At 37.4% G+C, this 57,671-nt stretch carries 54 protein-coding genes (2 of these 54 only partly in view); 12 read left to right on the top strand and 42 right to left on the bottom strand.

Annotation, left to right across the window (positions count from 1 at the left end; genetic code table 11):
- The 14 genes from IGL86_RS02525 to IGL86_RS02460 form a co-directional block, all read right to left on the bottom strand.
- Positions 1-394, bottom strand: partial view of a heavy metal translocating P-type ATPase gene (locus tag IGL86_RS02525; protein ID WP_010775630.1) — the 5' portion only. It extends 1,511 nt beyond the left edge of the window; only the first 394 of its 1,905 coding nucleotides appear in the window; its start codon is at positions 392-394; the stop codon falls past the left edge of the window.
- A gap of 109 nt (positions 395-503) precedes the next feature.
- Complete coding sequence (locus tag IGL86_RS02520) at positions 504-1,952, bottom strand: helix-turn-helix domain-containing protein (protein ID WP_002358731.1); 1,449 nt, start codon at positions 1,950-1,952, stop codon at positions 504-506.
- 3 nt (positions 1,953-1,955) lie between these two features.
- Positions 1,956-2,405, bottom strand: coding sequence for a hypothetical protein (locus IGL86_RS02515; RefSeq protein WP_010775629.1), 450 nt, complete (start codon positions 2,403-2,405; stop codon positions 1,956-1,958).
- A gap of 201 nt (positions 2,406-2,606) precedes the next feature.
- Positions 2,607-3,701, bottom strand: a complete 1,095-nt coding sequence (locus IGL86_RS02510) for a DUF916 and DUF3324 domain-containing protein (protein WP_033625604.1) — start codon at positions 3,699-3,701, stop codon at positions 2,607-2,609.
- A gap of 75 nt (positions 3,702-3,776) precedes the next feature.
- A complete protein-coding gene (locus IGL86_RS02505) occupies positions 3,777-4,517 on the bottom strand; it encodes a WxL domain-containing protein (RefSeq protein WP_002375974.1) in 741 nt (246 codons plus the stop codon).
- Between the two features lie 22 nt (positions 4,518-4,539).
- Positions 4,540-6,639, bottom strand: coding sequence for a lectin-like domain-containing protein (locus tag IGL86_RS02500; protein WP_033625605.1), 2,100 nt, complete (start codon positions 6,637-6,639; stop codon positions 4,540-4,542).
- A gap of 19 nt (positions 6,640-6,658) precedes the next feature.
- Complete coding sequence (locus tag IGL86_RS02495) at positions 6,659-7,438, bottom strand: WxL domain-containing protein (RefSeq protein ID WP_002413654.1); 780 nt, start codon at positions 7,436-7,438, stop codon at positions 6,659-6,661.
- A gap of 16 nt (positions 7,439-7,454) precedes the next feature.
- Positions 7,455-8,186, bottom strand: coding sequence for a WxL domain-containing protein (locus IGL86_RS02490; RefSeq protein WP_002361269.1), 732 nt, complete (start codon positions 8,184-8,186; stop codon positions 7,455-7,457).
- Positions 8,186-8,569 carry an LPXTG cell wall anchor domain-containing protein gene (locus tag IGL86_RS02485; RefSeq protein WP_002355604.1) on the bottom strand — a complete coding sequence of 128 codons (384 nt, stop codon included), beginning with the start codon at positions 8,567-8,569 and terminating at the stop codon, positions 8,186-8,188. The genes IGL86_RS02490 and IGL86_RS02485 overlap by 1 nt, the downstream gene beginning before the upstream one ends.
- A 178-nt stretch (positions 8,570-8,747) precedes the next feature.
- On the bottom strand, positions 8,748-9,698 hold the full coding sequence (locus IGL86_RS02480) for a rhodanese-related sulfurtransferase (RefSeq protein ID WP_002358723.1): 951 nt from the start codon (positions 9,696-9,698) through the stop codon (positions 8,748-8,750).
- Positions 9,699-10,330: 632 nt separating this feature from the next.
- On the bottom strand, positions 10,331-11,041 hold the full coding sequence (locus IGL86_RS02475; RefSeq protein ID WP_002425487.1) for a DUF1003 domain-containing protein: 711 nt from the start codon (positions 11,039-11,041) through the stop codon (positions 10,331-10,333).
- 98 nt (positions 11,042-11,139) lie between these two features.
- Positions 11,140-12,306, bottom strand: coding sequence for a serine hydrolase domain-containing protein (locus IGL86_RS02470; RefSeq protein ID WP_010713877.1), 1,167 nt, complete (start codon positions 12,304-12,306; stop codon positions 11,140-11,142).
- A 152-nt stretch (positions 12,307-12,458) separates the two neighbouring features.
- Entirely contained in the window at positions 12,459-12,839 is a 381-nt protein-coding gene (locus IGL86_RS02465) for a VOC family protein (protein ID WP_002358720.1), read from the bottom strand.
- Positions 12,840-12,971: 132 nt separating this feature from the next.
- Positions 12,972-14,363: an L-cystine transporter gene (locus tag IGL86_RS02460; RefSeq protein ID WP_002355598.1), complete on the bottom strand. Its 1,392-nt coding sequence runs from the start codon at positions 14,361-14,363 to the stop codon at positions 12,972-12,974.
- 297 nt (positions 14,364-14,660) lie between these two features.
- On the opposite strand from IGL86_RS02460, the gene IGL86_RS02455 reads away from it, so the two are divergent.
- The gene (locus IGL86_RS02455) at positions 14,661-14,996 is read left to right on the top strand and encodes a hypothetical protein (RefSeq protein ID WP_002355597.1); all 336 of its coding nucleotides are present in this window, start codon (positions 14,661-14,663) and stop codon (positions 14,994-14,996) included.
- Between the two features lie 46 nt (positions 14,997-15,042).
- Here IGL86_RS02455 and IGL86_RS02450 read toward each other — a convergent pair whose 3' ends face one another.
- The 9 genes from IGL86_RS02450 to ptcA all read right to left on the bottom strand — a co-directional run bounded on the left by IGL86_RS02450 (position 15,043) and on the right by ptcA (position 24,509).
- Positions 15,043-15,429 (bottom strand): DUF1149 family protein, encoded by a 387-nt coding sequence (locus tag IGL86_RS02450; RefSeq protein ID WP_002358717.1) that lies wholly within the window; start codon positions 15,427-15,429, stop codon positions 15,043-15,045.
- A 112-nt stretch (positions 15,430-15,541) separates the two neighbouring features.
- On the bottom strand, positions 15,542-15,973 hold the full coding sequence (locus tag IGL86_RS02445; protein ID WP_002361265.1) for a hypothetical protein: 432 nt from the start codon (positions 15,971-15,973) through the stop codon (positions 15,542-15,544).
- A 349-nt stretch (positions 15,974-16,322) separates the two neighbouring features.
- The gene (locus IGL86_RS02440) at positions 16,323-16,967 is read right to left on the bottom strand and encodes a deoxynucleoside kinase (protein ID WP_002355594.1); all 645 of its coding nucleotides are present in this window, start codon (positions 16,965-16,967) and stop codon (positions 16,323-16,325) included.
- A gap of 8 nt (positions 16,968-16,975) precedes the next feature.
- Entirely contained in the window at positions 16,976-17,674 is a 699-nt protein-coding gene (gene pnuC, locus IGL86_RS02435) for a nicotinamide riboside transporter PnuC (protein WP_033625944.1), read from the bottom strand.
- A 558-nt stretch (positions 17,675-18,232) separates the two neighbouring features.
- Positions 18,233-19,819: an amidase family protein gene (locus tag IGL86_RS02430; RefSeq protein WP_033625947.1), complete on the bottom strand. Its 1,587-nt coding sequence runs from the start codon at positions 19,817-19,819 to the stop codon at positions 18,233-18,235.
- 196 nt (positions 19,820-20,015) lie between these two features.
- The gene (gene arcC, locus IGL86_RS02425) at positions 20,016-20,945 is read right to left on the bottom strand and encodes a carbamate kinase (protein WP_002366182.1); all 930 of its coding nucleotides are present in this window, start codon (positions 20,943-20,945) and stop codon (positions 20,016-20,018) included.
- Between the two features lie 11 nt (positions 20,946-20,956).
- The gene (aguA, locus tag IGL86_RS02420) at positions 20,957-22,054 is read right to left on the bottom strand and encodes an agmatine deiminase (protein WP_002364800.1); all 1,098 of its coding nucleotides are present in this window, start codon (positions 22,052-22,054) and stop codon (positions 20,957-20,959) included.
- On the bottom strand, positions 22,047-23,423 hold the full coding sequence (locus IGL86_RS02415) for an APC family permease (protein ID WP_002355588.1): 1,377 nt from the start codon (positions 23,421-23,423) through the stop codon (positions 22,047-22,049). Before IGL86_RS02415 ends, aguA begins: the two co-directional genes overlap by 8 nt.
- Positions 23,424-23,489: 66 nt before the next feature.
- On the bottom strand, positions 23,490-24,509 hold the full coding sequence (gene ptcA / locus IGL86_RS02410; protein ID WP_002355587.1) for a putrescine carbamoyltransferase: 1,020 nt from the start codon (positions 24,507-24,509) through the stop codon (positions 23,490-23,492).
- Positions 24,510-24,907: 398 nt separating this feature from the next.
- Between ptcA and IGL86_RS02405 the strand changes: the two genes are divergently transcribed.
- Complete coding sequence (locus tag IGL86_RS02405; protein WP_002392183.1) at positions 24,908-25,753, top strand: helix-turn-helix domain-containing protein; 846 nt, start codon at positions 24,908-24,910, stop codon at positions 25,751-25,753.
- A gap of 42 nt (positions 25,754-25,795) precedes the next feature.
- Here IGL86_RS02405 and IGL86_RS02400 read toward each other — a convergent pair whose 3' ends face one another.
- From IGL86_RS02400 to IGL86_RS02365, 8 genes are all read right to left on the bottom strand, one after another.
- Positions 25,796-26,113: a thioredoxin family protein gene (locus IGL86_RS02400; protein WP_002355583.1), complete on the bottom strand. Its 318-nt coding sequence runs from the start codon at positions 26,111-26,113 to the stop codon at positions 25,796-25,798.
- 139 nt (positions 26,114-26,252) lie between these two features.
- A complete protein-coding gene (locus tag IGL86_RS02395; protein WP_002355577.1) occupies positions 26,253-26,381 on the bottom strand; it encodes a hypothetical protein in 129 nt (42 codons plus the stop codon).
- Positions 26,382-27,755, bottom strand: a complete 1,374-nt coding sequence (gene rlmD, locus IGL86_RS02390; protein ID WP_033625950.1) for a 23S rRNA (uracil(1939)-C(5))-methyltransferase RlmD — start codon at positions 27,753-27,755, stop codon at positions 26,382-26,384.
- 199 nt (positions 27,756-27,954) lie between these two features.
- Positions 27,955-29,043 (bottom strand): diacylglycerol kinase, encoded by a 1,089-nt coding sequence (locus IGL86_RS02385; protein WP_002396964.1) that lies wholly within the window; start codon positions 29,041-29,043, stop codon positions 27,955-27,957.
- 18 nt (positions 29,044-29,061) lie between these two features.
- Positions 29,062-30,492: an Asp-tRNA(Asn)/Glu-tRNA(Gln) amidotransferase subunit GatB gene (gene gatB, locus IGL86_RS02380; RefSeq protein ID WP_002358703.1), complete on the bottom strand. Its 1,431-nt coding sequence runs from the start codon at positions 30,490-30,492 to the stop codon at positions 29,062-29,064.
- Positions 30,492-31,961 (bottom strand): Asp-tRNA(Asn)/Glu-tRNA(Gln) amidotransferase subunit GatA, encoded by a 1,470-nt coding sequence (gene gatA / locus IGL86_RS02375; RefSeq protein WP_002368026.1) that lies wholly within the window; start codon positions 31,959-31,961, stop codon positions 30,492-30,494. Before gatA ends, gatB begins: the two co-directional genes overlap by 1 nt.
- Complete coding sequence (gatC, locus tag IGL86_RS02370) at positions 31,961-32,266, bottom strand: Asp-tRNA(Asn)/Glu-tRNA(Gln) amidotransferase subunit GatC (RefSeq protein WP_002355569.1); 306 nt, start codon at positions 32,264-32,266, stop codon at positions 31,961-31,963. Before gatC ends, gatA begins: the two co-directional genes overlap by 1 nt.
- Before the next feature lie 317 nt (positions 32,267-32,583).
- Entirely contained in the window at positions 32,584-32,670 is an 87-nt protein-coding gene (locus tag IGL86_RS02365; protein WP_306173767.1) for a hypothetical protein, read from the bottom strand.
- On the opposite strand from IGL86_RS02365, the gene IGL86_RS02360 reads away from it, so the two are divergent.
- Positions 32,636-32,851 (top strand): hypothetical protein, encoded by a 216-nt coding sequence (locus tag IGL86_RS02360; protein ID WP_002382998.1) that lies wholly within the window; start codon positions 32,636-32,638, stop codon positions 32,849-32,851. The two genes, IGL86_RS02365 and IGL86_RS02360, sit on opposite strands and share 35 nt — an antisense overlap.
- Here IGL86_RS02360 and ligA read toward each other — a convergent pair.
- Together ligA and pcrA are read right to left on the bottom strand one after the other, a co-directional pair.
- Positions 32,848-34,878 carry an NAD-dependent DNA ligase LigA gene (gene ligA, locus IGL86_RS02355; protein ID WP_002375948.1) on the bottom strand — a complete coding sequence of 677 codons (2,031 nt, stop codon included), beginning with the start codon at positions 34,876-34,878 and terminating at the stop codon, positions 32,848-32,850. The genes IGL86_RS02360 and ligA overlap by 4 nt on opposite strands.
- A 125-nt stretch (positions 34,879-35,003) precedes the next feature.
- Positions 35,004-37,262 carry a DNA helicase PcrA gene (gene pcrA / locus IGL86_RS02350; protein ID WP_033625952.1) on the bottom strand — a complete coding sequence of 753 codons (2,259 nt, stop codon included), beginning with the start codon at positions 37,260-37,262 and terminating at the stop codon, positions 35,004-35,006.
- A 164-nt stretch (positions 37,263-37,426) separates the two neighbouring features.
- On the opposite strand from pcrA, the gene IGL86_RS02345 reads away from it, so the two are divergent.
- From IGL86_RS02345 to IGL86_RS02330, 4 genes are all read left to right on the top strand, one after another.
- Positions 37,427-38,986, top strand: coding sequence for a ClC family H(+)/Cl(-) exchange transporter (locus IGL86_RS02345; RefSeq protein ID WP_033625954.1), 1,560 nt, complete (start codon positions 37,427-37,429; stop codon positions 38,984-38,986).
- Between the two features lie 135 nt (positions 38,987-39,121).
- A complete protein-coding gene (locus tag IGL86_RS02340; protein ID WP_002389626.1) occupies positions 39,122-39,874 on the top strand; it encodes a DeoR/GlpR family DNA-binding transcription regulator in 753 nt (250 codons plus the stop codon).
- Positions 39,871-40,788, top strand: a complete 918-nt coding sequence (gene pfkB, locus IGL86_RS02335) for a 1-phosphofructokinase (protein ID WP_002363177.1) — start codon at positions 39,871-39,873, stop codon at positions 40,786-40,788. Before IGL86_RS02340 ends, pfkB begins: the two co-directional genes overlap by 4 nt.
- Positions 40,789-40,811: 23 nt before the next feature.
- Positions 40,812-42,734: a PTS fructose transporter subunit IIABC gene (locus IGL86_RS02330; protein ID WP_002382993.1), complete on the top strand. Its 1,923-nt coding sequence runs from the start codon at positions 40,812-40,814 to the stop codon at positions 42,732-42,734.
- Between the two features lie 66 nt (positions 42,735-42,800).
- Here IGL86_RS02330 and IGL86_RS02325 read toward each other — a convergent pair whose 3' ends face one another.
- From IGL86_RS02325 to tig, 3 genes are all read right to left on the bottom strand, one after another.
- Complete coding sequence (locus IGL86_RS02325) at positions 42,801-43,292, bottom strand: hypothetical protein (RefSeq protein ID WP_025191303.1); 492 nt, start codon at positions 43,290-43,292, stop codon at positions 42,801-42,803.
- Between the two features lie 449 nt (positions 43,293-43,741).
- Positions 43,742-44,404, bottom strand: a complete 663-nt coding sequence (locus IGL86_RS02320; RefSeq protein WP_033625956.1) for a hypothetical protein — start codon at positions 44,402-44,404, stop codon at positions 43,742-43,744.
- 111 nt (positions 44,405-44,515) lie between these two features.
- Positions 44,516-45,799, bottom strand: coding sequence for a trigger factor (gene tig / locus IGL86_RS02315; protein ID WP_002355556.1), 1,284 nt, complete (start codon positions 45,797-45,799; stop codon positions 44,516-44,518).
- A gap of 263 nt (positions 45,800-46,062) precedes the next feature.
- On the opposite strand from tig, the gene IGL86_RS02310 reads away from it, so the two are divergent.
- Genes IGL86_RS02310 through IGL86_RS02300 form a run of 3 tightly spaced genes read left to right on the top strand, consistent with a single transcriptional unit; the run spans position 46,063 to position 50,345 of the window.
- Entirely contained in the window at positions 46,063-48,438 is a 2,376-nt protein-coding gene (locus IGL86_RS02310; RefSeq protein ID WP_033625958.1) for a hypothetical protein, read from the top strand.
- Positions 48,439-48,492: 54 nt separating this feature from the next.
- Complete coding sequence (locus IGL86_RS02305; protein WP_002358689.1) at positions 48,493-49,230, top strand: WxL domain-containing protein; 738 nt, start codon at positions 48,493-48,495, stop codon at positions 49,228-49,230.
- 35 nt (positions 49,231-49,265) lie between these two features.
- Positions 49,266-50,345, top strand: coding sequence for a DUF916 and DUF3324 domain-containing protein (locus IGL86_RS02300; protein WP_033625960.1), 1,080 nt, complete (start codon positions 49,266-49,268; stop codon positions 50,343-50,345).
- Positions 50,346-50,389: 44 nt separating this feature from the next.
- Here IGL86_RS02300 and ptsP read toward each other — a convergent pair whose 3' ends face one another.
- From ptsP to IGL86_RS02285, 3 genes are all read right to left on the bottom strand, one after another.
- Positions 50,390-52,117 carry a phosphoenolpyruvate--protein phosphotransferase gene (gene ptsP, locus IGL86_RS02295; protein ID WP_002361251.1) on the bottom strand — a complete coding sequence of 576 codons (1,728 nt, stop codon included), beginning with the start codon at positions 52,115-52,117 and terminating at the stop codon, positions 50,390-50,392.
- On the bottom strand, positions 52,117-52,383 hold the full coding sequence (locus tag IGL86_RS02290; protein ID WP_002355551.1) for a phosphocarrier protein HPr: 267 nt from the start codon (positions 52,381-52,383) through the stop codon (positions 52,117-52,119). The genes ptsP and IGL86_RS02290 overlap by 1 nt, the downstream gene beginning before the upstream one ends.
- A gap of 170 nt (positions 52,384-52,553) precedes the next feature.
- A complete protein-coding gene (locus IGL86_RS02285) occupies positions 52,554-52,745 on the bottom strand; it encodes a hypothetical protein (protein ID WP_002366170.1) in 192 nt (63 codons plus the stop codon).
- A 301-nt stretch (positions 52,746-53,046) separates the two neighbouring features.
- On the opposite strand from IGL86_RS02285, the gene IGL86_RS02280 reads away from it, so the two are divergent.
- On the top strand, positions 53,047-55,287 hold the full coding sequence (locus tag IGL86_RS02280; RefSeq protein ID WP_002386935.1) for an ATP-dependent Clp protease ATP-binding subunit: 2,241 nt from the start codon (positions 53,047-53,049) through the stop codon (positions 55,285-55,287).
- Positions 55,288-55,481: 194 nt separating this feature from the next.
- A complete protein-coding gene (locus IGL86_RS02275) occupies positions 55,482-55,796 on the top strand; it encodes a DUF1827 family protein (RefSeq protein ID WP_002355547.1) in 315 nt (104 codons plus the stop codon).
- 42 nt (positions 55,797-55,838) lie between these two features.
- Here the strand turns inward: IGL86_RS02275 and IGL86_RS02270 are convergent, their stop codons facing one another.
- The 3 genes from IGL86_RS02270 to IGL86_RS02260 form a co-directional block, all read right to left on the bottom strand.
- Positions 55,839-56,909, bottom strand: a complete 1,071-nt coding sequence (locus IGL86_RS02270) for a hypothetical protein (RefSeq protein WP_002375935.1) — start codon at positions 56,907-56,909, stop codon at positions 55,839-55,841.
- A gap of 66 nt (positions 56,910-56,975) precedes the next feature.
- Positions 56,976-57,623: a DUF421 domain-containing protein gene (locus tag IGL86_RS02265; RefSeq protein ID WP_002355545.1), complete on the bottom strand. Its 648-nt coding sequence runs from the start codon at positions 57,621-57,623 to the stop codon at positions 56,976-56,978.
- Between the two features lie 15 nt (positions 57,624-57,638).
- Positions 57,639-57,671 carry the end of a DUF3290 domain-containing protein gene (locus IGL86_RS02260; protein ID WP_002355544.1) on the bottom strand. Its footprint extends 411 nt past the window's final position, so only the last 33 of its 444 coding nucleotides appear in the window; its start codon lies beyond the right edge, outside the window; the stop codon is at positions 57,639-57,641.

Below are 57,671 nucleotides of genomic sequence, written 5' to 3'. Positions count from 1 at the left end.
GATTTAAATTTAATAGTTTTGTAATTTCACGTTGACTTTTGCCTTGGGCATAATCTTCAAGGAAATGCGCCGCCGCAAAAATCAAAATCAACAATGCTGATTCTTCAAAACTTCCCATTAATGCTGAACCAACTGCAGCTAAGGTCATTAACAAATGAATATTAGGCGAAAACTTTCGATTGTTTTTCGTATCCCGATACGTATCTCCAAAGCCTTCCCCAATAATATGATAACCAGCTAAAATAGCAGCTAATGAGAAAAGAATATTTTTCATTAAGAGCATGTTCCCTAAAAATAAACCGATAAAGAAAAGAGCCAATCCTGTAAAAAAGAGAATAACTGGAACGTTTTTACCTTTTTCTTCATGTGTGTGTGCACCTGTTTGTTTTGACATTGTTATGCGCCTCCTCATTAATGTTTTTCTATTCATATGAATGTATATTCATATTATAAAACACTTGGGTGGTTTTGTAAAGACTTAAACACAAAGACAAGCGATGATTCTATTCAATAGGATCACCGCTTGTCTTTGTCGATTCTTTTTGTTGTTGATATTTTTCTTCTTGAATAGTCAATAATGATTGCGTTAAATTGACCCAATCAATCGAACGAGGTGGATCCAGCCAAACCATAACTTTACTCTGTTCTTCTTGATACAAGTTATTTAAATTGGTAATCACCACATCTGGTAAGGTATCTGATAACGGGTCAATAATTTCTACATTCAAATTCACATAGACGGATAAATTTTTTTTGATGAATTGGTTATACTCTTTTCCATAAGAAAAATCAATTAGGACCTTGGCTGGCTCTGCAATTAAATGAACCGGAACATGATTAATTAGCAACAATAGATAGTTAAAAAACAAACAGTGATTGGCTTTCGCAATTTTTTTATGTTTTGCTGTTAACCAACGAATATATTCAATTAAATAAAAATAAAATTCCGGATATGTTTGCTTAAAAAACTGTAAATCCATTTCAAAATCGTCAAACATATTAATCGGAAAGTAAATAACATTGAAATGAATAATTGCTAACCCTTCTTCTAGAGTATTCCTTGTTGACTCCTCTAAACAATTAAATGCTTTTTCAAAACTTCCAATGAAAACACGAGTTAGGCTTTCAATCGTAGGATCTTCGTGAATGACATATTTTTTCTCTAGTTTGCCATGCAAATATAAGAAAAAAACAATCGTATACGTTAATGATTTTGAGGCCAATGCCCATGCCACTTGCGATTTTTTTATTAGTTCCTCTGAAAATGTATTCAGTGCACGCGTATCGATCCCTTCCACCGCACGTCCTTCGTTGTTAATCATAATAGCTAAATAATGGAAAAAATTGCGTCGCTCATAGGTGGTGAAAGTATAGTTTAACTCAACAGACTGTAATACACGTTTCGCTTCATTATAAACTTTTACCGAATATAGTTCGGAAATTGGTTGATTGGAAAGCGTGAACAATTTATACAAAAAAAATGAAATTGCTTTTTGATTGCCGACAATTTCCCGCTTACTAAAATAGATCTGATACTCCTTTAAGGCTTTTTTTAGCCGCTGTAAGGTACTATACGCCACAGAGGTGCTGACATGATTACATTCAGCAAACTTTGTCAAACTATAATTCCCTCTAAAGTAAGACAACACTAATTTAAAAGAGAGCGATTCTGTTAAGTATTTCGTGAGCAAAAGTTTACTTGAATAGTTTCCATCAATTTCAAGTGTAACATCTACATCAGAAACGACTAAAGTTAAGCTGTCGCTTAACTTTAGATTGTCAATATCTGCTTTTAATTTTTCTAATGTTTTTTTGACTAAAAAATTCGACATTGATAATTCTTCGCGAAGTGCAATAAAAGTACCTGATAGCGTGGGACTTTCTTCTAAATGCCTTAGCAAGGAATAACTTCGTTGATCTTCTTTATTTAAAAAAATTTCATAATTCATCATTTATCAGTTCTTTCTCCCATAAATAGCCGTTCCTACTAATTCCCGTATGAAATTCAAGTAAAAAGTGTTTTGCCCCTCCGTTCCAGCACCGCCTGTGCTATTTGGTACAATGGTGATATGGCTAGCATCAAATAATTCATCCGTGAAAAATACTTGATGCTGACTTTTCTTGGAAGAAGGCCTTTCTTCATTTGTTTTTGGATTATTGGTTGTCACTTCTTTTTTACTAACGTCTTCGCTACTTTCTTCCGCTTGCGTTTCGCTAGTAATAGTACTTTCATTTGTTTCTTCCATTTTTTCTGGTGTGCCAGTATTCTCAATCGGATAAATTTCTTCTGTTGGATTGGTCGGATTATAAATTGGATTCCGTTCTTCTGCTGCTTGCACAGTGGTTACTTGAAAAAACGAGAGTAACAATGTACTCCATAATAGTAAATGTTTGTATTTATCCATTTTTCTCACATATATTGCCAAATACTTTAGCTACATAACAAAACAAAAAATATAACTAGTAAAGTGGTATCAGACGATATTTAACAATACTCCTTCTTATTATTTCTTTTTTTGAGTTAGGTTTGTTGAATAAACTGCATGTTTGATAAGCAAAAACAAACAAAAACGTTGCCGATAATCAAATCAAAAATTAACTACTCTTTATATTTCTCTTTCGTTTTTTTCCTGTTTCTTTTTTCGCCAAATCAACCAGGCAATGATTAAAATCACTATCAATAATAGTAGTAAGCCAATCAGCAAATATAAATTTGAATGATTTTCTTTTAAGGTCACATCTTTTTCATTTAATTCTTTGGCAACTTCGCCATTAATTGTAAAGTCTTTTTCAAATTGCCATTGATTTCTAAAAGATATCGATTCATTGTTTATTGATTTTTTAAATGAGCCTGCAGCATCTTTATTCCCAACAACGGTCATAGACAAATGATAATCTCCTGGCTTAAGCGGTTGCCCTTTTAGCGCAATGGGAACAGAAAAATTGGTATTTGGTGCAATTTGCATGTTTGCTTTTTCCTCTTTATATAAAACTTCTTCATGCCCCTTTTTGGTAATCTCTGCCGAAAAGGCAACTTGGTTAATATATGTTTTTTGATCATTTTGTAGATTGACTAAAATCACATTTCTAGCATTAATCTGTCCTGGTGAGACTTTTTTCAAAAGTAAATTTGGCTCAACCTTTTTTTTGTTTTGTTGCATCAATAATGCGACGACATACGAATACTCATTTTTAATGGATAACCCCTGACTTTTATCGTCTTGACGTTTGCCTTCATCCGACATTTCTTCTTTAAAAGTGATACCACTAGCTAACACTCCATCAAAGGGTGTATTAGGCATTTTGACGTTAATAGAAACCGTTTGTTCACTTTTCGGTTTTAAACGAACTGAGCTAGGGTATTGAACATAGTCTTTTATATCAAACGCTAAACTTTGATCTTTTTTTCCCTTATTTTCACCATACTCCACGATTACATTTGAATTGGTAATGGCACTATTGATGGAAATACCTACCTTTACTTCTTTATCTGTATCATTGCGTAAGTTCACTTTCAACTCAGTTTCTTCATTTGGTGCTAGTAATAAATCAAAGTAAGTTTTTTCTTTATCTACTTGTTTTTCTGATGGAATAGGCGTAACCGCAAAATTAAATTCACTGGCATAACCATTGCTAGGTACTAACGCTAAAAGAATTAGTAGTATCGGAAAAAAAAGAAATCGTTGTTTTTTTCTGTTCAAATTATTTACTCCTTTTCTATATGTAGTGAATAGCAGGTAACCATGTTCCCCGCTATTCTTCTTTTTAAAATTCGTCTAATTTCCTGGAGCGTCTGTCAACGTCCATGTTAATTTTGTGGCGTATTTTTCAGCGTATTTGGTTGTAGAACCTGGAACAGTTAACTCAATACTTTTAGCAGCTGTAGTTGCATCTGTTCCCCAATCAAATAAATAAGTTCCTGCACCGTTTCCTTTTGCTGCACTCATTACATCTGATTGACTACCATCTGAATTCAACGTGATTGTGGCTGGGCCTGTTGGTTTACCTGAATCTGAAGCAGTCACTACATTTCCGTTTTTAAACGTGATAGCTGCCCCAGTCAATTCTTTACCAGAAGTTGATTTAAATTGTCCTTCTTGTTTCACTTTTAATGACCAGCCAGCTTCGGTTCCACGGTTATCTGTTACTTGGACATAGTTAGGCCCTTCTTTGACTTCATCGGTTGCGCCTACCGTCTTGTATTTTTGGGTAGCAGCAAAATAAGTCTGATCCTTCGACGTGATTTTTTGAACACCGAAGTCTAGACTTGACGCATAATCAATTGACAACGGACCGTTTGTTCCTGGATTAGGACCTTCAGGATCTGTTGGGTCAATAGGATCAACTGGATTAGTTGGATCCGTTGGGTCAACCGGATTAGTTGGATCTTCACTTGGTGTAAATTCTACGATACCATTAGATGTATAACTACCGCCATCTTCTGCAAAGGCTTGAGAAGTCATGCCTAAGCTCCCTAAAATAAATGTGGATAAACATACTGTTGTTACTTTTTTCATTTTCTTTTCTCCATTCTTTTCTTTAATTTCCTGGTACGTCTTCTAACGCCCAAGATAAACGAGCTTTAAATGTTCCAACTCTTTGATAAGCTACAGGAACATTGATTTGAATTCCTTGTTGTTTTGATTCATCAAGTAATGCTGTTAAATCTGTTTCACCTTTCTGATTACTTTCTAAAAGCGTAATTGCCTCATTTGTAATCTGAGAGCTTCCAGCAGTTGAAACGAAAGAAAAAACATCTGGCATTACAATTGAATCATTCGTTAACGGTTGCGTTTGCTTTAGTTGCAAGCGCCAATTATTTGCGTTACGTTCATCCACGACTTTGAGTCCTTCGGTGGGATGCCCAAGTTTAATTAGTGGTTGATTACGTATCTTTTCCGTACCAAAAGTAATCTGTTTTGGTGCCTCTTTAAAATATAGTTCCCCTAAACGATAGTAAAAATAAATATCTTTTGTTTCCTCTGTCATTGTTCCTTCCGCATTGCCTGAGTCTTTTGTAAAAACATAGCCAGAAATATCTAGGGGTTTTTCTTGATAGGGTGCACCAATTTTCCCTGTTACACTTTTAGGTGGAGCAATATCTTTACCTTCCGCGTCTTTATAAAAAACGGTTACTGTTTTTTCTGTTGGTTTAGGAATAGTAATCGTTACATTATTTGACTTTTGCAGTAAGGTTCCTTCTTCATAATAGTCAAAGTTCATAGTTAAAACTTTTTCGGGCGTATTATCTTGAAGGGTTGTTTTTAATTCAATAATCATGTCCTTCTTTAAAACTAGGTAGTCATTTAAAGTAATTGTTAAGTGATTCCCTGTTTGTGTCAGATCTTTGGCTGCTACCTTTTTACCATCAATCGTTAATGAATTTTCTTCATATGCTAATTCATCAGGTAAGTCAATGCTTACTTGCGGTTGACGATCTTCGATAAAGTCATTGTCAATATTCAACGTATTCCGTAGTCTCACCTGATCATTTTTCACTGCTTCAACAGCTGAGCTAAACTCCTGACCGTTCACGCTAAGGGCTGCTTGTGACGTAACGTTGGTAGGAATTTGTGTCATTGCTAAAGCATTCTCTTGGTATTTGCCACCTGTGGAAGATGTAAAGCCCCAATAAACCGTTGTTGCGCCAAATTGTGCATTTAAATCTGAAACTACATACGTATTCGTGCCCACACCTTCTAAATCATATGTTAATGCTTTGGCTGCGGCATTCCAATGAACAGTCAACATGCGCCAGGTTCCATTAGATAGATAGGTTGGCGCAACGGTGACGCCTGAATGCTCCCCTGTATAGCTGTTGTTATTAGCTTTCGGAGTGACAAAAGCTAAATGCCCATTTCCCTTATCTTGTGAAATTTCTCGGTCCATTCGGTTGGAACTACCAGTATTTTTATAGGTATCAAACTCAATCGATAAGGCATTTCTAACATAAGGTTGACCAGCTTTCGTGGAGTATGCACCGATTCCCATCCCAGGTGAACCAATGACTTCTTGAGGCGTTGTGGACATTCTAGGATCATTCGTTAAGGTAAAGGTCATACCATCACCAGCATTTGCATACTCGTTTCCTAAATACAAATAACTTTTAAAGGTAAAATCCGACAATAAACTGATTGGTTTTTTTGACCAAATAGCTCCTTTTTGTGATTTAACAGCTGGGTTTAGTTGTAATAACTTCCCACCTTCTAAAATACTTGTTGCATTTCCAATTGGCTCTTGAAATACCTTGTCGATTGGAATGATATTAGGATCATCAGGCAATGAAGTAGCGTATGGCGCAGCCAACATGCGCGGCTGTGGTTCAACTATCGCCGATTCCGTTACACTGTTATCGTCATCCTTTTGTTGTTTGCTAGGTTCTAAAGTAGCCGTTGATTGGTCTGTTTCTGCTGGATGATTATCGGTTGTTGTTGTCGTTTCTAGGGAAGGTTCTTGCTCTAATGTTTCCGAGTGAGAAGGAGCGCTAGTTGCCTGATCATTGGCCGATTCCTCCACTATTTCCCGATTGACTTCGTTGATATTTGTCGAAGGATTACTAATCGCTTCGCTAGTAATAGGCGCAAGGAGTAGTAAGAATAAACTACTTGCCAAAAAGACTAGGCTTTGTTTGTTTCGCATCTCTCTTCACCTCTACTTTTTAAATTCCTGGTACATCCGTCAACGTCCACAATAATTTTGTTTGATATTTCACGGCATCTTTAGGGGTTGACCCTGGTACTGATAGCGCGACATCTTTTGTAACATTAACATTGTGTACCGTATTGGTTTCATCGCGTTCTGCAACCACTTCTACTTTGCCCCAATAAGTAGCCCAAGTTCCCGCACCAGTTCCTTGCTTCGCAGCTGCCACTAGCGATGCGGTCCCTGGAACAAGGGCAATCTTATTTGTTGCCTCTGGTTTCACAACATTTTGCGCATTACTATTAACAGTCGGGTTAGTTAAAGAAATTTGCGCACCTGTCAACTGACTATTTAAAGTAGCCTTTGTTGCTTTAAATTGCTCCTTTTGCGTAACCGTTAAAGACCAACCACTATTGGTTCCTCTATTATCAGAAATTTGCACAAAATTTGGTGTATCTTTTTGATTTTCTTGATATTGCTGTGCTCTTGCAAAATATACTTGGTCTTTATTCGAAATACGATTTTTCCCAAAGTCAAAACTTGAAGCATAATCAATAGACAGCGGTCCTTGGGTACCAGGATTGGGACCTTCTGGGTCTGTTGGATCAATTGGTTTGACTGGCTTTTCTGGATCGGGATTTTCTGGATCAACCGGGTCTGTCGGATCTACGTTCGGAATAAATTCTACTAAACCATTCGAACGATACTCTTTTGGCTCTTCTGCCTTCGCTTGTAAGGACCAACCAGCAACTGCAAATGTACTGCATAGAACGATTCCTGTGAATTGTTTTTTCATTGCTTTTCTCCTTTATTTAATTATTAGCGGGCGTATCTTCTAATGCCCAAACTAACTTCGTTGAATATTGTTGTGCAAGCTTTACAGATTTTCCGGGAACGAATAGTTGGACAGCTTCTTTATTTGTTGCTTCATTTGAACCAAAGCGATAAACCCAAGTCCCAACACCTGTTTCTTTTTTAGCGTTCATCGCTAGATTATTATTTACACCAGGTGTTAGGGAAATAGTACTACTGACTTCAGTAGGTTTATATTTTTCATCCACCATTGAGGCAGCTTCTGCCTTTGTAAACGTTAATTGAGCGCCGACTAGTTCCTCTCCAGTAGCTGTTTTAAATTGTTCAGGTTGGGAAAGCGTTAGTTTCCATCCTGCTAACGTTCCTCTTTTATCAGTTACTTGTACATAGGTTGGTTTTTTTGAACCATCTTTCATTTCATCTGGCGCAGCATAATACGTTTGATCTGCCGTAGAAATCTTTTGTGTACCAAATTTAAATTTTGACCCATAATCAATTGATAAGGCACCACCCGTTCCTGGCCCTGGAGGATCAATTGGGTCTACTGGATCAGTAGGATCGGGATTTTCTGGATCAACTGGCGGTGTGATTTCGTTATCGCCTGCTTCAAAAGTAATTGTGCCTTCCGTATTGTATTCTTTCGGAAAAGTTTCTGCTGCTGATGCGTTTATTGCTTGAAACCCTACGCCTAAAAGTATGGTTGCCGATGTAAGTAAAACAGTTTTTTTCATTAAATAAGCTCCTTCTCTCGTTTCATTTTATTAATTAAATAAATGACTACCCCCAACAAACTAACTCCTATCAAGGAATACAGTGGATTTTCAGACTCGCCTGTTTTAGGTAAAACTGCTTGTCCAGAAGCAGCTAAATTGTTTCTTCCCTGTTCTTCTGATTGTTGGGTATACGCTACGTCATTTGACTCTTTTTCATTCTCATAAACGTAGGTGCCATAGAAGCTCGCTTGACCATTTGATTCATAATTATTTTCTTCAGCCATAACGCTTTTTGTTTGCAACCCAATGATCAACAGCCCTAAACATACCAAACTAAACCTTTTTATGATTTTCATCTGAATTCCTCCTTCCCCATTTTCAACATTGACTGGCCCAGCCAATAAACATTATATAAAAGAAATATTTATTAGATTTTTTTATTTTTTTCAGACGCTTTTAAAAAATAAAATGGTTTCAGCTAAGAAAGCTTTAAAATCAACACTTTTAAAGACAAAAAAATAAACAAAAAAACTTCAAAAAATAATTTTCGAAGTTTTTTTGTTTATTTTTTTATTATTTTTATACTTCAACCGCTTCTAACAAAGCTAAACGTTCAGCAACTTCTGCTTCTGTTAAATTATATTTTTTTACATAACGGTTGGCAGGATGCTGGCTACATTCTAATGAGCAGCCACCTAAATGTTTATGTTCATTTTCTTCTGAAGTTAAGATTTGACGATTACATTCTGGGTTTGCACAGTTAATGTAGCGTTCGCAAGGTGTTCCATCAAACCAGTCTTTCCCAATAACTTTTTTATCAACATGATTAATTTCGACACTGATTCGGTCATCAAAGACATACATTTTGCCGTCCCAAAGTTCGCCACGTGTTTCTGGATTTTTTCCATAGTTGGCGATACCACCATGCAATTGAGCAACATCTTCAAATCCTTCTTTTAATAACCAGCCAGAAAATTTTTCACAGCGAATCCCGCCAGTACAATAGGTAACAATTTTTTTATCCATAAATTGTTCTTTGTTCTCGCGAATCCATTGTGGTAACTCACGGAAGCTACGGATATCTGGGCGCACGGCACCACGGAAATGACCTAAATCATATTCATAATCGTTACGAGCATCGATTACAACAGTGTCTTCGTCTAGTAAGGCTTCTTTAAATTCTGCAGGTTCCAAATATTTCCCCGTCGTTTCTAATGGATCAACGTCTTCTTCTAAGTTCAACGCCACTAATTCAGAACGTGGGCGAACAAACATTTTGCGGAACGCCATTTCTTCTGCTGGATCAATTTTAAAGAATGTATCCTTAAAGCGCTCATCTGCTTGCATTGCTTCCATGTACTTTTCTGTTTCTTCGACAGTACCAGATAACGTTCCGTTAATCCCTTCTGTCGCTACTAAAATACGGCCTTTTAAATTTAATGATTTGCAAAAAGCTAGATGCTCTTTCGCAAAAGCTTCTGGATCTTCAATTGTTGTATATTTGTAATAAAGTAATACTTGGTATTTCATCTTGTTTTCCCCTTTTGTATAAAGTCATTCTATCCCATTATACGGTGAATAAAAAAGGGAAAGCGATTATTTTGCTTGTGTATTTACACACAATAAAAAAAGCCTAATAAACGGCGGGAACAGAACCAACACTACGCGTTGCTCCGATCTCAACAACTTCTAAGGTGTTTTCTCGACATGCGTCTCGTCACAGTACAGCCTTCAAAAGAGCTACAGCTCTAAGAGTTGCGATGTTTCACTGTGAAGCATGAACAGATGAAATCATCGTACCTACTTGGTGAAGGTCCTTCGGAACTTACAAGGATAAAACTGTGACGAGCCTTTGGCGAGAAAACAATAAGCCGAAATTGACTTTCTCACACAAGTGTTCGGCGTATCTTAATCCTTCCAAGTGTTGAGAATCACGAAGAACGTAGTGATTCGATGATGAACAATACCTACTTGGTCTCCAAAAATTAAAGAGCACCGGGTAGGTATCATGCAACATCAACTCGTACCTCGTTGTGTTTTATGACAATTTTCGGAAATTCCTTCTTATTGCTGAGAAACACTATTTGCAAAGCAAATAGATGTTGAACAGTACCTACTTGGTTCTCGGAGCTAAACGGTTCTATCCCGACCTCTTCTATATACTACTCCTTTTCAGAAGTCGCGGCGAGTTGTTCTTGCAATTCACCTAAAAGTTCAATTTGAATATTTTGGATTTTCACCAAATTTTCTAGTTGATTATTGATAATATAATCCATTTTCTCATGTAATAAATTAATTTCTACTTCTGCTTTTAAGTTAATTTTATAATCATTATTCGCTTGTTCTCTATCACGGGCTTCTTGTCTGTTTTGACTCATCATAATAATCGGTGCTTGGATAGCTGCTAAACAAGATAAGGCGAGATTTAGCAAAATATAAGGATATTTGTCAAATGGTTGTCCCAATAAAGTGGTAGAGTTAATCACGATCCAAGCAATCAACACGAAGCAAAAGAAGCCAATAAACACCCAGCTACCGCCAAATTTAGCAATGGTATCCGCTGCTCGTTGGCCAAAGGTTAATTTCTTTTCCATCTTTTCATTCATATTATTGGAAATCAGCTTATCTTCTTTGATATGTTGAACCACCAATTCATTCAGTTGTTGGATTTTTTCAGAATCATTTGCGACCAATTGTTTCATGTAATCCAAACGATAATTAAGTAACTCCGCCAATGTAATCATCGATTCAGCTGTCAATTGTGGATTGTTTTGGAGAATAAAAGCTTGCGTTTCCTGTTCTATATCTTGAAGATAAATGTTTTTTTCCGTTGATTCACCAATAACAACTTGTTTATTTTTTGATTGCTTCATCTTCGTCACTCCCTTTGATCGTTCTTCCCTTTATTTTAATATAAAGTCTCTCAGAAGAAACCTAAAAAGGCTTTGGAGTGATCGTTGTTGCTTCTGCTTTAAAATTTAACAGTTAAATTGGTTACATCATGGAACAACGAACCAATTAATTCTTTGTATTTCGCTGGATTCACACAATTAGTTAGCAATATGACCCCGGTTTTCATATCTTTTGAAAATAAAACCAGGGCTTGTTGACCCGCTTCAACGCCGTGTAAGCGTAAATAATTATCATGAACATAGATGCCGCCATGATAAGAACTTTGCTGAGAAGACGTCCATAATTTTTGCAAAAGTGCGGTGGAAACTAAGTGTCCACTCATTAATTGATGTAAGTACCAATACAAATCACCTGTCGTCATATCCACATTCCCAGTCCCAAATTCATGGGCAAAACTAGCTGCGGGAATTGAGAGCACTTGGTTATATGAATTATCTTCTGTCCATTTATAACTTGTTGAATTATTGGGCTGTTCCAATAAGGTTTCATAGAAGCCAAAATTCTTTAAACCAGCCGTTTTGTGATAAAATTTATTAAATAATTCTTGATAGGTACGTTGATACATTTTCTCTAACATTCCTGCTAAAAGGACAAAATTTACTGGGGAATAATTGTATTTTCCTTTATTGACTTGAATGGTATTTTGTTTAACAAATTGAATAATTTCTTCATCGGTAACGATATCATTAGGCATTGCTGATAACTTCAAACCGCTTGTCATATTCAACATATCGCTAATCGTAATGTCCTCAGCACCTTGTACTTGCGGATAAAACGTAGCGAGTTTTGTATCTAATGTAAGTTTACCTTCTTCAATCGCTTTTAAGATCAAGGTTGTGGTAAAAGATTTTTGAATTGAACCAATCTGAAACCTTGTGTTTGGCGTGTTGGCTTGTTGCTTTTCAAAATTGGCAAAGCCATATCCTTTATTTACTAAAACCTGATCATCTTTAATGATCAAAGCCGAACCAATATAATTTGTTTCTTGAATTTTTTGATCAAGTTCGCCACTATCTGGTGCAACTATTTCTTTCGTTAAATTCGCATAATTATCACTTCGGCGATCTTCTTCCAAGACCACTTTCGATTCTTGACTAACTTGTGAATCTCTAGTGAAAAAGAACGTTTTTATTAAATAACCACTACCACCAATCACCACCAACAAACATACTATAAAAAGCCAATTCACTCCTCCATGTCTTTTCTTTGCATGTCGTTTACGCATACCGCTTACCTCCGCCTATTCTATTAACAGCATTATCATACGCTATATTTTCATGAAAATTACAGTTTTTAGTAAAATTTATAAAACTTTCAACTTTTATAAAAAACAGCTTGGCACCAGAATCAATCTAGATTCTGGTGCCAAGCTGTTTTTTATTTACTTTCTTGCCCCATCACAGCAAAGTAATTATCATCGTTATCTGCAAAATTAAAAACTAAGCCTGTTGGCAATTGAACCATTTCACCGACAGTAACGCCAGCCTCTTGCATTTTTTTATAGAGACCAATGATATCATCGCTAGCAAACATTAGAGAAGGGGTATTCCCCGCCACTTCTGGTGAATGTTTTTGAATAAAGGCCAAATCATATAAAACAATAATCGCTTCTGCTGATTCACTTGGTGCAATTTCTACCACCAATGTGCCGTCAACTTCCTCTCTTTCCTTTTCAACAAAGCCAAACGTTTGCCAAAATTGACTAGATTCCTCAACATTATTCACATATAACATAATCTTTACTTGGTTTGAAAACATTCCTTCACGTCCTTTTGAATTTAGTTAACAACTTATTATATACGTTCTTTTAAATAATTACTGCACTTTCGCTTAAAATCCAAAAAAAGTGTTTGAGCAAGACATTGCTCAAACACTTTTCGTTTTATTGATTTAGATATTTGCATCTAAGACAACGTCGCGATCATTTAAGACATCACGATCTAATTCATGAATACGAGCACTTGTTAACACACCTGCAACCATACTATCGTTAACGTTAACAGCTGTCCGCGCCATGTCAATAAGTGGTTCAACCGAAATTACCAAACCAACAATTGCAACTGGCAAGTTCATTGCGCCTAAAACGATTAGAGAAGCAAAGGTTGCTCCGCCGCCGACACCGGCTACGCCAAATGAACTGATTGTGACAACTGCTACTAACATTAAAATAAATTGTAAACTAAAGACATCAATTCCAACAGTTGGTGCAACGATGGTTGCTAACATAGCTGGATAAACGCCGGCACAACCATTTTGTCCAATAGATAAACCGAAACTACCAGCAAAGTTTGCTGTGGCATCATCGACACCTAGTGCTTTGGTTTGTGTTTCAATATTTAATGGTAAAGCTCCTGCACTTGAACGAGAAGTAAAAGCAAAGCTCAAGACTGGAAAAACTTTTTTTAGATACGTAACTGGATTGACTTTTAAAGTAATTAAAATCAACATGTGAATGGCAAAAACAATAATTAAGGCCACATACGATGCCAACACAAATTTACCTAAGTTAATAATCGCAACAAAATCACTTGTTGCTACAACATTAATCATTAACGCTAACACGCCATAAGGGGTTAAGCGTAAAACTAAGGTAACAATTCGCATGGTAATTTTATATAAACTATCAATTAAATTTGCAAAAAATTCAGCTTCTTTTGGCGCTTTACGACGAACGCCTAAATAAGCGACACCAACAAACGCAGCAAAGATTACCACCCCAATGGTACTCATTGGTCGTGTTCCCGCAAAGTCAGCAAAGACATTTTTAGGAATAAATGAAACGATTTGTTGTGGAATCGTCAAATCTTGAATCGCATCTTGACGCGTCGCTAACTCGGCAATTCTTGACGTTTCTGCAGCACCTTGCGTGAATTTTGCCCCTTGAAGACCAAACGCTAAGGTTGTTCCAATCCCCACCAAGGCAGCTACTGCTGTTGTTCCTAGTAAGGTGGCTAACACATTAAAGCTAATTTTTCCTAATTTATTGGATTCTTTCATTTTTGTAAATGCACCTACGATAGATACAAATACTAACGGAATTACGAGCATTTGTAGAAACGCTACATAACCATTACCTACAATCCCGATCCATTCCATTGATTGCGTAGTAATTTTACTGTCTGTACCAAAAGCAAATTGAATAATTGCACCTAAAACAATCCCCACGCCTAATGCTGAAAAGACACGTGTTGAGAATTTTAAATGTTTCTTTTGCATTTGGTAGAAACCGAATAACACAGCAATAAATGCAAGGATCACTAATACAGTGATGAATGTTGTCATTTTAGTTCCTCCCTATGTTTTTAATGACAAGTACATCAAAGGAAGTAAAGGTTCCCGGTACTCACTCTCCAGTAAATACCCTGAAAACAGCAAACTGTTTCCAGTGATAGTTCTATTGTACCTTATTTTATAACAAATAGTGGGATAATTTGCTTACTTTTTGATAGAAAATAACCGTTGCGATAGTTTAAAACTATCACCAAGCGTTGTTTTACTAGTCACTGTAAAAATAATTTGTTTTTTGTCCTCTTTCTTTTAAGCTGACGTGGTATACTTAGTTCTAGGAGGTGTAAGCGTATGCAAAAAATTTGTTGGATCCTTTCTGTCAACCGTGATGGAGCAATGTTGTATGTTGGGAGCCCTGCAAATGGAGGTCCTTGGCTCTTTTCAAACAAAGAGCAGCAAAACATCAAAGCCTTTTTTCAACCAACCTATGAAATTGACTTTATCAGTTATGATGTTCTTTCAGAGGAAGTACCAGAAGCTGCGTTCATTTTGTACAATGAAATGCTCGCTCCCTATCTTCCCGAAAAAATCACCAAAGTTGGTCAGCCGATTGCTTATGTGGATATCGCTACAAAAAATTATGAACAGTTTAAAAAAGCTTTGGTTGCTAAATCTTCACAAGAATAAAAACAGCGTTTGTAACGGAATCCGTTATAAACGCTGTTTTTAAAGTTTAAGCTTCTTCTGATTGTTGAAAATTCAATTGAACACCTGGACGATCCAGAGCAATTTCAGTTACTTCATAAGATAAACGTTCGACGATGCTAAATAAAGGACGCACAAGTTCATCGACTTCTTCTTGCGAAATATCTTCTTGTTTTTCAATTTTACGATCAATAATGTGATTAATTTGGCTAATCGCCCCTGATAAAACAAATTCGTCAAAGACAATTCGAAATTCTAAGCGAGCAACAAGTGCTGAGCTATTTTCTGGATAATTTTCTTCTTCTACTTCAATTGGTGAAAAACTGACACGTAAATCTGTCTCTACTTCTGAATCAGGTACTCGCATATCATAGTGATACGCTTCAACAATTTCTTGTTGGCGTTTAATTTCCATTGTTTTTTCTCTCCTTTTTTAACAAGATATTCCCCTTTTAGAATATCCAATGGTTTCTTTTCTCAAGTATACCACAAGTCCGAAAGTTGCCTAGACCAAAAAACACAGAAGGTCAGACTTTTTTGATAAATTGATTTTGGCAGTTTGAACAAGTGACTTTGATTGTTCCTCGTCCTTTCGGCGCACGTAATGACTGCTGACATTTTGGACATTTAAAATAACGATACTCTTTCTGAGTCAGGTGTCGCTTGCGAAAAGCATGAACCTTTTGCATTAGGCGTTGTTTTCGAAGAATAAACCGTTGATTTTCATTCAATCGCGGGTGAATATGTTTTGAAAAAAAGCGATAATACACGTAGGCGACTGTGATTAAAATCAATAATCGAACCCAAAGATAGCCAGTAAAAATATTGATAAGCGCCAGCACGACACTTGTTAGCAACAGCGTTCGATTCAATTCATCGAACCGGGCATAACGTCCTTGTAAAAATCGTTGCGCTTTTTTGCGCCAACGTAGAATGCGTTCAAACCAAATTTGGCTCATTTATCTTCCTTCTTTCGAGCATTATTTTTTGAATAAATGATTGATTTACAGAAACTTTCAATCAAAATTTACACTTACTAAGTCCAAATTTTGAACAACTGTCGGTTATTTTCGATGGTATACTTCTAGAGAAGTCAGGTCAACCGATGAATGACTTCGTTGATAATAGCTACCGCTATTTTATACAAACTTAAACTGTCGATAGATAGATTATCCGATTTTAACTTAGGGGAAGGTTAAAATCCGATTCTATAATTTAGCACTACACTCCTTTATTTAGTAGCAACTTTAGCCTATCTATCCACATTTTAAGTCAAAAAGAAGCAAGTCCGGACTTGCTTCTTTTTATTTATCTTTCTAATTCTTCAATTTTCTTCTCAATTAATGCCAAGACATATTGACACGCTTCAGGATCTTCGACAAAATCATATTTATCGCCATCAATTTGAATTTTAGGACTTTCATCATAGTCTTCGTACCATTGATCATAACGCTCGTTCAACATTTGATAGTAATCATACAACGTTGGATCTGTCTCAATTTGTTCATAAGGACGGCCACGTTTTTTGATGCGTTCTAACATTTTGGGAAATGAAATACGAATGTGAACTAACAAATCAGGTCTTTTTTTATGCGCAGCATAAGGCAATTCTTGGAGCATGTTTTGTAATAAGTCATCGTACACTTTGACCTCTGTTTCGTTGGCACGACCTAAATCTGCATTTAAATGAAAAAGTAATGAATCTTCATAAATCGAGCGATCCAATACATTATTTTCATGCGTTAATGCTTGTTTAATACTATCAAAACGTTTATTTAAAAAATAAATTTGTAATAAAAATGCGTACTTTTCCGGTTCCGCATAAAATAAAGGTAATACCTCATTATCATCAACTGATTCGTAAAAGGCTTCTGAACCTAAACGGTTTGCAATTAAAGCTGTTAAACTAGATTTACCAGCGCCAATCGTACCTGCTAAAACAATCACTGCCATCGAACTCCCTACCTATTTTTTTCCATTTTATTTTTTATCTTCAACCAATTAAACATACCAAAAATTGAGTTAAAAGTATACATACAATACATAACAAATATCGCATAATCACCACCAGCGTGCGTCCCTGCTCGGAACCATAACAAAATTGAAAAAATATTTCCTAGTAGCCAAAACACGAATTGCGATTGATAACGTTTAATCATCAATAACATCCCTGTCGCTGAAACACTGAACGTGATTGCATCTAATGTTTGTTGCGCATCATTTACAAAACCTAACAAAATATATGCAGCTACGCCAATGAGCAGCCACGTGAAAAAGGCATACAACCACTGAATACCTTTTAAAACTTTTACGTCGGTTACTTGACCCGAGCCATCCTCGCTAGCCCGAAGCCAAGCATAAAGCCCTGTAATGTCCATAATAATATAGAAGCTTTGTAAAAGAACTTCGGCATATACCCGTGTCACTAACCCAAAATAGCCAATAATCACTGCACTGATTAACCCAAAAATGTAATTGCTGACTTTTCCTTGGGCAATTAAATTCACACAAATGATGCCGGCTAAACCACCTACTAACGTAATCCAATTCGACGGATTGATAGCAAATGCAATCAACTGTACCCCCGCCATCAAAGCTAAAAACAAGTAACTTCTCGTTTCCCAACCTTTAAAATCATTCACCAAAAAATTCTTATTCACGACAAATTTCCGACCTTCCTAAAACCAAACTTTTCTCTGTTGACGTCTCAATAAGAGTACTGCGTTTTAAAAAACAAGTCAATCAGATTTCGGAATAAAAAGAAGATTTTAATACTATATATTGATTAAAAAAATAAAAAAGACACTACATATAGTTATTTCGTAAGCTTTCTGATATCCTTTATTGCCACAATATTTTCTTCATCTTGTTTTAATCTTCTATGTAGTCATGGATTTGTTTCCATCTAATAATTCCTGCTGCAGAACCCTTTACGACGGTAGCGCTCCAAATTAATGTTGCGAAAGCGGAAGCAACCGCACATATTTATGCTTCAAACACAGCCATCGTTCACTCTTTTTATTGAAATGCTTAAAAATTGACGGCCTTATTTCTCGAATCTGGCCACTTATTAACTTATTACATGAAAACATTCGCCTAAAAAAGCAAAAAAAAAACGACTCACCTAAATAATCGACCTACAAATAATTTTCTTTCATTTGTAGGTCGATTATCTTTATTAGGTTTGATACGGATGTTTCGCCATTCCTAGTTTCCCTTTACTGCTCATCTCTACTTATTTTTTTACTGTTTGCCAATAGCTCGTTGTCTGAAAGCACTATCCGTCCTTTTGTACTTTGTTCAAAGCTGTAAGCTTGCTCAAATAACGTTTGCTCTTTATTGGCAGTTTGTGTAAAAGTCAGCCCATAAGGTTGTCCTTCACTGTTTTTCGCCAAAGGAACCGTCAATTCAGGATATCCTGCCACGGCACTTAAACCCGTACCTTCAGAATCAATAAAGGCATATCCGTCTAATTGTTGTTTTTTTAGCAACGCATCAAACGTTTGCTGTGCTTTTTTAATGGTTGTTTGAATGATTTCTTTATCTGGTTGTTTCTTTTTAACATCTGCTTCTAATAAATCTTGCCCATACTTGGCACGAACCTTTTTATCTTGTTGATTATATGCAATTAGTTCCTCCAGTGTTTTAAATGGTAAGTCATAACGTTTCGCAAATTCTTCCAATGCAAACTTAAATTCATTGGAAATAACTGCCCCGCCATCAATCCCTTCCATGTCTGGCGTTACCGGAATCACTTCTGCTCCAGCTTTTTGGAGGGCCTTTTTAGCAGTCGCAAATTCTTCTTCAGCACTTGGCATTTCTAGCAACCCAATGCGTTGACCTTGTAAGTTATTTTTAGTAAATTTCGTTGAATCAATGCTCGGAACCTTGTCTTTCTTAAACGCATTATAGCCTTGTGCAGCATCAACGACACTTCGGGCAATCGGGCCAACTGTATCTAATGATGGTGCCAATGGTAAAACACCTTCGCCACTTACTGAACTGTGGGTCGGTTTAAAACCAACCACTGATTGATGAGAAGCGGGGGAAACAATCGATCCCATCGTCTCAGTGCCTAAAGAGAAGGCGCCGATATTCATCGTCACACTAGCCGCACTCCCAGAACTTGAACCTGAAGGTGTTATTTTGAGTGGCCCATAAGGATTAAGTGTTTGTCCATGTTTGGAACTATAGCCACTTGGTGCTTTCATTGACATATAATTCGCTAGTTCAGATAAGTTTACTTTTCCTAAAATCAAAGCTTGCGCCTCTGTTAACTTCTTAACTACTTCCGCATCTTCCTTAGGCTTGAACGTGCGTAAGGCATAAGCTCCTGCACTCGAAATCATGTTGGTCGTATTTATATTTTCTTTCAAAGTCACAGGAATACCATACAAAGGCTTCTTCGGTGTTTGAGAGGTTTGCTGGTCAAATGCCTTTGCTTCCTTAATTGCTTGCGGATTGATTTCAGAGATGCTGTTCATACCATTATCTATTTGATCGAACTGTAAAATACGGTCCAAATAAAACGCCGTAAGTTCTTCATAGGTCAATGTTCCGTTGGCAATCGCTTGCTGTAATTCAGTGATATTTTTTTCAATAATCAACGGTGCTTTGGTACGAGCTTTTTGTACATCTGTTTCTTTTAATTGGTCTTCAATCGTTTTAACGATTCTCTCTTGATTGTACATTGCTGGGGTTTCTGCCTCAGGAGTGAACTTTTTGAGTATAAACCAATACGCTGCAGCGCCTATTATGACTAACAAAACAGCAATTATTCCGATTACTTTAAAAAATTTAGACATTTTTATCCTCCTATACCATTTAAAGATTATCTTACTATGTTTATTTTTGCATGACAACTAACAGTTTTGTTCGTTAAAAAGACAAAATAAAGAGTAGGACATCCGTCAAAACGACCGATGTCCTACTCTCTAACGATTAAGTTAGTCCGCTAAATGCGTATGTTTTAGTCTTTTGTGAAAGTTAAATACTGAGAATTTATTGTGTAATTCGTGTACCACTTTCTCCTTTGATTGCTTCCGAAGCTAATTCTAAAAGCCCGATAATCGCCTGGCGGTTTGGTTTACTTTCTGCAAAACTGATGGCCGCTTCCACCTTAGGTAACATACTACCTGGCGCAAATTGATCTTCTTCTATATATTGTTGCATTGCCGTAACCGTAACATCGGTCAAAGCTTGTTGATTTGCTTGACCAAAGTTAACAAAAACATGTTCTACTGCAGTTAATACCACAAAAACATCTGCTTCAATGAGTTCAGCCATTTTAGCTGCCGCAAAGTCTTTATCAATGACTGCATCTACACCATGATAGACTGGACCATCATAGGCAATAGGAACCCCGCCACCACCACAAGCAATTACGATCTGTCCTGCATCAACAAGTGTTCGCAAGCTAACCTTTTCGTAAATATCAACTGGTTTTGGCGAAGGAACTACCCGTCGCCAGCCTCGACCCGCATCTTCTTGATAGACGTTCCCAGTTTCCGCCATCAATTGTTTGGCTGTTTCTTCGTCATAATAACCACCAATTGGTTTTGTTGGTTTTGTAAACGCTGGGTCTTTTGGATCCACCACGACTTGTGTAATTAACGTAACAACTGGTTGTTCCCCTAAATTTCTGGCTACTAGTTCTTCATCAATTGCTTGTTGTAAATGATAGCCAATATAGCCTTGGCTCATTGCTGTGCATTCAGGAAACGGCACGACATCTTCTGGAGATTGACTCGTTTCCTCAAAAGCTAAGCGAATTTTGCCAACTTGTGGCCCGTTGCCATGAGCAATCACCACTTGATGGCCTTGTTCAATTAAATCAACAATGGATTTTGCAGCGGTTTGTGCTTTTGCCAATTGTTCTTTCGAAGAATTTCCTAACGCATTTCCACCTAATGCAATCACTATTTTTGACATCTGTTTCCCTCCTAGCGCTTTGGTTCTTGTTGTGTGATACAGTGAATATTGCCGCCCCCATAAACAACTTCTACCGTATTAACGCCGACAATTTTTTTATCTGGGAACATCGTTTGAACTTGCTCTAAAGCCAAACGATCATTTTCATCACCATACTGTGGCACAATCACGCCATCATTTGTAATTAAAAAGTTCATATAGGATGCGATACAAATATCGCCATCTTCTCGTGGCATGGTTCCTTCCACGAAATCAATTTTGAAGGAGCCTTTAATGGTCACATTTTTGACAGGACAGCATAATTTGTGGACTTTTAATTGGCGTCCTTTAGCATCAGTCATTTTAAGCAAACGTTGATACGCATCTTGTGCCGCTTCATAAAATGGGCTATTTTGATCTTCGGTGTAAATACAAGCCACTTCACCAGGTGCAATAAAACAAGCTACATCATCCACATGACCATTGGTTTCTTCTGGGTCAATTCCATCACCTAGCCAAAGAACTTTTTCAACATTTAAATAGTCGCATAATTTTTGTTCGATTGCTTCTTTTGAAAGTTGTGGATTTCGACCTTCACTTAATAAGCACATTTCTGTAGTCAAGACTGTTCCTTGTCCATCTACGTGGAATGAACCGCCTTCTAAAACAAAATCATCTGTACGATAAGAATCTACATGCTCAATTTCACAAATTTTTTGTGCAACCAAATCGTCTTGGTCCCAAGGGAAATATAAACCATCTACTAATCCCCCCCAAGCATTGAATGTCCAATCCACACCACGGATTTCTCCATGGTCGTTAATGACAAATGATGGTCCACAATCACGGACCCAGGCATCATTGTTTGACATTTCGTAAACCGTAATTTCTGGCGGCAATTGGCGACGGCAATTTTGAAATTGTTGTTGAGAAACCACCACATTCATCGGTGTAAATTGACTAATTGCTTTGGCCACATTAGTAAAAGCTTCTTGGACAGGTTTACCACCATCGCGCCAATTATCCGGTCTTTCTGGCCAAATCATCCAAACTTTCTCTTGTGGTTCAAATTCTCCTGGCATTCTAAAGCCATCTTGTTTAGGGGTACTTCCTACAATTCGTTTAGCCATTTTCTTTCGTTCCCTTCTTAATTTTTTTCACGTAAATAATTACTTCACCAAACAGAATAAAAATGATTGCCCCAATTGTGATTGGTAATTTTTCATTTAATGCTGCGGGACTAAAATCTAAAGGCACTGCTGTGAAAATCAGTGAAATAATAATCATAATCATTGGCAAAACCACTAAAACTTTTAAAAATCCTGGTTTTCCGTTAACTTTAAACGGACGTGGTGTATCGGGATCAATTTTTCTAAGCTTATAAAAAGCTGGGAAAACTGGGATATACGATAACAAGAATAGGACGACATTCAAGGAGAAAAAGGCCCAGAATAAATCTTGATTAGGTAAAATTGGTGCTAATACAATGACCACCGATGCCACAATGCCATTCATCAAAGCAGCCCCAATTGGCATGTCATTTTTCTTACTACGTTTTTCAAAAAATTTAGGCATGTCACCATTTTCAGCAGCATAACAAGCTGTATTATTGACTCCTAATGACCAAGAAATCATGTTGCCGAACAACGTAAGAAGGAATAGGAAAGCCATCAACATAATGAACCAACCTTCTGTCGAGCCTGTCAATAGTTTAAAGCTATCCATCATACCACTGCCGGTACTAATTTGATCGGTGGGAATCGCTACCCCAATTCCAAAGGCTGAAAAAATATAAATGGCCGCAATGACTAACCCCGCTGCTACAATAGCTTGTGGAATTTGCTTCTTAGGATTTTCCATATCATCTGCAAACGTACAGATGACTTCAAACCCTAACAAATTAAAAATGATTACAGAAATAAAAGATAAACTCCTTAAGTCAAACGTTGGCAGCATTGATTTCAAGGTAAATTCATTGGCAACACCTTTCGTCAAGGCTACATACAATCCTAGCCCACCAATTAAGACAGCTAAAACCATCTTGATTACGGCAGCTCCATTTAGAATCCAGATACTGTCGCTGACTGGATAAAAACTAATCCAAACCACAATCCAAGTAAAAATTAATTCAACAATAATCATCATCGGTGTTGAAAACTTAATACCTGTAATTGTCGTTAATAGTTCTGGCGTCATAACGGCTAATGAAGCTAGCCACAATGGATAATTAATCCAATAATACCAAGAAACTCTGGCACCCCAACGATGACCATATGCTTTGGTCACCCAATCATAGATGCCCCCTTCACCAATATAAGTTGTTCCTAATTCTGATGAAATTAACCCATATGGCAATAGGAATGCAATTAATAAGAAAATCCACCAAAAAAACTGAGAATTACCAATTGCAGCAACAGGCGCCGCTGCTTCAGCAACGAAAACCACACAGATGACTGATAAAATGGCACTCGTTAAACTAAATTTCTTTTTCCCCTCCATGAAGACTCTTCCTCTCTTTATAAACTGTCCACTGATTCATTTTTTCAATCAGTGGACAGTTGGCCGTTAAATGCTTTGAGTGTCTAAGAAAACTTCTAGTTCTTTTTTCGCTTCTGCTTGCTTGATTAAATCATAAGGATTTTTTGCTTCATAATCATTCATAAGATATACTAATAAGCCACGAATAGATGTTAAACGGTTTTCTGCTTCATCGAAACAAATAGAATTTTTACCATCAATTACTTCATCAGTTACTTCTTCCCCACGTGTTGCTGGTAAACAGTGCATGAATTTACAATTGGCACCTGCCCGATCCATCATTTCTTGATTCACTTGATATTTTGGATAGAAAACCTTCATACGTTCTTCTTCAGATAATTCCGCTTCGTACAAGCCATACCAAACATCCGTGTACAAGAAATCAGCGCCTTCAACAGAACTTGCATCATCTGTGACCAAAAAGCTACCGCCTGAAACTTCACAATTTTTTGCTAATTTCGCTTGATGCTCTTCATTTAATTGGAAGCCTTCTGGACCGAAGTGAACAAAATTCATGCCCATTTTTGTTGTGATTAATCCTAAAGAAAAACAAACTTGTGTTGCATCTCCGACAAAGACAACTTTACAATCTTCTAATTTTTTGCCTTCTGGTAAATGCTCAACCATGGTACACAAATCACCTAATTCTTGGGTTGGATGATTGTAATCAGACATACCGTTAATGACTGGGATGGTAGCACAATTAGCTAAATCAACAATACTATGGTGACGTTCCACACGAGCCATCAAAATATCTACTAAACGTGACAATACACGGCTGGTATCTTCAATCGTTTCATGTCCCCCTAATTGAATTTGACCAGGTGCTAAATATTCGCCATGTCCACCTAATTGTTCCATTGCAGTTTCAAAAGATACTCGTGTTCGAGTTGAAGATTGTTGGAAAATCATTCCTAAAGATTTGTTTTTTAACAGTTGCGGATAATACCCATTTTTAATCGCTTCTTTAATTTTTAATGATAAATCGACTAAATAGTGCATTTCCTCTTTCGTATATGTTTCTGTTGTAACGTAATCTCTTTTCATGATGTGTTCCTCCTAAAAGTTGTTTTTGTTTACACATTGACTTTACCAAGTTTAGCGAAGAGTTTACTATCCGCCAAAAGTTAGAAAACGCTTTCTTTTTTGGCGTGATTTTTCATTAAAAAAAGTTTATTTATGGTTATAAACCGTTGGTACACCAGGGGTTTATAAAAGTTTAGGCGGATTTCTCTTTAATTTCTGACCAATCATAGATTTGAAAATGGTATAATTATTTTGAAAAATCATTCACTTAAAATAAAAGATGAAAGGGGTTTCCAATCGTGACATTTGTTTTTATTTATAACATCTTGTTGATTATTTTATATTCGTTTACTTCAACCTTTACCTTAAATCTTTACTTGAAAAATAAACAACCGATTTTTTTATTGCTTCTCTTTTTAATGGTTATTTTTATTTGTGACAATGTGATTGTTTATATGACTGAGTTCATTAATTCGTTTGCAACCGAATATAATCAGACCTTTATGACCGCACCTTTTTTAAAGACCATCATTTTTATTTGTTGTAATTTTGCCTATCTGGCTATTATCAATACTATTAGTGGTCGTCCTTTTAAAAATTATCAATTTGTCTGGTTATTTTTAATTGGTTTATGGATGCTAGCTATTCCATTTTCACAAAATTCCGCCTTAAAAGTTTGGTTGTACTATTTACCCAATCAGCTATTTTTAATTTACCTTGGATGCTATGCGCTCTATCAATTACGAATAGATCCTTTATCAGCCCTTGCGAAAAAATATCTTCGTTTTATTGGTTGGCTAAGCATTGGTTTCGGTGTGGCGATTCTTTTGGAAGATACCTTCGTTATTTTTAATATTGACCAATATTCTGATATTGTCTTTAAAATTAACAACCGAAACGTTTCTGAAGATATTTATACAATCATTCTATCGATCGCCATTATCTACTTCTGTAATCGTGATTTTCCTCTGTCGGTGCTTGAAAAAGACGCTGCTAAATTGGAAGAAAATCAATCAGATGAACCCGTACTTTTGGCGCCTTTTTGTGATGCCTATCAATTAACGCAGCGAGAACGAGAAGTGCTTTCGTTACTTTTAGAGTGCAAAACAAATCAAGATATAGCCAACGAACTATTCCTATCAATCGGGACAGTAAAAACACATATCCACAATATTTTCGTTAAATTAGAAGTAAACAAAAGAGCAGAAGTTTTTGTCAGTTATCAACTTTTTTCTCAACAACAAACTGAACATTTAGCGAGATAATTAAAAAGGAAGCCTCTCCGTGATCGGTGGCTTCCTTTTTAATTAACTATTTTCTTGTACTTGTCGAACTCTCTTTTCAATTTCTTGAAAGTTAATAATTTTAGCTTGGCGATGAATTTCTTTTCCTTCATAGTATAAGATAATGGTCGGTGCAGAAAAAGCATTTAATTGTCCAATTATTTCTGGACTTTTATCAGCTTCTGCAATGTATGTAGGAAATTCATATTTTGTTGCAATTTTTTCGACAATCGGTTTATCAACTGTACAAACACTACAATTTTTTGCTGTCAAAAAGACGGCTTGTAGACGATTGTCTGTAATTTTTTCTTCTAATTCTTCTAATGTTGTTACATATTCCACTGAATAGCCCTCCTTGTCTTTTGTCTAAAATAACAGATTTACTAGCAAAATAACAACTTATTTGTTTGGCTAGGAATGCTTTAACAAAAAAGTTGTCGCCCATTTCATTAATGGGCGGCAACTTTTTACTGATAACCGCTTATTTATTAAAAATTTTAGGCCCTTTGCGCATGTTTTTACGATCATTTTTGGGAGTTTCCATTTTTTTAGAACGGCCACCACCTTGTTTCTTTTTAATTAATTCTAACATTTTTTCTTTTTCATTCATTTAATCCACCGCCTTTGTTAATAACGTGATAGATTCAATGTGGGTCGTTTGTGGGAAATTATCCACTGGTTGAATTTCTTTTGCTTCATAGCCACCTTCTGTTAATAATGCAATGTCGCGAGCGAGTGTGGCTGGATTACAGCTGACATAAACAATTCGTTCAGGTTGCGTTTCAATTAATGTGTTTACTAATTGACCGTCTAACCCTTTCCGTGGTGGATCCACCACCACAACATCTGGTTGCAAGCCATTTTCAACTAATTTTGGCAATAATTCTTCCGCTAAACCAGCCGTGAAAGTGGCATTCTCAATGTTGTTTAATTTAGCATTATTTTCTGCATCTTTGACCGCTTCTTCAATTACTTCAATACCGTAAACTTGCTTTGCATCTTGGGCTAAAGTTAAGCCAATCGTCCCAATCCCGCAATAGGCATCCACCACAATTTCATTGCCTGTTAAAGCCGCATACTCTTTAACTTTTTGATACATCACTTCTGTTTGTTGTGGATTTACTTGATAAAATGAACGCGCGGAAATTTCAAATTTCAAATCAAAAATAGTATCTGTAATTTTTTCAGACCCATGTAATAAGATGATTTCGTCGCCAAAAATGACATTGGTTCGTTTTGGATTTACATTTTGTACAATGCTGACTACTTCCGGAATAGCTTCCAAAATATCTGGCACAATTTTACTAATTGGGAATAATTTCGGTGTTCTCGTAATTAGAACAACCATCATCTCCCCAGTATGGTAGCCACGACGAACGACAATATGGCGTAAGTTCCCTGTATTATCAGATTCGTTATAAGGTTTTACGCTATATTTACGCATAATGTCACGGATTTTAACAATTGCTGCATCAATTTCTGGGTCTTGAATATAAAAATGTTCCATTGGAATTAAATCATGGCTATTTTTCCGGAAAAAACCTGTTTGTAGTTGGTTGTCAATTTTACGCACGGGAATTTGTGCTTTGTTCCGGTAATGCCACGGATCGTTCATCCCAATTGTTGGTAAAACAGGGACTTCTGGCAATTTAGCGACACGTTGCATAACATTTTCGACTTGTTGCGTTTTAAATGATAGTTGGGCGCCGTACGCTAAATGTTGCAACGGACTGATCCCGACTTTTGTAAAGTTTTCATCTTTCACGGGAACACGCTGTTCACTGCTTTTTAGGACAGTCAATACTTTCCCATAACCAAAACTTTTGCCTGTTTTTAAGACTTTGATTTCAAGTTTTTCACCTGGTAAGGCATTTTCAATAAACAATGGATAATGGTCCACTTTTGCCACGCCTAAACCTTCATGCGTCAAGTCAATGATTTCTACTTCAATGACGTCATTTTTCTTTACTGGATAATTTTTCATAAGTCGCTCCTTCTTTTTATACACTTCACTCATTCTAATGAAAATACCTAAGAAAAGCAACAACGAATTTTCATGGCGATTTAGCAATTTCGTTTGGGCTTTTTAGGTAAATAAAAGAATGAGATCCTTTCCCTTAGTCAAAAAATAGCCAATGAAAGATCTTATCAACTAAATCTTTCATTAGCTATTCACGGACTACCTAGTGCTTTTCTTTTTCGGCAATCTTTCCATCGCCATCAATATCTTCGTCTGTTAGTCGTTCAACTTCTTTGACAAATTCTTTGCTAGCTTCGTTATATGCTTCTTCCTCTTCGTCTTCTGATTCTACGACAATCTCATCGCTACCAGTTAAGACAGAACCCATAATTGCATTGGACGGCAGTGCATCACCATTTGCAAAAATTTCAATATGTTGATGCATGTTTTTAAAGGTCATTGGAGCATCGCCACCATATTCACCATCTAAATTAATCATCATTTTATTGTTCTTTTCTAACGTTTCTGCATGTAAATAGCTAGTCTTTGTATAGATTAGTCGATGATCATCAACATGCTTTCCACCATTTAACATTAACGCAACTAAATGAAGAATCTCAAAAATATTGGCTGTTTTTACAATGATTAATGAAAACTTACCATCATCTAATTTAGCGTCTGGTACGATTTGCTCGAAACCACCCACCGAGTTAGTCAGCCCTAGGAAAAACATTGAGGCGTTGCCTTCGTACACACCTTCATCATACGTCATGCGCATTTTAATCGGCTTCACTCGCGGCAACATTTCGGCTCCTTTGGCTAAGTACGCTAAGTAACCAAAAATACTTTTCAACTCTGACGGAACCTCATAAGTCAGTTCCGTTAAATGACCACCCGCCGCAATATTGATAAAGTAATTTTTGCCGGCTTGGCCAATATCCATTTTGACAGTTTGATTTTTTTTAATCACTTCTGCTGCCTTAACGATATTATCACGAGGAATCTTCAAGGCCCGTGCATAGTCATTCGTCGTTCCAGCAGGAATAATGGCCATTTTAGGGCGCCGCTTCAACGGAGCAATCCCATTCACGACTTCATTAATGGTCCCATCTCCACCTGCTGCTACTAGTAAATCAAATCCTGCACGCGCAGCACGATGTGCTTCATTGCGTGCTGAATTTTCTTCTGGTGTGGTCGCAAATGCACTGGCTTCATAACCACATTCTTCTAAAATAGATAAAATATCGGCTAAGTTCTTTTTGATTAACTCTTTTCCTGACGTTGGATTATAAATCACTCTAGCTTTTTTCATGGTTTGCCTGCTACTTTCTTATCGTTTTGAAAGCTCTTCTTGCAATAACTTGTTAACCACACCTGGGTTTGCTTGTCCACGAGTTGCTTTCATAATTTGTCCAACAAGGAAACCAACTGCACGGTCTTTTCCGTTTTTAAAGTCATCAATTGATTGTTGGTTGTTGTCTAAAACTTCGTTAATCATTGGTAATAATTGCGCTGGATCAGATAATTGAACAAGGCCTTTTGCTTCGACAACTTCTTTAGCATCTCCACCATTTTCAATTAACTCTTTGAACACTTTCTTCGCAATTTTCGAGCTGATTGTGCCATCGTTAATTAAAGTAATCATACCCGCTAGATTTTCTGGTGTTAGTTTAGTATCGGCTAATTCAACTTTTTCACTGTTTAAGTAAGCAGAAACTTCGCCCATTAACCAGTTTGATGCTTGTTTCGCATCTGCACCGTTTGCTAAGGTTGCTTCAAAGAAATCTGACATTTCTTTCGTTAAAGTCAAGACCATTGCGTCGTATTCAGGTAACCCTAATTCACTGATATAACGGGCACGACGTGAGGCTGGCATTTCTGGCAAACTAGCGCGAACTTTTTCAATCCATTCATCATCAATTGAAAAACGAGGAACATCTGGCTCTGGGAAGTAACGGTAGTCACTTGAGCCTTCTTTAACACGCATAAGCAACGTTGTACTAGTTGCTTCATCAAAGCGGCGTGTTTCTTGTTGAATTTCGCCACCAGATAATAGGACTTTGGCCTGGCGTTTTTCTTCATAAGCTAAACCTTTTTTTACAAAGTTCATAGAGTTCAAGTTCTTTAATTCCGCTTTAGTACCAAATTCTTCTTGACCATACGGACGTAAAGAAATATTGGCATCACAACGCATAGAACCTTCTTCCATTTTCACATCAGAAACTTCTGTAAATTGGATAATTGAACGCAACGCTTCTAAATAAGCATACGCTTCTTCTGGTGAACGCATGTCTGCTTCAGAAACGATTTCAATTAAAGGCGTACCTTGACGATTCAAGTCTACATAAGAATAGCCATCTGTGCCATGAATGTTTTTGCCGGCATCTTCTTCTAAATGCACTCGTTCAATACGAATTTTTTTCTTTTTCCCTTCAACTTCAATTTCAATCCAACCATCATGTCCGATTGGTTGATCAAATTGAGAAATTTGATATGCTTTCGGGTTATCTGGGTAAAAATAGTTTTTACGGTCAAAATGTGTTTCTTTTGAAATTTCACAGTTCAAAGCAAGAGCTGCTTTCATGCCAAATTCTAAGGCACCTTTATTCATGACAGGCAAAACACCTGGGTAACTCCAGTCAACCACATTTGTGTTGCTGTTTGGTTCTGCTCCGAAATGCGCTGGCGCAGAGGAGAAAATTTTAGAGTTGGTTTTCAATTCTACGTGGACTTCTAATCCAATGACAGTTTCAAAGTTCATTAATCGTTCCCCCCTAAAATGACTGGTTTTTTCGTATGGAAATCTGTCGCTTGTTCAAAAGCATAGGCTGCTTTATACATTGTATGTTCGTCAAAATGTTTTCCAATAATTTGTAAACCAACTGGCAAGCCTTCTGAGAATCCTGCTGGAATGGACATGCCTGGTAGTCCTGCTAAGTTGACAGGAATGGTTAAAATATCATTCATATACATTGTGATTGGATCATTGATGTTTTCCCCTAGACCAAAGGCAACTGTTGGTGTGGATGGGCCAATGATTAAGTCATAATCCGCAAAGACATTCTCAAAATCTTGTTTGATTAGTGTACGGACTTGACCAGCCTTTTTAAAGTGCGCATCATAATAACCAGCACTTAAAGAGAATGTTCCTAACATAATCCGACGTTTAACTTCTGTTCCGAAACCTTCAGAACGTGAATTAACATAGACATCTTCTAGATTTTGGACATTTTCGGAACGGTAACCATAACGAATGCCATCAAAGCGTTGTAAGTTTGAACTTGCTTCTGAAGAGGCAATAATATAATAAACCGCTACGCCGTACTTAGAATGTGGCAAACTAACTTCTTCCACCGTTGCTCCTAAAGATTTAAATGTTTCTGCTGCTTTTAATACCGCTTCACGAACATCAGGTTGTACCCCTTCACCTAAGTATTCTTTTGGTAAAGCAATTTTCATGCCTTTGATGTCGCCAGTTAAATCTGCCGTAAAATCAGGAACAGAAACGCCTGCAGAAGTGCCGTCTTTTTCGTCATAACCACTAATTGCATTTAAAGCTAAGGCATTGTCTTTAACATTTCGTGTCAATGGACCAATTTGGTCTAAACTTGAAGCAAAAGCAATCAAACCAAAACGAGACACACGTCCATATGTTGGTTTCAAGCCCACAATACCGTTGAATGCGGCTGGTTGGCGGATACTGCCACCTGTATCGCTCCCTAAAGAAACCGGGACTTGTCCGGCTGCGACAGCAGAAGCTGAACCACCAGAAGAACCGCCAGGAACTTTGGTTTGATCCCAAGCATTTTTTGTTTTCTTGAAGTAAGACGTTTCCGTACTTCCGCCCATGGCAAATTCATCCATGTTCAATTTTCCGACTGGAATCATATCTGCTTGATAGACTTTATCCATCACGGTCGCATCATAAATTGGGTCAAAATTGTGTAACATTTTTGAGCCAGCTGTTGTTAAAATATCTTTTGTGACAATGTTGTCTTTAATCCCAATTGGAATCCCAGCTAATGGATTACTTTCAGTGATGCCTTTTAAGTCAATCGCTTTGGCTAATGCCATTGCTTTTTCTTCACTAACTGTGATAAAAGAACCTAGTTGTTCTTCTGTATCTTGAATACGATTTAATGTTTCTTCGGTTAAATCAACTGCAGTGATTTCTTTTGAGACCAATAAATCATGTAACTCTGTTAACGATTTGTCGTATAATTTTTCCATTAGGCTCCTGCCTCCCCGTTATCCATAATTGCAGGCACTTTAATGTAACCATTCTCTGATTCCGGAACATTCCGCATTAATTCTTTACGGTCCATTCCTGGTGTCGCTACGTCTTCACGCATGACATTGATTGATTCATTCACATTTGAAGTAAAAGGAACCCCGGTTGTATCTACTTCTTCTAGTAATTCCACCATATCAATAATTTTATCTAGTTGATTGGTAAAGTCCGCTAATTCTTCTTCGGAGAAAGATAATTTTGATAATTTAGCGACATGTTTGACTTGTTCTTCTGTAATTGCCATAGATACCCTTCTTTCTATCATTTACTGAAATTTTCATTTTCAGATTAATCAATTGGATTGTATTTCTTTAAACAGCTTAGCACAGCTGTTCACTCTGTTCCTATTCTACCATAAAATGGTCGGATATTTTAGATGAAACCTTGAATTTCATTGATAATTTGTCGCTCGCAAAAATGACGGAAATATGTTATTATGAAAATGAAAAGAGAGATATGCAGGAACATACCTCTCTAATAGCCACTACTAGTTATAAGAACTAGCGGCTTACTGAGTTATTGGTTTTATTTCAAACGCTTAACCGTTCAGCTCCTCAAAGCTTATGAACGGTTATTTTTGTTGTCTAAGACAAGCGCTAAGATACCGAAGATAATGGTCACAACAAGTGTTGCAAAACCAATCATCAGTCCTAGCGCTGCTTCAACGGACAAAAACATTGCTCCTTTCGTTAAAGTAAGAAGAATTGCGCATAAGCATCAACCTCCTTTCTCAACTCAGAAAGTCCTCGTTCATATAACTTTTATGACTAAAATAAGTATACCATCAAATTACTACATAAAATCTGACAACGTTAATTTTTCTTCTTAAAAATGACTTGCATCTAACGCATCGACCATTTCTTGTTCATTCCAAACGGTCACGCCTAAGCTTTCAGCTTTGGTTAATTTACTGCCAGCATCTTCGCCAGCAACCACAATGTCAGTTTTTTTCGAAACACTCCCTGTAACTTTTCCACCAAGATTTTCAATTTTTTCTTTGGCTTCTTCGCGAGTGTACTGCGTTAATTTTCCTGTTAAAACAACTGTTTTGTCTTTGAAAGGTGACTCCACTTCTGCTAATTGTTCTGTCCGGAGACCTTTATATGTCAAGTTCACTTGGGCTTTTTCCAGTTCAGCCATTAATTCATGAACTTCCTCATTTTCAAAATACGTCACAACGCTGTCGGCGATTGTTTCGCCAATTGAATCCAAAGCCACAATTTCTTCCGCAGTTGCTCGACTTAAGGTTGATAAATCACCAAAATGCTCCGCTAAAATTTTCGCCGCTTTCGCACCCACATGGCGAATTCCTAAGCCAAAAATCAAACGTTCGACAGAGTTTTCTTTACTCCCTTGAATGGCAGTGTAAATGTTGTTTGCTGATTTTTCTTTGATTTTATCCAAAGTCATTAATTGTTCTTCTGTTAAGAAATACAGATCCGCTACGTCTTTCACTAATCCTTTGTCATACATTTGTGCTAACACTCTTGGCCCCAAGCCATCAATGTTCATTGCATTTCGTGAGACAAAGTGATTCAGCCCTTCTTTAATTTGCGCAGGGCATTTGGGATTAATACAACGTAACGCCACTTCCTCATCTAAATGCACCAACTCACTATGACAAATTGGACAATGGGTCGGCATTTCATAAGGCTGACTATCGGCTGCACGTTTTTCAACTAGGACTTGCGCTACTTCTGGGATAATATCGCCGGCTTTGTAAATAATAACATGATCATTTAAACGGATATCTTTCATTTGAATAAAATCTGCATTATGCAAACTTGCCCGACTAACCGTGGTTCCCGCGACTCGTACAGGAGCCATGACTGCAGTAGGAGTGACCACCCCCGTGCGCCCAATTGTCCATTCAATATCTTCCACTACTGTTTCTGCTTCTTCTGGTGGAAATTTGTAGGCAATCGCCCAGCGAGGTGCTTTGACAGTGAAACCTAATTCATCTTGCAACGCAAATTCGTTCACTTTAATCACAATTCCATCGATTTCGTATGGCAAAGTGCTCCGCTTTTCATGGTATTCTTCAATGTAGGCCCAAACTTCATCGATTGACTGACATAATTGCCGTTCGGGATTGGTTCTAAAACCAATTGCAGAAAGCTCTTCTAATGCCTCAAACTGCGTCTTCGCTTTCATTGGCCCAAAATCAGCAACTGTGTATAAAAACGTATTTAAGTTCCGTTTCGCCACAATTTTTGTATCTAGTTGGCGCAAGCTTCCCGCCGCTGCATTCCGAGGATTGGCAAAAATATCTTGGCCATTTTCTTCACGTTCTTCATTCAATGCGACAAAGGATTGTTTAGGCATGTAGCACTCGCCACGAACTTCCACTGAAATGGGCTCCGTTAAACGCATCGGTACAGAGCGAACCGTTCGTAAGTTCTCTGTAATGTTTTCACCAACCGTTCCATCGCCTCGTGTTGCTCCGCGTACAAACACCCCGTTTTCATAACGTAATGAAATTGCTAACCCATCAATTTTTAACTCACAACAGTAAGCAACGGGTTTACCAATCGCCTTACGAACACGTTCATCAAAAGCAAAAATGTCTTCCTTGCTAAACCCATCATTTAAACTATACATTGGAATGTCATGCGGAGCTTTTTCAAAACCAGATAAAACTTTGCCACCTACACGTTGTGTCGGCGAATCTGGCGTGATTAAATCAGGAAACTCCGTTTCAATATCGACTAACTCTTTATACAAACGATCGTAAACATAATCTTCTACGGATGGTTGATCTTTGACATAATATTCATGGGAATATTGATTGAGTTGTTTTCTTAATTCTTGCGCACGAGTTGTCGCCGCCGTTAATGTTAATGGTTGTTGTTCCATCGTAGAACTCCTCCTCATAAGTGTAATGCTCTCATCGTCTTTTTAACACATTTACACTAAGATAGAAAATAAAAAGAATTTATCTAATGGTGATTTCTCATTAAATCGCTGACCTATTTTGCATGTTAAATTTTTTCAATTGGTGCAAATGCCGCTAACAACCGTTTTATGCCTTTTTCTGGGAAAGCAATGTCCAACTCTAAGTCTTTGGCCGAACCGCCTACACGAACGACTGTACCAACGCCCCATGCTTTATGTTGGACCTTATCACCTGCTTGCCAAGAAACTTTTTCGCCACCACTTGCCACTTTGTTGCTAACTGATTTTGTAGCTGGCTGTGTATAAGCTGGTTTACTTGCGCTGGGCTTGAATACTTTAGGATCAAAGGTGCGCGCTGGAGCTTTCTGTAAATTGGCCGCCGCCCCTTGTTTCACTAAACGTTCCGCCTCAATTTCTTCTAAAAAGCGACTTGGTCGATTATATTGCGTGCGACCATATAATGTTCTCGAATAAGCATTCGTTAAAAACAGGGCTTCTTCCGCTCGTGTGATACCAACATAAGCCAAGCGCCGTTCTTCTTCCAGTTCACTTTCTTCTAGCATGGCACGTGATAATGGGAAAACCCCTTCTTCTAAGCCCATTAAAAAGACCACTGGAAATTCCAGCCCTTTGGCCGCATGCAACGTCATTAAGGTTACCTGCGAAGAGCTCTCTTCTAAATTATCTAAATCAGAAACCAAGGCTAAATCTGTTAAGAAATCCGCCAATTTTGTTTCTTCGCCATTTGGATCGTCGTTGTTTTGCGCTTCAAAACGTTTATCAAATTCTTGTGTCACAGATAAAAATTCGTCCAAGTTTTCTAAGCGAGCTTGAGACTCTAAATTATTTTGCGCCATCAAAGCTTCCCGATAACCACTACGCTGTAAAGTTTCTTTCACCAATTCTGTAATCGTTAAATAGGGCACTGTTTTCGTTAAGTCTTGAATCATCATGCCAAAATTACCAAGCTCTTTACCCGCTTTTCCTGAAATATTTGCCAAATCAACATTTTGGGCAGCTTCCAGCAAAGCCCAACCATGCGTATCCGCAAATAGCCGTAATTTTTCAATTGAACTTTTACCGATTCCTCGTTTTGGTTCATTGACAATTCGTTCAAAACTAATCGAATCATCTGGATTGGCAATCAAACTTAAATAAGCCAAAATATCTTTAATTTCTTTACGGTCGTAGAATTTATGTCCGCCCACCATGGTATATGGAATATTAGATTTCAAGAGCATTTCTTCCACTACACGGGATTGAGCATTGGTCCGATATAATACCGCAAAATCACCATAAATTCGGTCATTTTCCCGCATTTCTTTTTGGATTTGGCTCACAATAAATTGTGTTTCATCCCGTTCTGTGTCCCCACGATAATAGACAATTTTTTCACCGTCTATATTTTCTGTCCACAGTTCTTTCTCGCGGCGGTTACGGTTATTTTTGATGACATCATTCGCAGCCGCCAAAATGTTTTTGGTGGATCGATAATTTTGTTCTAGCAAAATTACACTGGCATCTGGATAATCTTTTTCAAAATCCAAGATATTTTGCATATCCGCCCCGCGCCAACCATAGATACTTTGGTCGGCATCACCTACGACACACAGATTTTTGAAACGTGCAGCCAATAAATTGACTAAGGTATATTGTGCATGATTGGTATCTTGGTATTCATCCACATGAATATAGTGAAATTTATTTTGGTAGAACGCCAACGTATCTGGTTGTTCATTAAATAAACGAATCGTATTCATAATCAAATCATCAAAATCCATACATTGGTTTTTGCGTAATTCTTTTTGATAGGCTTCATAGCATTTTGCGACAATTTTTTCATATAAGGAACCTTGCATTTCAGCAACTTTTTCAGGCGTTTGTAATTCATTTTTGGCATTGCTAATCGTACCTAAAATTGAGCGAGGATCATATTTTTTTGAATCAATATTTAAGTCGTTTAAGATGCGTTTCATTAATGTTTTTTGTTCCGATGGGTCAATAATTGTAAAATTACGGTTGTAACCAATCTGATCCACATCACGACGTAAAATTCTTACACACATGGAGTGAAAAGTGGAGACCCATACATCTTCGCCACCCGTTTCCAGTAATTTATTTACACGCTCTTTCATTTCTTTAGCAGCTTTATTGGTAAACGTAATCGCCAAAATATTCCATGGATTTACTTCTTTTTCCTCAATTAGATAGGCAATTCGGTGTGTTAAAACCCGCGTTTTTCCACTACCAGCACCAGCCATGACTAACAGTGGTCCTTCTGTATGCAAAACGGCTTCTTCTTGTCGAGGATTCATTCCCTGAACCAAGGCATGTTTTTGTGTCATATTAAACGTCCTCTCTCTTTTTTCAATCTTATACAGTATACCAAAAATCCCTTTGAAGTTCTTTAGAAAAGAACAAAAAATCTTTTTCTTTTTATATGAAATTTTCTTGTAAATCAAGTCAAACCGCAGTACATTAGTAAGTAGTGATGGAGGCTAAAAATGAAATGAATAATGATGTACATGAAATTAAACAATTAGATGGTACCCGAATCGGCTTTATCCTTAAAGGCATCGTCGTCGGAATCCTGGTCGGCTTTGTTGTCAGCTTATTTCGCTTAGGCATTGAAAAAATTGGCGAACAAGTCGTGCATCTGTACCAAACGTTTCACGAAAAACCCTTTTGGATGATTCCTTGGTTCTTATTTTCTCTCGTGCTTGCTTATTTATTAGGACGACTGATCAAAAGCGAACCAGCAATTAAAGGCAGTGGCATTCCCCAAGTGGAAGGACAACTTCAAGGTCAATTAGAAATTCACTGGTTTCCAGTGCTTTGGAAAAAATTTATCGGTGGGATCTTAGCGATTAGTCCTGGGCTATTTTTGGGACGTGAAGGTCCTTCAATTCAACTAGGTGCAGTGGTTGGACAAGGCTATAGTCAATGGCGGCAAAGCACCAAGTCTGAAGAAAAAATTTTAATCAGTAGTGGTGCCAGTGCTGGTTTAGCCGCCGCTTTTAATGCACCAATCGCAGGCCTTTTATTTGTTCTAGAAGAGGTTCACCATTCCTTTTCACCTTTAGTTTGGTTAACCTCTTTTTCTGCGGCCATTTCCGCTAACTTTGTTTCTTTGCATTTCTTCGGATTGCAGCCAGTTCTTTATATTGGTCCCGTTAAATCTTTGCCTTTAGAGTACTATTGGACATTAGTCCTGCTGGGCGTTTTGCTAGGATTGTTAGGTTGGATATATCAAAAAACATTGTTGTCCTTACCAAAAGTATATGGAAAAATCAAAGGCCTTTCTTCTAATTATTATGGTTTTGTTCCTTTTATTTTGATTTTACCGATTGGTTATTTCTTTCCACATTTACTTGGCGGTGGGAATCAAATTGTTTTAGCTTTAGGCAATCAACCGACTACGATTTGGGCTTTAGTCGGCTTACTGGTTTTACGTTTTGTTTTTTCAATGGTTTCTTACGGTTCGAATCTCCCTGGCGGTATTTTCTTGCCTATTCTAACTTTAGGTGCCATTATCGGAACATTGTATGGCAGTCTACTTGTCCAATACGTAGGGATGGATCCAATTTTTGTGAAAAACTTTTTAATTTTTGCCATGGCTGGTTATTTTACTGCGATTGGTAAAGCACCGTTAACAGCGATTATTTTAGTAACAGAAATGGTCGGCAATTTTTCTCATTTAATGTCTTTAGGGGTTGTCGCTTTAGTTAGTTATATTACCATCGATAGTCTTGGCGGCAAGCCAATTTATGAAAGCTTATTAGAACGTTTGGTTCCTTCTAAAGTAAGTAATATTCGTGGCCACAAAACGATTATTGAATTACCTATCACTGCAGAAAGTTCCTTAGATGATACGATGGTACGTGATTTTGTCTGGCCTAAACAAATGTTGCTCACTTCCATTCGCCGTGGCGAATCGGAAATTTTAACACATGGTGATACTGTTATGCATGTTGGCGATGTGCTCATTATTTTGACCGATGAAAAACTCGCTTACCAAGTCAAAAAAGAGATTTATCAAAAAACTTTACCGAATGATTTAGTGAATTAAAGAAAGCTGCTGAACTCAGGTTCAGCAGCTTTCTTTTTTTATGACTGTTTTTTAATTTTTTTGAATGTTTTTGACCGTTTTAGATTGATTAGCGTTTTCATTTGTGCTATTATATCCATGAAATGAGGGATGAAAATGCTTACGGAAGAACGACATCAAAAAATTTTACAATTGTTAGATCAAAAATCAGTCGTCAAATCACAAGAACTTGCTAACTTATTCAATGCTTCAGAATCCACAATCCGCCGCGATTTACAAGAATTAGAAGACGCCAATTTGTTAGAACGCATTCACGGCGGAGCTAAGCGTATTCTTAATTTAGGCTTTGAACAAAACATGACGGAAAAATCAATCAAAAACACGCACGAAAAGCAAAAGATTGCTTCTTTAGCCGCTAGTTGTGTACAAGATGGCGATATGATCTATTTAGATGCTGGTTCAACCACGTTAGAAATGATCCCTTTTTTAGTTGGGAAACAAATCCATGTAGTGACGAATTCCGTACATCATGCTGCAAAACTTAGCGACATGGAAATTCCCACTATTATGCTTGGTGGTACTTTGAAGCTCTCCACTAAAGCAATCATTGGTGCCACTAGTATGGAACAGCTACAACATTTTCGTTTTAACAAAGCTTTTTTAGGAACTAACGGCGCACATTTAGAGTTTGGTTTAACAACGCCTGATCCCGAAGAAGCAGCGCTAAAAGCCTTGGCTATTCATCAAGCAGAAACAGCCTATGTTTTACTGGATCATACAAAATTTAATGAAGTAACGTTTACCAAAGTGGAAGAATTAGAGTCAGTTACTTTACTAACTGACTACTGCCCTGCTGAATCGCTTCAAGGATTCCAGCAAAAAACTATTTTAATGGAGGCAAACAAATGATTTACACAGTGACTTTAAACCCTTCTATCGACTTTATCGTTCATGTCGATCATCTACAAATTGGTGATTTAAATCGGATGACGAATGATTTTAAATTACCTGGCGGCAAAGGAATCAACGTTTCACGTATCTTAAAACGTATGGAGACAGAATCCACTGCCTTAGGTTTTTTAGGTGGTTTTACAGGCTCATTCATTGCTGATTGGTTGAAAAAAGAAGAAATCCAAACGAATTTCACTCCCGTGTCTGCTGATACACGAATCAACATTAAATTGAAATCAGATACTGAAACAGAAATTAACGGCTTAGGACCTGCTCTAACAAACGAAGAAATTCAAGAACTAAAACAAGCAGTTAGTCGTGTTCAGGCTGGTGATATTGTTGTTCTTTCAGGAAGTACACCTGCTTCTCTACGCAAAGGATTTTACGAAGAGTTAATCCAAATTGTGAAGGAAAAAGGCGCAGAATTTGTTATTGATACGACAGGTGAAGATTTAATGAACGCTTTGTCACAAAAGCCTTTATTGGTCAAGCCAAATAATCATGAGTTGGCAGAATTATATCATACAACCTTTACAAGTGTTGAAGACATTTTACCTTATGGACATCGGTTACTAGAAGAAGGAGCACAACACGTAATTATCTCAATGGCTGGTGATGGTGCATTACTTTTCACAACAGAAGGTGTTTATCGTTCCAACGTTTTAAAACGTCCACTGAAAAATTCTGTCGGCGCTGGCGACTCAATGATTGCTGGTTTTATTGGCAACTTTTCAAAAACACAAGATCCTTTAGAGGCTTTCAAATGGGGTGTCGCTTGCGGTAGCGCGACCGCATTTTCTGATGATTTAGCCTCAGAAGATTTTATCCAAGAACTTATTCACGAAGTAACAATTGAAAAAATTTCAGAATAAATCCACTAAGGGAGGAAAATAGAGTGAACATTAATGATTTATTAATAAAAGATGTCATGATTATGGATTTACAAGCTACTGATAAAAAAGGCGCGATTGATGAAATGGTCCAAAAATTATACGATGGTGGCCGCATATCTGACATTGACACTTACAAAGAAGGAATTTTAAAACGCGAAGCACAAACATCGACTGGTTTAGGCGACGGCATCGCTATGCCTCACGCAAAAAATAGTGCCGTAAAAGAACCGACAGTTCTTTTTGCTAAAAGTAAAAAAGGTGTTGATTATGAAGCACTAGATGGACAACCTACTTATCTATTCTTCATGATTGCTGCCCCAGAAGGCGCTAATGATACACATCTCCAAGCGCTTGCGGCCCTTTCTCGATTACTTATCGATCCAGACTTTGTTGGCAAATTGAAAGAAGCGGAAACTCCAGAAGCAGTCCAAGCTCTTTTCCAAGCAGCAGAAGATCAAAAAGAAGCGGAAGAAAAAGCAGAACAAGAACAAACAACGCCAGCACCAGAAAGCAATCGTAAATATATTATTGCTGTGACTGCTTGTCCTACAGGAATTGCTCATACTTACATGGCCGAAGATGCGCTGAAGAAAAAAGCAAAAGAAATGGGCGTAGACATTAAAGTAGAAACAAACGGTTCAGAAGGAATTAAAAATCGTTTAACTGCTGAAGATATTGCTCGTGCTGATGGCGTAATTGTCGCAGCCGATAAAAAAGTAGAAATGAATCGTTTTGATGGTAAAAAATTAGTCAATCGTCCCGTTAGTGATGGAATTCGTAAAACCGAAGAACTAATTAACTTAGCCATTAGTGGTGAAGCTCCTACTTTCCATGGCAGTGACTCGGCTGCAAGCGACCAAGAGGATTCAGCGGAAGGTTCAATCGGTTCTCGTATCTATAAAGATTTAATGAATGGTGTTTCTCATATGTTACCTTTCGTTATTGGTGGCGGAATTGCCATTGCTCTTTCCTTTATGATTGATCAATTTATCGGGGTTCCTCAAGATCAATTAGCCAATTTAGGGAATTACAATGACGTAGCTAGCTGGTTTAACCAAATTGGTGGCGCAGCATTTGGCTTTATGTTACCTGTCTTAGCTGGTTTTATTGCTTCTAGTATTGGGGATCGTCCAGGCTTAGTTGCTGGTTTCGCCGCTGGTGCGTTAGCAAACGCTGGAGGCGCTGGGTTCCTTGGGGCCCTAATCGGTGGTTTCTTAGCTGGTTATGTAGTGGTTCTTTTACGTAAAGTCTTCAAAGGCTTGCCAAAATCATTAGATGGAATTAAAACCATTTTATTCTATCCAGTTTTTGGTTTGATTATTACGGGCTTATTAATGTTAGTCATTAACATCCCGATGAAAGCAATTAATGATGCGTTAAATCATTTCCTACTTGGCTTAGATGGCACAAATGCTGCTTTACTTGGTGCCTTATTAGCTGGTATGATGGCCATCGACTTAGGTGGACCAGTTAACAAAGCTGCTTATGTTTTCGGTACAGCTACGCTAGCAAGTACTGTTGCAGAAGGTGGCAGCGTGGTCATGGCTTCTGTAATGGCTGGCGGAATGGTTCCTCCATTAGCAATTTTCGTAGCAACTCGTTTATTTAAAAATAAATTTACAAAAGATCAACAAGATGCCGGCTTAACCAATATTGTAATGGGCCTTTCTTTTGTCACTGAAGGGGCAATTCCTTTTGCAGCAGCTGACCCATTACGTGTGATTCCAAGTTTCGTGGTAGGTTCTGCCTTTACTGGTGCGTTGGTTGGTGCGTTTGGTATCAAATTATTGGCACCACATGGAGGAATCTTCGTCGTCTTCCTATTAAGTAATCCATTACTATATCTATTGTTCATCTTAATTGGTGCGATTATTTCAGGAATTGTCTACGGACTTTTGAAAAAACCTGTCGAAGTACCTGCTTAAAAAAACAGCAAAAAAGCGATTCAACCATGGTTGAATCGCTTTTTTATTATAGAATTACTAACTATACTATATTCTTTTTTGAGCTAACTTCTTTACTCTTAGATATTCTGCTCGTGAATCTTTGGCCTCTTGTTTCATGGTTGGATAAACTTTTCTTATATCATTAGCAGTAATAAAGAAAAAAATGATTGTAATAATCCTTAATACTAATACAACATACAAAATTAATTCAATTATCACAAAATTTGCCCCTCCAGCTATAATTGCACCAAAGAAAACAAGTAAAAGGAATACAGCTATTGCCTCCGTTACATAGACTAGTACAGGTGCAACATATTTTCTTTTAGGCAATTTTTCTAACTTGCTCACTCCCATGTTCGCAATAAGTGTAGTAACAAATAAGACCGAGCCCCACGATTTATTGGTTTCAACTCCTAAAAATCCAAAAATAAAAATGACCATAAGGATTATTGGAATTGCTAAATAAAACCCATACATCTGATACGGTCTACTTCTATCTTTCATTTCTTGTTTTGCTTTTTTCACAGTTTCTTTCATATACAACCTACACTCCACTTCTTTTTTTCGTAAAGTATCTCATTGAAAAATTAAAAGTATATGTAATCAAATAGATTATTTTTAAGATACAATTTTTCATAAGACGCTGCTTTTTTCACTTTCTTAAATACACCAATTTTGTTTTTTTATCACTTCCCCGTTGCGTTGTCTTTGGCAGTTATTTTCCCTAATCTTCCTCCCTTCCAATTTTATAGTATTAAAGAATAATAAGTCATCAAAGTATTGATCTTTCTAGTTACTTGTTCTTTTGATAAGTATTTAGAACATATCACTGGGGTGCATCCACATAAAAAAATCATTACATAACCATTATATTCTAATTTTACCAAACTATTTTATTAGTTAAAAATGCAAATTCGCATATTCTTAATAATTTAATACAAAAAAACAAGCTCTTTTAAAAGAACTTGTTTTTTTACTTCCCTATATTATTTTCTCTTTATCGCATAATTTTCTAAATACTCAGGATTTCCTTTGCTTCTGATATACGTGTACACGCCCATCACAAAGGCCCCAAGGGTATTGGTAAATAAATCCCCCATCGTATCCATTAAAGCAGCACGCCCAATAAATGGTCGGCCGTTGGACATATTATAGCGTTGTAAGTTCATGTTCCCTAGTGAATCGCAGATAAATTCCCAGAATTCCCAGAAGACGCCACAAAGCCCTGCAAATGCAAACCCAAATAATAAAAATAACCACGGGGAAACATCGGCGTACTTCGTTTTCTTCAATAGGAAAGCAGCAATACCATAACCAACAGCAGTTAAAAGCATCGGACTAACAAAGTGTAAAATTTTATCCCAGAACGAAATGATTGAAATCATATGCAACGAGGTTCCTAGGAATACTGAAATAAATAAGAAAAACCAGTAAAAATAAACGATAGTCGGTGGCATAATAATTTTTAAAAATTTATTGACAAGATCCGGTAAAAAGATTAGACCAATTCCAAGTAAACATTCGATAACAAACGTCACACCTTGTTTTGTTGAATACTTGGCCGTAAAAAATTCCCAGAGATTGTACGTCAAGCATAAGATGCCAAACACCACTAATCCATATTTAATTTTCGAATAATTTTTATCCATTTTGACACACCCTTTCAAAAGTTATTTTATATGAAAAAAACTGTAGATGAAAGACACCTTCCATCTACAGTTTTAGAAAACTCTATCGAATGAAGAGCTTATTAAAAATGTTTATTTTTCAACAGCTGTTTCAGTAATTGTTTCAACAGCACGTTTCATACGAATATCGTGTTCTAACATGTCGTTGTTTAATACTTTACGTACTTGCGCTTCAGGCATGTTGTATTGTTCTGCTAAATCTTTCACTTCAGCATCGATGTCTTCTTGTGTTACTTCGATGTTTTCAGCTTTGGCAACTGCTTCAATCACTAAGTTTGTTTTTGTGCGTGTTTCTGCTTCGCCTTCAAATTGTTTGTGTAAATCTTCTTCTGTAGAACCAGTTAATTGGTAGTACATTTCAGGAGAAATTCCTTGACGTTGCATGTTGTTTAAGAATTCATCCATTGAACGGTGAACTTCGTCGTGAACCATTACGTGTGGTAATTCAACGATTTCAGCATTTTCAACAGCTAAACGAATTGCTTCTTCGTCTTTTGCTTCTTCAGCTGCTGCTTCTTTTGCTTCTGTCAATTCTTTACGGAATTTTTCTTTTAATTCGTCTAATGATTCTACTGAATCGTCAACGTCTTTTGCAAATTCATCATCCAATTCTGGTAATTCTTTTGCTTTTACTTCATGAACAGTTACTTTGAAGACTGCTTCTTTACCAGCTAAATCTTCTGCTTGGTAATCTTCAGGGAAAGTAACGTTTACTTCTACTTCTTCGCCAGCTTTTTTGCCAACTAATTGGTCTTCAAAGCCTGGAATAAATGAATTAGAACCTAATTCTAATGAGTAATTTTCGCCTTTGCCGCCTTCAAATGCTTCGTCGCCTAAGAAGCCTTCAAAGTCGATAACTACAGTGTCGCCGTTTTCAGCAGCGGCATCTTCTTTGATTACTAATTCAGCTTGAGATTCTTGTTCGCGTTTCAAACGTGCTTCCACGTCTTCATCTGTTACTTCACGGTCTTGTTTAGACACTGTTAAGTTTTTGTATTCGCCTAATTTTACTTCAGGTTTTACAGTTACTTCAGCAGTGATAACCCAGTCTTCCCCTTTATTCATGCTTTCAACATCAATTTTTGGTTGTGCTACTGGTTCAATTCCTGCTTCTAAAACAGCCGCTTCATATGCTTCTGGTAAAACAGCGTTTAACGCATCTTCGTATAACGCTTCTTCTCCATACATACGGTTAAAAACAGTACGTGATACTTTTCCTTTACGGAAACCAGGTACGTTTAAGTTTTTTTTCACTTTATTGAACGCTTGCGTTAATCCTTTTTCGATTACTGCTTGTTCGATTGAAAAAGTTAATACACCATCATTAGTGCCTTTTTTTTCCCATTTCGCAGACATTTGTTTCCCTCCGAATAACATTTAATTTTATACATCAAACTTTATTTATGCATACCTTTAAATAGTACACTATCCCTAGGAAAATGTAAATATTTTAAGTGCTAAGAAGTGAAAGAAAGACTCGATTTTTAGCAAACTATCAGTTTTTTAATTTTTTCGGATTAAAAAAGCATTGAATTTCGAGAAATTTCCTTCTTAAAACACTAAAAGATTGTGAACAAAATATCTTGTTCACAATTGGATGTAATCGCTTTACTTTATGAATGGCCCATTATAGAATGTATGTACTCAATATTTACACATTATATATTTTCGTCATTATACATATAATATCAAAAAAGGAGAGGATGGTTTTGAATAAGTTCGTATGGGGAATCTTTTCTTGCATCATATCATGGCTTTTTTTATCGCTGACTCAACCTTTGATAGCTCATTCTGAAACACTGAACCCTACAACTCACGCCTCTACTTTTAGTGAAACATTTACTTCAGTTTCAACAGAACAACAAACAACTCAAGCAACCGATATCGTGGAACAAGAAACCGAGCAAACCCATGCTTCCTCTGAAAACGATGAACCTATGGCACCTACGCCAGCTAGTGTTTCTGTTGGTAATAGCACCTTAAAAAGTACCTTAAGCACGGGAACGTATAACCAAGATATTATCACACTTTCGTATGAATACAGTGTGACACTTATCGGCTTAGCAATTAATGATCGACCGATTATTGCTATTCAACTTCCTACAGAAATTTCAAGCCAGTTAGATAACTACACTCTAAAGCAACAAGATTTTCTGACTCTTTTAACAGGGACTGTCAGTTATCCAGGAACAGCCACTCAAGATATTCACAGTTCAACTAACGGCGTCAGTCTCTCTTATAGTAGCACTTATCATTCTGTTTATCTGACTTTTCCAAGTAGCACCTTGGTGTTACTTCCCGGAACCAAATGGTCTGCCGCCATTTCGTTTGATGTCGGCGCACTTTATAAACGAGGAATTTCAATCCCTCCTGCTCTTAACGGCAAAGACTATCCGATTCGAGGAACCTTTACAGATGTTGGCACTGGATTAGGCGCAATTAATATTATTATTGGGAATAATACAAAAACAGGCGTAATTAGCAAAGCTCAACTTAATTTAGGGAATTATCCCGTTCCTCAAGTCACACCAGCCAAACTAACTCAATCAAATCATCTGGACACTACTGTAACAGGGACCATTCAACAAGTACAAGACCCAAACTATAGCTACTCTGTTCAATTAACCTTGAACCACCATGATGGAACCACTACCCCCATAGTGGTGAAGGGAATTTCTGTTGATGCAGCCGGAAATTTCTCGACCTCGTTAGCTTCACCATTAGAATATGGCGACACGCTCTCTACAATTGTCTTTGCTCGTTCCAAAACGTCAACCGACTATATTCAAAGCAGCCCCTCAGCTGACCAAAGTGTCAATTGGTCAATCCAACCAGTCACAAACGTAGTCGCCAATGCTGGCTCAACTCAACTTTCAGGTAAAGCTTCTCAAGCATCTAACGGAACCTATCAAGTTAAAGTACAAATAAATGGTGGTTCTATTTACACAACGTCCTTAGATTCCAATGGCCATTTTCAATTTGCTAATTTACCCACTTTCCAAGGAGGAGAAACGGTCAGCTTGTGGGTCCAAGGGCTCAGCAATCGCACTGGCCTGCCTTTGCTAACCAGTTCTACTGTTTCTCAAACAGTTGCTTATCCTGTGCCTCAACTAACGGTCACGCAAATCATTGAGCAGAAAAATGCACAAGGGCTCTGGGAAGCTGCAAACTCTGTCGTAAGTGGTCAAATCATTCGTTTTACGTTAACCACACGTTTAACCAATCAACCAGCAACGTGGATGAATCAGCAATTACGAGCAACGGTGCCTAAAGGACTGTCCCAACTTTCAGCTGCTACATTAACAAAACAATCAGCAGCAGGTTTAAGTACGCCAATAGCTGGGCTTCAACTTTTAACTGATAGTTCCACTGGTTTGCTGTATTGGAGTTATCACAATTCGCTGCCAGCAGATAATTTTACGGAAGCCAATACACAATTCACCTTACAATATACAGCAACGGTTACAGAAGAATGGATAAACCAATTTCTTTTATTTTCTAGCACGGTTACTGGCAATGATGGTGGCGGAACGCCAATTACGCCAATCACTAAGGAACAGTCTTTACCTATCAAAAACGGTACCCTCCGTTTTGTGCAGATGCCAACTACAGTTTCCTTTAAAAATTTACCTTTTCCCAGCAAACGAACCATATACTCACCATCGACCATCAGCGCTCCTTTCCTCATTGCCGATGGTCGTGTTGCAAAAACACCATGGCATTTGTTGGTAAGAGAGAGTCAGCCCATGCATTCAACTTCTACAAATAAAACGATCCAGCAAGCTTTCATTTATCGAAAAAATGGCAGTGATTTTCCTATCTCCTCTTTAGCAACCGAAGTTTATCAATACACCGCAACGGACGATAACAATGTAGAAATTCCTTGGAACCAACAAAATGGACTTTTTTTAAGCGTTGCTCCTGACCTTAATTTAACGATCAAAGAATCTTACACTGCCGAATTACAATGGATTCTTTCTGATACACCCCTCTAATTAGGCTTTAGCTTTTTTAAAAGTTAAAAATAAACAAGAAAGAAGGAATAAAAAATGAAAAAGATCGTGCGCATTTCAAGCATTTTGTTCGTTGCTACGCCTCTTATGCTTTTAAATAGTCCAAAAGTTGAAGCAGCTCAAGTCGCTTCTATTCAATCCAACGCTGATATTACGTTTGCTCTTGATAATACTGTCACGCCACCTGTCAACCCGACGAACCCTTCTCAGCCTGTGACACCTAATCCTGCTGATCCTCATCAACCTGGTACAGCCGGACCCCTTAGTATTGACTATGTTTCAAATATCCATTTTGGATCAAAACAAATTCAAGCCGGTACAGCAATCTATTCGGCACAACTAGACCAAGTGCAAAATAGTACTGGCGATTTAATTAGCGTGCCAAACTATGTTCAAGTAACTGACAAACGTGGTCTAAATCTTGGCTGGAAATTATCAGTTAAACAGAGTGCGCAATTTGCTACAAGTGATTCAACACCCGCTGTTTTGGATAATGCTTCCTTGACCTTTTTAGCAGCAACACCCAATTCAACACAGTTACTTTCTTTGGCGCCATTAACGGTCCCAGTAACCTTGGATCCAACTGGTGCCGCTACTTCTCCTGTGGCGACTGCCGCTCTTTCAACAGGAATGGGCACTTGGACATTAGCTTTTGGTAGCGGAGCGACCGCTGCTCAAGGCATTCAATTAACTGTTCCTGCGACAACGAAAAAAGTTGCAGCTAAACAATATAAAACAACGCTTACTTGGATTTTGGATGATACACCACTTTAAAAGAAAACAAACAAGGTATTGCATGAAACAACTTCATGCAATACCTTCTTATAAAAAATTATCAAAAAGGAGTGCACACTATGAATCAGCAGCTTTATAAATGGCTCCATGCTATTAGCGTCATCATTTTTTTATTTTTTATTGGCTCTTATTCTGTAGAAGCAAGCGAAATGACTTTTTCTGTAAAAGCCATTTTACCCGACAATCAACGAACCAAAGAAACAAGTTATTTTGATTTACGTGTCGCTCCAAACCAAACACAAAAGCTACAAATCGAACTAACGAATCAAACAGCCAACGACATTACCGTGCTAGCTTCAGCCAATGCAGCGATTACTAATGATAATGGCTTGGCAGATTATTCTCATGCTGAAACAAAAAAAGATCCATCTGCACCTTTTACTTTTAATGAGATTGCGCAATTACCAAAAGAAATCCACCTACCTAAACACTCAACCAAGACTGTTGAATGTCAGCTTACTTTACCGGAAAAACCATTTAATGGGTACGTTTTAGGAGGACTCTACTTTGAACAAAAGTCAGATGAACAACCTGCTCACTCAGAAAACGGCGTGGCCATCAATAATCGTTTTTCTTATGTAGTCGGCGTCTTACTTAGTGAAACAGATGAACCTGTTCAGCCAGAATTATCTTTAAATGAAGTAAAAACCGATCAAGCTAACGGTCGTAACCGCGTATTAATGAATCTCCAAAACAAACAAGCGGCTATGATTAAAAAATTACAAGTCGATGCCTCTTTATATTATGAAAAAGAAGCTAAACCTCGCTACGAAAATCACCAAGAGTCGTTAACAATGGCCCCTAATACAAATTTTAATTATCGGATTGACTTAAAGGAACAACCTTTTGTTCCTGGAAATTATACTGTAAAAATCAAAGTAAACGATGGCTATCAAGACTATTCGTGGGAAAAACACTTAGTCATCCAAGAAAAAGAAGCTAAAAAATACAATGCTACCGCCGTCAACCTCCCACCTGAAAAACACACCAATTTCCCTTGGAAACTAGTGAGTAGCATCACGCTGGTTTTTCTATTCATTTTGGGAAGCACGATTTATTATTTCAAGAAAAAAATACGTGAATCGCAACAATAAAAAAGCACATCGACAATTGTCGATGTGCTTTCATAATCACTTAATTATTTTGTATATTCTTCAACTAATGCAACGACTTCTTCCATCGTGTCGCATTCTTTTAATGCGCGGTCAGCAAGTTCAGCCATTTTAGTTGTGTCTAGACGTTTCATCAAGCTACGTGTTTTAAGGATAGATGTAGCACTCATTGAGAACTCATCTAAGCCCATACCCAATAGTAATGGAACAGCTGTTTGATCGCCCGCCATTTCACCACACATACCAGCCCATTTACCTTCAGCGTGTGCTGCATCAATTACATTTTTAATTAAACGTAAGATTGATGGGTTGTATGGTTGGTATAAGTAAGAAACGCGTTCGTTCATACGGTCTGCCGCCATTGTGTATTGGATTAAGTCGTTGGTTCCAACACTAAAGAAGTCTACTTCTTTGGCAAATTTATCAGCTAATACGGCAGCTGCTGGAATTTCAATCATAATACCTACTTGGATATCGTTTGAAACTTCAACACCTTCGTTGACTAATTTTTGTTTTTCGTCTTCAAAGATTGCTTTCGCTGCTCTAAATTCTTTCAAAGTAGCAACCATTGGGAACATGATACGTAAGTTACCATGAACAGACGCACGTAATAATGCACGCATTTGTGTACGGAACATGCCGTCACCTAGTTCTGATAAGCTAATACGTAATGCACGGTAACCTAAGAATGGGTTCATTTCGTGTGGTAATGTTAGGTAAGGAAGCTCTTTGTCCCCACCAATATCCATTGTACGAACCACAACTGGTTTTCCTTCCATTCCTTCAAGAACTGCTTTATACGCTTGGTATTGGTCCTCTTCAGTTGGAAAGTCAGATGAATCCATGTATAAGAATTCTGTACGATATAAACCAACAGCTTCGCCGCCGTTTTTGTGTACGCCTTCTAAATCTTTTGGTGTACCAATGTTTGCAGCTAACTCAACATGTTTGCCGTCAGCTGTCACTGTTTCTGCATTTTTTAGTTTATCCCATTCTGCTTTTTGATCTGCATAAGCTTTTGCTTCTGCTTCAAATTCAGATTTTTCAGCATCTGTTGGGTCAATAATAACATCCCCAATGATTCCGTTCACTGCTAAAATATCGCCTGCTTTTACTTTGTCAGTAATTTCTTTTGTACCAACGATTGCAGGGATTTCTAACGAACGAGCCATGATTGCTGAGTGAGAAGTACGTCCGCCGATGTCTGTCACAAAGGCTTTAACATACGTACGGTCTAATTGTGCAGTATCACTAGGTGTTAAGTCGTGGGCAACCACGATTACTTCTTCGTTAATCATTGAAGGATTTGGAAGAGTCACACCTAATAAATGTGCTAAGATACGTTTGGCAACGTCACGAATATCTGCTGCACGCTCTTGCATGTAAGCATTATCGTCCATTGCTTCAAACATACCAATATACATATCCGTAACTTCTTTCAAGGCAGCTTCTGCATTGACTTTGTTGTCTTGGATATTTTGTTTGATTTGACCAACCATTTCTGGGTCAGATAAAACCATTAAATGAGCATCGAAAACTTGCGCTTCTGCTTCACCAAGGCTTTGAGCTGCTTTGTCGCGAATTGCTTGCAACTCTTCAGTAGATTTTGCTAAAGCATCGTCTAAGCGAGTTGCTTCTGCATCAGTATCTTCTACGGAAGTTTTGTTGAAAGACAAGTCAGGTTGAACTAGCAGGTAAGCTTTAGCAACAGCAACGCCATCACTTGCGGCAATCCCTTTTAGCATCTCAGACATTATTCAGCCAATCCTTCTTTTTGTAATGTTTCAACGATTGCTGCCATTCCTTCAGCTTCGTCAGCACCATCAACAGTGATTGTTACGTCAGAACCTTGACCAACACCTAAAGACATAACGCCCATGATTGATTTTAAGTTAACAGATTTACCTTTGTATTCTAAGTTAATATCTGAGTTAAATTTGCTTGCAGTTTGTACTAATAAAGTAGCTGGACGTGCGTGAATTCCTGTTTCTGCTACAATGTGAAATTCTTTCTTTTCCATATAAATCGGTCTCCTTCGTAAATAAAAAATTTTTATGTTAGGGTTTTCCTTTCTTGATACGCTAAAATCAAACGTCTACTCGAAAAAAGACCCTTTCAGTTTCTAAGATTACCATTTTTTTCTATCTTACACAACACTTTTTGCTTAAATTTCGTGATGTTTTGCACTGACTATTCTTCCTCTTTTTGGTAACGATAAATGATTCGTCCATTTAACCCCGCTTCTCCAACAATTTCCGCGCGGTCAGGCAAAGAAATCCAAGCATCACGAAATTGGAAAAATTCATTTTGCTCCACGATTAATTCAGAGATTTCTCCAGCTTTTAATGAAGCAATTTTTTCTACAAAAGGATTTTCAGCCATTGATTTCACCACTCTTTCTCTTAAATATCAACTCTTATAGTTTACTTGAAAATGGCGCAATTGTCTGTAAAAAAATCGAATCTTTGCCTTTTTTTAAACAAGGTCTTTTACTTGATTCTCTTACAAAAAATGCTATAATAACTTCAAAGGTCAAAAATGGTCAAGTGGTTTTATAGACAGAATTTATTCTTGCTATCTAGTACTTGGCTGGTTTGAGGAAAAATGGTCTGTTTACTAGAAATAATAGAGCAAACAACTATTTTTCTGGCCTCAGTTATTTTGAAAGGATGTGTTTCATTCAATGATTTGTCAAAATTGTCAACAAAATGAAGCAACAATTCATTTATATGCAAATGTGAATGGTCAAAGAAAACAACTGGACTATTGCCAAAGCTGCTATCAAAAATTAAAAAATCAAGCAAATAATTCCCCTCAAAATATGGGACAAGACCCTTTTGGCTTTGGGAGTTTAGACGATTTATATCGTTCTCTTTCTCGCCAAATGCAACAAGGGAATCCTTATGAACAACAAACACCACCCACTCAATTTGGTGATGGTGGTAATGGAGGTCAACCCCCTCGCGGAGGTGCTGGCGCTGGTCAAGGTTTGCTAGGCGAGTATGGGATTAACATCACCGAAGCGGCACGCCAAGGAGATATCGATCCTGTGGTAGGACGTGACCAAGAAATTAAGCGTGTCATTGAAATCTTAAATCGCCGTACAAAAAACAACCCCGTTTTAATCGGTGAACCAGGTGTTGGTAAAACAGCCGTTGTCGAAGGTTTAGCCCAAAAAATTGTCGATGGCGATGTGCCCCAAAAATTATTGGACAAAGAAGTCATTCGTTTAGATGTGGTTTCACTTGTTCAAGGAACTGGTATTCGCGGACAATTTGAAGAACGGATGCAAAAATTGATTGAAGAAATCACTGAAGCTGAAAATGTCATTTTATTTATTGATGAAGTCCATGAAATTGTGGGTGCTGGTGCTGCTGGTGATGGCAATATGGATGCTGGCAATATTTTAAAACCAGCCTTAGCACGTGGTGAATTACAATTAGTCGGTGCCACAACTTTAAATGAGTACCGTATTATTGAAAAAGATGCTGCCTTAGAACGTCGGATGCAACCAGTCCAAGTAGATGAGCCAACCGTTGCCGAAACCATAACGATTTTACATGGTTTGCAAAAACGTTATGAAGATTATCATCATGTTAAATATACAGATGAAGCGATTAACGCAGCAGCAAACTTATCCAATCGTTACATTCAAGATCGCTTTTTACCAGATAAAGCGATTGACTTGTTAGATGAATCTGGTTCAAAAATGAATCTAACTATCCAACTCGTCGATCCAAAAACAATTGATAAAAAATTAGCAGAAGCGGAACAACAAAAACAACAAGCTTCCGCAGAAGAAGATTTTGAAAAAGCGGCTTATTATCGTGATCAAATCAATAAATTACAAGCAATGAAAGAAAAACAAATCAGCGATGAAGAAACACCCGTCATCACTGAAAAAGATATTGAAGCCATTGTGGAACAAAAAACTGGCATTCCTGTCGGTGACTTAAAAGAAAAAGAACAAACCCAATTGAAAAATTTAGCTGTTGACTTAAAAGCTCATGTTGTCGGACAAGATGATGCCGTCGATAAAGTAGCTAAAGCGATTCGTCGCAATCGTGTAGGCCTAGGCAAACAAAACCGCCCAATTGGTTCCTTCTTATTTGTAGGGCCAACAGGCGTTGGTAAAACAGAATTAGCAAAACAATTAGCCTTTGAGCTATTCGGTTCAGAAGATTCGATGGTTCGTTTTGATATGAGTGAGTATATGGAAAAACACAGTGTTTCTAAACTGATTGGTTCTCCTCCAGGCTATGTTGGTTATGACGAAGCTGGACAACTCACAGAAAAAGTCCGTCGTAATCCTTATAGTTTAATTTTATTGGATGAAATTGAAAAAGCGCATCCTGATGTTTTACACATGTTTTTACAAATTCTCGACGATGGTCGTTTAACAGATGCACAAGGTCGTACGGTCAGCTTTAAAGACACCATCATTATCATGACAAGTAATGCTGGAACAGGAGCTGTGGAAGCCAACGTTGGCTTTGGCGCTGCCCGTGAAGGTGTGACTAAATCTGTTTTAGGTCAATTGAACAACTTCTTCACCCCCGAATTCCTTAACCGTTTCGATGGTATTATCGAATTCAAAGCATTAAGCAAAGAAAACCTGATGAACATTGTCAGCTTGATGTTAGAAGAAGTAAATGGCTTATTAGCTAAACAAAAATTACACATTGAGGTTCCAACAGAAGTCAAAGAAAAACTCGTTGATTTAGGTTATGATCCTGCAATGGGCGCTCGTCCTTTACGTCGAACAATTCAAGAACAAATTGAAGACGGCATTGCTGAATACTATCTAGATCATCCTGAAAATCATCAATTAGTCGCAGCGTTAGATAACGAAGGTAAAATTATCGTAACTGGCGCACAAGAAGTGACTAAAACAGAAACTTCAACATCTGACCAAGCAGAATAATCAAAAATCCACACGCATTAATAACAATGCGTGCGGATTTTTTTATGCTTTTCACTTTTTATTTTCATCAAAAAAAACTATAATAGAAGAAAGATATTCGTATACTTGTTCCTCATAGAAAAAATTCAATCTGGAACTCCTGTACATAATTGGAAACGCTCTTTTGCAGCACACAACTATAATGAGGTGATAAAATGAAATTAGTGAATGTGACCAATAGCTACAAACAATTAGTAAATAAACAATTGGAAAACACGGATGCTTACTTTGTAAAAGTCTACTCAGCAGGAAACACGACCGCTGTCTATTCAGAAGCAGCTCACCATGTGGAAGTTCTGATTATGAATAAAAATCGTCGCATTCGTCCGACAGAAGTAAAAGAAATTTTAGCAAAACTGTTAAAACGATTACCTAAAGAGGCTTATGACCCAGATGAAATTTCTATCATTGAGTTAAACCATGTGACCGAAGTGTCTGTTCCATTAAAAGTTTCCCTCATGGAAAACTAAAAAAAACTGCCGAAGTTTCCCCACTTCGGCAGTTTTTTCAATTTATTGTGACGTTATTTTTTTTACAAGACTTTGATAATTTTCCGACCAGGCTTCCTCATTTGTCGGACTGACTAATTTATTTTCCTCGATTGCTTTTTTTCTTAAGTCATCTACTTCTTTTTTGAAATTTTCCCCCGATTTTTGAGCATAATCTTTAGAAAAATATTTTGATTGGCGAGAATAAGCCTTCAGTTTTGCGTCTTTAATCTCTTCTTCTGTATCTGCAAAATATTCATCATAACGAAGATCGGTTATTTTCCCTGAATCTTTTAACGTAATAACCGTTAAACGTCCAGAAAGCCCCTCCCCAAAATCTTCTGTTAGACTTGTATAATGTTCTTTTGAAGGTTCTTTGATTTCCTTGGCTAAAGCCCTAGCAGCAGGAAGATAACCATTATTAGCGCTATTGGATTGACCTTTGGCTGTCTGGAATGCGCCATCTAGGCGATTTTCAGCAACCATTTGATTTTCTAGAAAAGTCATCGTATTAACAACGGTCACTAACGATTGATCAGTTCGGGCGTTGTTCGCTTGAAAATTTGCATAGCCGGATAAACGTTTTGTCACTCCTGCCCATTCTTCAGAATAATAGTTTTTAGGTCCACGTTCATCAAATTCCACTAACTGAATTTGTTGATCCTTAACAACGACATCAATTAAAGCCGTATAGCCGCCATCAAACACGACTTCATGATGATAATAATCCCCTTGAACTTCTCCGATTTCTGGACGACCTGACCAATACATCTTCTGGGCTTTTTCTTCTGGACTAATTCCTGATTGTCCATTATTAGCTTCTACTGTAGCGCCAGAAACAGCATCAACTTCAAAGGTATGTCCATTACGCTCATAACTCACTTTGGCAGCACTCTCCTTCGGTTGATCATTCGTGTTTGTCTGCTCCTCCTGCTTTACAGAAGTGGCATTAGTGGCTGCCGAGGCACCACTCGTTACTTGGACTGCTTCTGCTTCAGTACTTTCTTTCATTTTTTCAGTTCGTTGATCTGGTTGGCACCCCATTAAAATAATCATTGAACAAAATAACCCGACAACTATCTTTTTAGTTTTCATTTTTCCTCCTTTTAAAACTCATTGAATTACCATTTTATTTTAATATAAGTAGGATGAAAAGTATAGCTAAGAAATCGTTTTTTCTTCATATGGCGATAAACTTAACTGTCCAGATAAATATTCACCTAGATAGATTTCCTGTAATCTTTGGAAGCCTTGTTCTTGGATTTGCGTTAACAGCCAGTGCTCATCTTTTTTGATTAACTCTAGGACATCCATGTTGGCTTGACCGTCCACAATAATCGGATAACGAATACTTTCATCGCCATATTCGACGATTGTTAATTGACCATTTTGTTCTAAAACCGCCCGTTTAACAAGCTGGACTTCATAAATACCATTTGCTCGTAATTTAAACATTAGATCATTTGCAGAAATACCATTTTTCAAACATTCCTTCACCACAACCTGTCCATCCTTGATTAAAGTAATGGGTTTACCATCCACAATTTGCTTCACATAGCGATTGTGTTCTTTTGCAAATTTTAAAATTAAGACTAATAATGTCCACAAAATTAACACTAATACAAATTGGAGCACCGTAATTGAATCATTATAAATAACACCACCAATAATGCCCCCCAATACATAGTTTTGCACTTGGTCCATAGCCGATGTGGGCGCCAAATTGCCTTTTCCCATCAAATTAATTTGGACAATTAAACAAATAATACCTAAAGCAAATTTAATAATAATTGGACTATAAAACTGCATTAATTTTCCCTCACTTTACTTTATGATTTCAATTGTTGGTGTTAATAA

Source organism: Enterococcus sp. DIV0774, assembly GCF_050539095.1.
GTDB classification, from domain to species: domain Bacteria; phylum Bacillota; class Bacilli; order Lactobacillales; family Enterococcaceae; genus Enterococcus; species Enterococcus faecalis.
The sequence above is the reverse complement of the archived record's forward strand: the minus strand, read 5'-3'. Positions and strand labels throughout refer to the sequence as shown.

Excerpts from the sequence above, each read along its gene's own strand:
- IGL86_RS02480 (WP_002358723.1), bottom strand. The coding sequence starts at position 9,698 with ATGAAATACCAAGTATTACTTTATTACAAATATACAACAATTGAAGAT.
- IGL86_RS02440 (WP_002355594.1), bottom strand. The coding sequence starts at position 16,967 with ATGGCAGTGATTGTTTTAGCAGGTACGATTGGCGCTGGTAAATCTAGT.
- IGL86_RS02460 (WP_002355598.1), bottom strand. The coding sequence starts at position 14,363 with ATGACAACATTCATCACTGTATTAGTGATCCTTGCATTTATTGCTGTG.
- IGL86_RS02515 (WP_010775629.1), bottom strand. The coding sequence starts at position 2,405 with ATGGATAAATACAAACATTTACTATTATGGAGTACATTGTTACTCTCG.
- gatC (WP_002355569.1), bottom strand. The coding sequence starts at position 32,266 with ATGGCAATTACAGAAGAACAAGTCAAACATGTCGCTAAATTATCAAAA.
- IGL86_RS02285 (WP_002366170.1), bottom strand. The coding sequence starts at position 52,745 with ATGGCTGAAAATCCTTTTGTAGAAAAAATTGCTTCATTAAAAGCTGGA.
- tig (WP_002355556.1), bottom strand. The coding sequence starts at position 45,799 with ATGTCTGCGAAATGGGAAAAAAAAGGCACTAATGATGGTGTATTAACT.
- IGL86_RS02445 (WP_002361265.1), bottom strand. The coding sequence starts at position 15,973 with ATGAGCCAAATTTGGTTTGAACGCATTCTACGTTGGCGCAAAAAAGCG.
- IGL86_RS02300 (WP_033625960.1), top strand. The coding sequence starts at position 49,266 with ATGCAATACCTTCTTATAAAAAATTATCAAAAAGGAGTGCACACTATG.
- IGL86_RS02505 (WP_002375974.1), bottom strand. The coding sequence starts at position 4,517 with ATGAAAAAAGTAACAACAGTATGTTTATCCACATTTATTTTAGGGAGC.
- aguA (WP_002364800.1), bottom strand. The coding sequence starts at position 22,054 with ATGGCTAAACGAATTGTAGGAAGTACCCCTAAACAAGATGGCTTTAGA.
- IGL86_RS02500 (WP_033625605.1), bottom strand. The coding sequence starts at position 6,639 with ATGCGAAACAAACAAAGCCTAGTCTTTTTGGCAAGTAGTTTATTCTTA.
- IGL86_RS02495 (WP_002413654.1), bottom strand. The coding sequence starts at position 7,438 with ATGAAAAAACAATTCACAGGAATCGTTCTATGCAGTACATTTGCAGTT.
- IGL86_RS02450 (WP_002358717.1), bottom strand. The coding sequence starts at position 15,429 with ATGGAAATTAAACGCCAACAAGAAATTGTTGAAGCGTATCACTATGAT.
- IGL86_RS02455 (WP_002355597.1), top strand. The coding sequence starts at position 14,661 with ATGCAAAAAATTTGTTGGATCCTTTCTGTCAACCGTGATGGAGCAATG.
- IGL86_RS02345 (WP_033625954.1), top strand. The coding sequence starts at position 37,427 with ATGAATAATGATGTACATGAAATTAAACAATTAGATGGTACCCGAATC.
- IGL86_RS02290 (WP_002355551.1), bottom strand. The coding sequence starts at position 52,383 with ATGGAAAAGAAAGAATTTCACATTGTAGCAGAAACAGGAATTCACGCA.
- rlmD (WP_033625950.1), bottom strand. The coding sequence starts at position 27,755 with ATGAAAAATTATCCAGTAAAGAAAAATGACGTCATTGAAGTAGAAATC.
- IGL86_RS02415 (WP_002355588.1), bottom strand. The coding sequence starts at position 23,423 with ATGGAGGGGAAAAAGAAATTTAGTTTAACGAGTGCCATTTTATCAGTC.
- ptcA (WP_002355587.1), bottom strand. The coding sequence starts at position 24,509 with ATGAAAAGAGATTACGTTACAACAGAAACATATACGAAAGAGGAAATG.
- IGL86_RS02430 (WP_033625947.1), bottom strand. The coding sequence starts at position 19,819 with ATGTCTAAATTTTTTAAAGTAATCGGAATAATTGCTGTTTTGTTAGTC.
- IGL86_RS02305 (WP_002358689.1), top strand. The coding sequence starts at position 48,493 with ATGAAAAAGATCGTGCGCATTTCAAGCATTTTGTTCGTTGCTACGCCT.
- IGL86_RS02385 (WP_002396964.1), bottom strand. The coding sequence starts at position 29,043 with ATGAAAAAAGCTAGAGTGATTTATAATCCAACGTCAGGAAAAGAGTTA.
- IGL86_RS02475 (WP_002425487.1), bottom strand. The coding sequence starts at position 11,041 with ATGAAGCAATCAAAAAATAAACAAGTTGTTATTGGTGAATCAACGGAA.
- IGL86_RS02490 (WP_002361269.1), bottom strand. The coding sequence starts at position 8,186 with ATGAAAAAAACTGTTTTACTTACATCGGCAACCATACTTTTAGGCGTA.
- IGL86_RS02470 (WP_010713877.1), bottom strand. The coding sequence starts at position 12,306 with ATGCGTAAACGACATGCAAAGAAAAGACATGGAGGAGTGAATTGGCTT.
- pcrA (WP_033625952.1), bottom strand. The coding sequence starts at position 37,262 with ATGACACAAAAACATGCCTTGGTTCAGGGAATGAATCCTCGACAAGAA.
- arcC (WP_002366182.1), bottom strand. The coding sequence starts at position 20,945 with ATGTCAAAAATAGTGATTGCATTAGGTGGAAATGCGTTAGGAAATTCT.
- IGL86_RS02270 (WP_002375935.1), bottom strand. The coding sequence starts at position 56,909 with ATGAAAACTAAAAAGATAGTTGTCGGGTTATTTTGTTCAATGATTATT.
- IGL86_RS02405 (WP_002392183.1), top strand. The coding sequence starts at position 24,908 with ATGGTTATTTTTATTTGTGACAATGTGATTGTTTATATGACTGAGTTC.
- IGL86_RS02280 (WP_002386935.1), top strand. The coding sequence starts at position 53,047 with ATGATTTGTCAAAATTGTCAACAAAATGAAGCAACAATTCATTTATAT.
- gatB (WP_002358703.1), bottom strand. The coding sequence starts at position 30,492 with ATGAACTTTGAAACTGTCATTGGATTAGAAGTCCACGTAGAATTGAAA.
- IGL86_RS02320 (WP_033625956.1), bottom strand. The coding sequence starts at position 44,404 with ATGGATAAAAATTATTCGAAAATTAAATATGGATTAGTGGTGTTTGGC.
- pfkB (WP_002363177.1), top strand. The coding sequence starts at position 39,871 with ATGATTTACACAGTGACTTTAAACCCTTCTATCGACTTTATCGTTCAT.
- ptsP (WP_002361251.1), bottom strand. The coding sequence starts at position 52,117 with ATGTCTGAGATGCTAAAAGGGATTGCCGCAAGTGATGGCGTTGCTGTT.
- gatA (WP_002368026.1), bottom strand. The coding sequence starts at position 31,961 with ATGGAAAAATTATACGACAAATCGTTAACAGAGTTACATGATTTATTG.
- IGL86_RS02325 (WP_025191303.1), bottom strand. The coding sequence starts at position 43,292 with ATGAAAGAAACTGTGAAAAAAGCAAAACAAGAAATGAAAGATAGAAGT.
- IGL86_RS02310 (WP_033625958.1), top strand. The coding sequence starts at position 46,063 with ATGGCCCATTATAGAATGTATGTACTCAATATTTACACATTATATATT.
- IGL86_RS02395 (WP_002355577.1), bottom strand. The coding sequence starts at position 26,381 with ATGAATGAAAAAGAAAAAATGTTAGAATTAATTAAAAAGAAACAAGGT.
- IGL86_RS02275 (WP_002355547.1), top strand. The coding sequence starts at position 55,482 with ATGAAATTAGTGAATGTGACCAATAGCTACAAACAATTAGTAAATAAA.
- ligA (WP_002375948.1), bottom strand. The coding sequence starts at position 34,878 with ATGGAACAACAACCATTAACATTAACGGCGGCGACAACTCGTGCGCAA.
- IGL86_RS02340 (WP_002389626.1), top strand. The coding sequence starts at position 39,122 with ATGCTTACGGAAGAACGACATCAAAAAATTTTACAATTGTTAGATCAA.
- IGL86_RS02520 (WP_002358731.1), bottom strand. The coding sequence starts at position 1,952 with ATGATGAATTATGAAATTTTTTTAAATAAAGAAGATCAACGAAGTTAT.
- IGL86_RS02360 (WP_002382998.1), top strand. The coding sequence starts at position 32,636 with ATGGTCACAACAAGTGTTGCAAAACCAATCATCAGTCCTAGCGCTGCT.
- IGL86_RS02465 (WP_002358720.1), bottom strand. The coding sequence starts at position 12,839 with ATGTTTTCAAACCAAGTAAAGATTATGTTATATGTGAATAATGTTGAG.
- IGL86_RS02265 (WP_002355545.1), bottom strand. The coding sequence starts at position 57,623 with ATGCAGTTTTATAGTCCAATTATTATTAAATTTGCTTTAGGTATTATT.